The following is a 53,502-nucleotide window of genomic DNA, read 5'->3' on the forward strand; positions in this document are numbered from 1 at the left end:
CGCAGGCGCAGCCACCGCGCGCCTGGATCCCGAACCGGTCGCTTAGCATGCGCGTGATCAGCTGCTGGTGGACGTAGCCGTCCTTTCCGTTTTTGACCCGGAAGGAAAAGATCGGAAGCCGCTCAGGATCCGATAGACCGAGGAGCTCCAGCCGCGGCAGGGCTTTCCATGCGCGAAAAGCACGACGCGCCAGCTCGCGATTGCGCGCTGTCATCGCGTCGAGTCCGATCGCGTCTTTGACGATGAAGGCCAGCGCGGCTCGTATGTCGCCGATCACGTTCGGCGTGCCGGCTTCCTCGCGGGATTCCAGACTGTCGCTGTAATCGTGTGTCTTGGGGGAGACAAACTTCACCGTCCCGCCACCTGGCCACGACGGCGTTTTCGTCGAAGGTCCGTCGCGTCGAACGATCAAGATGCCGGAGGCGCCGGGACCCCCGAGGAACTTGTGGGGCGAAACAACTATCGCGTCGATCTGGGCATCAGGGGCGGGCGACATGGAAATCGGCAGGTAAGGACCCGCCCCGGCATAGTCCCAGATCATCTTTGCGCCAGCGGCCTTCGCGATCGCGGTGATGGCCGCGACATCGCTGGTGATGCCCGTGACGTTCGAGGCCGCGGACATCGAGCATATCGTCAGATCTGACGACCCCCCGCCAACAGCGTCCTTGAGCTGAGACAGGTCCGGCCCGCCAGACGGATGCTCAGCGATTTCCACGATTTCTGCCCCGCTCTCGCGCCAGGGCAGAATGTTGGAATGATGCTCATAGGGACCGATAATGATCCGAGGGCGCTTGCCCGCTGCCACGGCTTCAGCGACGCTGAATAGCTTGACGAGGCGGTTGATCCCCGACGTAGCGCCGGAGCCGGTGAAGATCACAGCATGCCGTTCGGTGGCCCCGCAGAATTGACCGATCAGGGCGCGCGCTTCCCGACGCATGCGGGTCATGAAGCCTCCGCAATACGAGGCTTCCGTGTGGCTGTTGGCGTAGTACGGCAGGACCTCCTCAAGGACAAAGCGCTCGATCTGACGGAGTGCGCGGCCTGACGCGACATAGTCGGCGTACACCAGGTCCTTTGGCCCGTAGGGACCCACGATTTTCGCCGTCGATCCCACAAGCGCATCCCGGAGGTCGGCGGTCACGTCAGCCTTTTTCTTCAGCCCCTGGCGGAACTTTGACAGAGGGGTCTCGGTCTGCCTCGTCGTTGGGCGAGCTGCTTGCATGGTCAGTCTCCCCGGCTCGGATATTGACTTAGATTGTAACCTGCTCCACGGTCGGAAAATTCACCTATTTCCTGCAATTTTTTGCTAGTGACGTGTCAAATGATCGAAGATCGGGCGAAAATTGATGCATTTGATATGAAGATTTTGACAGCCATGCAGATCGATGCAAGCCTTTCGCAGCGAGATTTGGCGGAGAGGGTCGGCTTGTCCCAGAATGCGTGCTGGCGGCGGATCCAGCGCCTGCAGTCGCTAGGTCTTATCCGCGGGTCGCACAGTAATATCGATCTGCGAGCGCTGGGGCTCGACCTGACGGTTTTCGTAATGGTTCGCACCCGCCACCATTCCAAGGAGTGGAGTGAGGCGTTCCGTGCCCATGTCGAACGGTTGCCGGAGGTGATCGATTTCTATCGGATCGGAGGGGATTGGGACTACCTGATCAAGGTCGTGACACAAGGCATGTCCGGCTACGATGCATTCTACCAGAAACTGATCACGAACTTCGACCTGGCTACGGTGACAGGCTTCTTTTCCATGGAAGCGATCATCAACAATCGTCCAGTGGATCTGACCAATCTGCGATGAGGCGGCGCCCGCTGTAGGGCGCTTCGCCTTCATCGTCGCCAAGCCTTCGGCCGTGGCTCACCAGGGTGAGGTGTCGGTTTTTTACAAGAGCCCGCAGGTCTGGCAGAGCGTTCGCCCATCAGGTGTTTGCAGGCCTCAACTGAGCCTTGAGCTCCTCCGGATTTGATGCGCGGGTCCTGACGACGCTTCGCTCAGGTCCGCACCCTAAGGGCTTGCTCCAGCCTGTCGGCAATCTGGGTGACGATATAGGCAATCACCATGTAGATCACGACGGCAATCACGAAGGCTTCGAGGTAGTAGTAGTTCAGCGCGGCGGTCAGCTGGGACTGGGCGAAGATATCGACAACCTCGATGGCGAATCCGAGAGAAAGCGCCTTCATGATGACCATCATCGAGGTTGTCAGGTCGGGAATTGCCGTGAGAGCCACCTGGGGAAACAGAATCCGTCGGAACAATTGGCCGTTCGTATAGCCAAGGGAATGGGCGGCGTCTGACTGACCGGTGTCAAAGGCGTTCAGGGCTCCTTTGATAATCTCCGATTGGAACGCAGCGATACAGCCTGTCACCGCAATAATAAGGATAACCGAGTTGGGTGTTTCGTGGGCGTTGAAGTTGATTCCGAGCAACGAGAGCAGGAACTGGAATGCCGGGGGCAGACCGAAATAGGCGAGGAAAATCACGATGACCATCGGAACGCCCTTGAAGACGATCTTGTAAGCCATGATGAGCTCTCGCAGCACCGGGACTCGTCTGTATTCGACGAGTGCAAAAATGCTGCCGACTAGCGTCGACAAGACGAAAATCGTCAGCGCCATTCCAAGCGTTACAGGTACGGCGCCCAGAATTTCCTGGGTGTCCTGGAGCAAAATTTCGGTATCGAACATGGTTTAATACCCTTTAGGTCAGACGCTGGCGATGGCCGCGTTCTTGATCTGAGCTGTTGTCGTGGCCTCAGGCGCCTGCATCGGCGAGCGAAGCTCGAACAAGTGCACGATAAACCAGGCAATCAGGCACATCAGCGCATAGATGACGGCCAGGACGAGGTATGTTTCGAACTGGTACTGGTTATAGTCGCGCTCCATGATCAAGTGCGCGGTCGCCATCACGTCGGCCGCCCCGATGTACATGACCAGCGCAACGTTATGGATCAGGTAGATGATGGAATTTCCATAGCCGGGCAATGCGAAGTGCACCGCTTGCGGGCCCACGATGCGGGTGATCTTCTGGCGAAAGGTATATCCTAGACTGTCGGCCGCATCATGCTGGCCGCGATCGACGGCCAGGTATGCGGGCCGAAGGACTTCCGACAGATAGCCGCCATGGTAAAAGCTCAGTCCGACCATCGCAGCGATCGTCGGCGAGAAGAAATCTGCGGAGCCGAACAGGGCCACCAATAGGGGGAGCCCGTAGAACGCGACGAACAACTGGAGGACGACGGGAACGCTGCGGGCATAGGACACGTAGAGGTCGGTGAGGTGGCTGACCACTGGTATCCTGCGAATCCGCAATGTTGTCGCAACGAGCGCCAAGCAAAAGCCGACCAACATGGCGGTAAACGTGATAGCGAGCGTCAGCGGCAATGCCGAGAGCAACTCGGGAATCATAGCAGAAACATCCACTTTGAAACGCTCCTTCTTACAATTCAGCCTTGCCGCTGACGATATCTACTCAGATCACATCATTTCATATACTTGACGATGCCTTCGCCAAACCACTTCTGCGATAGCTTTTCGATTGTGCCGTCGTCTTTCAACTCCTTGAGAACTTTGTTCACGTCATCGACCAGAACCTTGTTTTCATCTGACCTGTGAATAAGCATATAGGTGTTGTTGCTGAAGACTGGTTCGGACGCCACGATGTCGAGCTTCTTTTCCTCAATGACGGTCTGCTCACCCAGGTTCGAAGGCAGGACCAGCGCGTCGAACTTGCCGTTCTGAACTTCGTCCAGTCGGTTCGGGTACGGAATACCGGCGCTCGACGCCGTGACGTCAAGCTTGTATTGCGGATTTTCTTTTTGCCAGTTCATAATGAACTTGTAGGTTCCGCCGCCGGCCGTGGTCGGAACGATCCTCTTGCCGACCAGGTCCTTCATTTCTTTGATGCCGCTGCCTTTCTTGCTGTAGATCTTCATCAGGCTGGCGCCCATGGGGTTTTCCGGAATGAAGAACTGCTTGGCGCGCTCGGGTGACTTGTAGTAACCGCCGACCGCGATGTCGTATTTGCCTGTGGCCAGGCCGGTTTCCTGCGCGATGTCGGAGACACCTTCCATTTCGAACTTGTATTGCGGCAGCTTTGCGTTGATCGCCCTCAGCAGATCGGGTTCATACCCTTGCGGCTCGACGCCGAGCGCGCCCCAAGCCAATGGCTTGGATTCGGCAGAGGTCGCGATCTTGATTGTCCGAACGGTCTGACCATAACTGATCCCTGCTGTCGCAAGGGCAATTGCGATGCCGCCGGCGACGGCCAGGGCATGACGACGCGAAAAACTGGATTTGATTGCAGACATTTCTTGGGTTCCCTTCTTGTTGGATTATTGAAAAGCGAGTTCAGACTGCAGGAATTGAGCAAGTCGCGGGCTGGAAGGCGCATCGAAGATCTCAGCCGGACTGCCGTCGGCGGCAACCACGCCACGATCCATGAAGACGATCCGGTTCGAGATGTTCTTTGCGAATTGCATCTCGTGCGTCACAAGCAGCGAGGTGATGCCGGACGACGTGACGTCCTTGATCACCTTCAGGACTTCACCGACGAGTTCAGGATCCAGCGATGATGTCGGTTCGTCGAAGAGCATCACATCCGGCCGAACCGCCAGCGCACGTGCGATGCCTGTACGCTGGAGCTGGCCACCTGAGAGCTGGGACGGATAGCTGTCCCGCTTCGCTGAGAGGCCGACCCTTTCGAGCTCTCGCAGCGCGATTTCACGCGCCTCGTCCGTGGACTTGCGCTGCACTACGACCAGCGGATCCATCACGTTCTGGAGGACGGTCATGTTCTTGAAGACGTTGAATTGCTGAAAGACCATCGCTGTCCGGAGCCGGATCGCCTGGATGGCTGCCTTGTCGGCGCGCTGATAGTCCATCCGAATCTGGTCGAACGCGATGGTTCCAGATGCAGGCTTAACCAGGTAGTTGATGCATTTCAGCAGGGTGGTCTTGCCGGTGCCGCTTGGGCCGATGATTGACACAACGTCACCTCGCTTTACCGAGAGATTGACGCCGTTCAGGACCTGCGTGCTTCCGTAGGACAGCTTTATATCTTTGAGTTCAAGCATTCTGATTGGTGCCCTTCAGAGTGTGGGACGGAGTGCCTTGACCGCATGCGACATCATCACACGCTCTCCGCATGGCCGAGAACGTGCATCAGCCGGTTTGCCCAGCCGAAGATCGATATGGCGTGGATCAAGTCGATGATCTCGCGGTCATCCATGCCAACTGATCGCAGCGCGGCGATATCGTCTGCCGTCGCTTCCGACGGCGCCGCCGACAGGCGGCGGGCAAAGCTGTAGATTGCCGCATCGCGCGGCCCAAGCTTTTCGGGTTTGTCGAGGTACAGCGCGGTGACCACATCGTCGCTCTTGGTCAACTCCGCATGTCGGCGGGCGTGAACAACGGCACAGAATTTGCAGCCATTGACCATTGATGCGCCCAACGCGCCAAGTTCGCGATCGGGACGGGCGAGCCCGCCCTCGACGTACATGATCGCGTTGAACAAGATGGTGCGGGCAAGATAGCTTTCCGGATCATGGACAAGGGTCCGTACATATTCCGAAACTTTCTTGGCGGAGGGCGTAACCTTCATCGCATCGAGTTGTTCCGGCGTGGCTTCGGATAGCTCGACTGGCGCGATGTATGGCTGCCAGTTCAGCGGCTTCAGGCGCACCGAGGAAATCATGACGACCTCATCAATCGCAAGCCGGTCGCTACCCGTGTCTGGAAGTTGACGAAGGCAATCAGTTCGGACAGCGCGACGATCTGAGGATTGCTCAATCCGGCCTGGGCGAGCAGGGCGATGTGGCTCGCCTGCGCCTTTTTCGGCGTCAGCGTGATCAGGTCGACATGACGGGCGATGCTCGCCAATGGCTCCTCGAGATCCGTTTCGCCCCGAGCCAATGCCCCGAGCTGCTCTGTCGGACCAAGTTGGGCCAGTTGCACATCATATTCGGCCATCAGGACCGGATCGGCATTCAGAGCGGCCATGCGACTGGCCAGAGCAACCCTCAAATTCGGCGCCAGCCCCTGATCGTTTGCTGGCTGTAGGACGGAGAGGCGACATTCCTCCGCCCCTTGCACGAATTCAGGCCGAAACCGCCGTGCGGCGAAAAGAGCATCGGCTGGCGAAATACCGGCGGCCTTGTCCATTGCGTCGATCACTGCGCGGCCTCCTTTTGCAGCAAGGGTGTTGAATCGACCCATTCGTCGCCCAGAAGTTCCGGGGTGTCGTAAGCGATCAGATTGGCGAAGTGGGTTTCGACATCTTCGGCAAACAGCGACGCGGCAATGCCGCGGACCAGACGATCAGCCCCGGCACTGACGGCCGGGATATCGCCGGAGACCTTGCCGTGGGTCAGCATGGCGGCATCGTTGAAGCAGTGGATATGCGCCAGCATCGGGCACGAACCCGCGACGCGTTCGCGAAACTCGAAGGCGGGGCCGAGATCCGGCCCCTCCGACATGCCTGCACGCGGCGGCCCCATGTCTGGCGTATATCGGCCATCGGACCAGGTGCGGATATGAAGGGCGAGCGCTGCAAATTCCGGGCGGTCGCTGAAGTCGTTTGAAAAGCCGGTTGCCGCGATCAGGAAATCGTAGCGCATTGGTCCTTGCGTGGTTTCGACCAGCAGGCTTCCCCCATCTTCCTTTACCGAGACTATGCCGCAGTCGAGAAAGAACCGGGCATTGGGGTGGCGAGACACGCGGAGCGTCGAGGAACGCGGCGGCGGCGTCTGGGTCGAGGCGGTGTAGTCGAAGAACTTCCATTTCCAGGCATCGGGCAGGTGATAGATGCCGTGTACAACGCCCTGGCTGCCGATGCCGGTCAGCTTGTTGATGCGCGGCATTTCCTTGCGGCGGATCAACATGTCGACTGAGCCGGCGCCCGCCTCGAGCGCCGTCGCGGCATTGTCCATGGAGGAGGCACCGGCACCGATGACCGCCACACGCTTGCCTTTCAGTGCATCGAAATCGATGTCATCGGCAGAATGGGACCAATAGGCGCGATCGATGCCCTTGAGGAAATCGGGCACGGCAAAACCGCCTAGGCCGGACCGGCCAGTGGCCAGAACGAGACGACGGGTGAGAACCCGGCCGGTTTCCGCGCCATCGATATTGATCGCAATCAGATCTCCAACAGGGGCTAGTCCGGTCATGCGCACGCTGTTGCGCACCGGCAGGCCAAGAACCTTGCGGTACCAGACCAGGTAATCCATCCACTGGCCCTTGGGGATTTTGTCCAGCGACCGCCAGGCCTCAACGCCCCATTGCGCCGTGAACCAGGCGCGGAACGTCAATTGCGGCAGGCCGAGCGACGGACCGTGCAGGGTTTTCGGGGACCGGAGCGTTTGCATGCGGGCAAACGTTACCCACGGTCCCTCGAGCCCGGCCGGAGCCGCATCATAGGCCACGACATTGGTTATCCCGGTCAGCACCAGCTTTGCCGTGGCAGCAAGTCCGCACATGCCGGCGCCAATGACGATGACGTCACGGACCGGGACGCCATTCTCCGTGCGCGTCGGAACCCAAGGTTTGGCCGGCAGCTCGAGAAACTCGAGATCCTGTGCAAGCTGTGCTTCCAGCGCAGCGAGCCCCGCCGGCGGTGTGGGGGTATGCTTCATATTCCAGTCCCGTGATTTGTGCCGGATTCAGAACCGTTCACCAACCGGCCGGCCAAGGCCGGATCGAGCTTCGTGAAACCCGCGATTGACCGTTCAGCCACTGCTTCGACCGCATCCATCAAAGCCCGGGCGACTGGACGAAGCGGGCGCTTTTCGGCAGCCAAAACGCCCCAATAAAACAGGACGGTCACGTCGATCGGACGGATGACGACATCGGGCAGGGCAACGCCATAAGCGGTGAGGGGATCGATGACTGCCGCAGCGCCAGTCTGGCGCACGATCTGCAACGCGCCGTACGCGGTATTGGTCCGGATCATTGGACCGGTGTCGATGCCCCTGGCCGCCAGTGCCTTGGAGACATGCAACTGAAAACGCAGCGGATTGAGCAGCGTGGCGACGCGTCGACCGGCAAAAGCCGAAAGCGGGATCACATCAAGTTCAGCCAGCGGATCGTCCTTCCGCACGGCAGCCACATCAGGCGCCGAATAGAGCCTCAGGACATCCAGGCCCGGCGTGTCGAGTGGCAGGCTCGAAAAACCGATCTCGGCACGACCGCTGCGCACTTCCTGGGCAACGATCGAGGGAAGAAACTGCCCCAGATGCGTCTCGTGCGGAAGCTCCACACCTTGGAGCTCAGCCAGGGCCGTTGGGATCAAGCCGGTGCCGATCGCTGACGTAGTGACAATCTGCAGGATCCGCCCTCGGCCGGCGGCAATCATTTTGGCCCGAGCCGCGAGTTCAGTGAAGGACATCAGCAAGCGCCGCGCTTCCTCCTCGAAAGCCACACCCTCTTCGGACAACTGCACGCGTCGACCGACCCGATCCAGCAATTCGAAGCCGAGCTCTGCCTCGAGATCCTGGATGGTGCGCGTGACTGAAGGCTGGGAACGTCCGAGCACGTCAGCCGCCTTGGTGATGCTGCCGCTGGCAGCAACAGCAAGGAAGGCCTGGAGATCTCGAGTTTCCATTTACGCCTACATGCGCGTTGTGTATGAGTAAGATCGTCTCATGCAGATTTGATATATGTCAAGGCGGAAATGAAAATATGGCCTGAGACGTGTCGGTGATTCGCCATGTGGTCGGAACGGTTCGCCAGCCCCAGAGCGTCGGCAATCGTCCTGCTATGTGGCTCGGGTGTGTGTGCACCCTGCCAGCAACGGCCTGGGAGCTGCGATCCATCACGAATGAAACAGGAGAAATCCCATGCGCGTGAGTATTCTGGGGGCCGGCGCAATTGCTTACGGCCTTGCTGCCTACCTGGCAGAGGCGGGATATGATCCAATGCTTTGGTCGCCGTCGGGAGGGCGCACCAAGGCACTGGCCGCCGGCGAATTGCTAAAGGCCACGGGCGCTGTCGAGGCAACGGTGTCGGTGCGTATCGCCAAGGATTGTAAAGAGGCTATTGCCGCTGCAGACGTTGTGATGATCGCGCTGCCGGCTAACGGGCACAAGAAAGTGATGGATGCTGCCGTTCCTTATCTGAGGGAGGGAACGCCGGTAATCATCAGCTCTCACAGTTCCTTCGGAGCGCTGTATCTCTCCAGGCAATTGGCGCAACGCAAGGTTCGCCTGCCGATCGTCGTCTGGGGCACAACGCTGGTGACCGGCCGCCAGTCCGGATCAACAGAAGTCCATGTCACCAGCGTTCGCCAGAAGCTCGATGTTGCGACGCTCCCGTTCGACGCGATGGACCAAGGGTTCCGACTTTGCACGACCCTGTTCGGCGATCGTTTCGTCAAGCGCGACGGCATGCTTGCTATCGCGCTCAGCAACCTCAATCCGCAGAACCATCTCGGGATCGCTCTTCTCAATCTCACACGCATGGAAAAGGGAGAGCAGTGGAGCCAGGCCGGAAACGTCACGCCGGCTGTCGGCCGCTTTATCGAGGCTCTGGACGCGGAACGATTGGCGATCGCCGCTCGTTTTGGAATTGCTGTGCGCACAGTTGAAGAGCATTTTTCATTGTCGTTTCACGTTCCTATGGGCACCGTTCCGGAAATGAACCAGCAGATGGATCGCCAAGGCCGCGGCGGCTTGGGCCCGTCAACTATCGAAAGCCGCTATGTTCTGGAGGACGTTCCTTTCGGGCTGCTGCCGACGGTACTCTTGGGGAAGATCAGCGGAAACCCAGCGATCCTCCATGAGGCTGGAATTTCGATATTCTCTGCAGCCTATGGTCGCGATCTTAAGGCAGACAATGATATCCTTCCTGCGCTCGGCATCGAAGGAATAGGAAAAGTGGATCTGGAGAACCTTTGCCGTAAGGGTTTTTAGCGACCCTTCACAGATGCTGAGCAGGCAATCGGCTGCCAGCGACACTTCCCGTGACGCGTCAATCAACCCGCTCTCATCTCTGATCAATCCGCTGCATCTTGTTGCGGAAGCCGACCGATCGGCTTCCGTTCTTATATCGGGAGCGAGCAGCGGCTAGATCACGCGCTTGATGTCGGTATAGTTCCCTTCTGTCGTGATGGTCAGCGTTACTTCTCTGTCACCGCGATTCCGCCAGAACCAACCATGATTTCCATCGAAGGCGGCTTCAATGGCACCTTCGTCAGCTGGAACGCTGCGACCCTTTTCGTAGCTTACGGACTGACCGCCGCCATCGCCGTGCGTCTCGAAGTTCACCACGCCACCGTCAGCTGTCCAGGAAAAGTTTGCCTTGGCGCCCTGCCGCATCACGAGCTTGACTTCGGCACCCTGGCCTGGCGCCAACGTGAAGGATAGCTCGTCTTGCCTTCCATCTGGCCGGATCGGGGCTTCCGAGGTTGCTTCGGTGACAGGCGCTGCAGCAATGGCCGGAGCCTCGGCGGGAGCAATCTCTCCAACTGTCACATTGTCTTGGGCAACGGCCTCCCCAGTTGGGGATGGCTGCGACGCGGGCTGTTCGGCGGTCAGGGCAACGAGGAGGTTTTCAATTCGGTCCATGCGCGCCATCAACTCGGCTGGAGGGACCATTTGCGTCATCCGCTCGGATGTCGCCTTCGCGCTGGCCATTTCGTCCGTTGCCGCCTCTGCCGCCAGCTGCGTCTTGATTTCACCCATATTGGTGAGGCCGAGCAATCTGCCTGCTCCGGTCGGGTCGATCGCATACTCGGACGGCATGACGACCGTGATGAGCAATGCGAACGCCGTCAGCGCGGCAATTAAGGTGGAGCGCTTGAGCTGCGCTGAAGTCGGCAAATCGGCGCGGCCGGGAAGATCGGTGTTGTACATGATTTCGGTTCCTTATGCTGCGACGAACAGGCCGGTGAGCTGATATCCGATCAGCAGGAAACCAGCCGTCATCATGATGACATTGGCGGTATAGGCGTGGCGCCAGAAGCTTCGTGTCCGGCGCCAGTAGCCCATGACGATCAGGATGGCGCCAAGAGCCAAGAGCTGCCCGATCTCGACACCGACATTGAAGGCCAAAAGGTTGGGCACCAGGCCGTCAGGAGAGATGTTGTATTCGATGATCTTCGTCGACAGGCCGAAACCATGGAAGAAGCCGAAGACCAGCGTCGCGACCTTGGTGTTCGGCTGGAAGCCGAGCCATCTCTGGAAAGCGCCCATATTGTCGAGCGCCTTGTAGACCACTGACAGGCCGATGATGGCGTCGATGATGTAGCTGTTGATGCCGAAGTTGAAATAAACGCCGAGCAGCATGGTCGTGGAGTGGCCGAGCGCAAACAGGCTGACATAGATGCCGATATGCTTCATACGGTAGAGGAAGAAGATCACGCCGAACAGGAACAGGATGTGGTCGTATCCGGTCACCATGTGCTTGGCGCCGAGATACATGAAGGGCAGCACGTTGATGCCCGAGATTTCCTGGATATAGCCCTTGTCGCCCTCGGCCACGGCGTGGGCGAAGGCAGCCCCGCCCAGGAGCGGCAGGGTCATGAGAGCGATAAGCAGGGGCAGGGCGGGTCGCCAACACGTGCGACGCGAGCCTGTCCGGCTCCGGTCGAAGGGTCCTTGCATAAGATTTCCAATCTTCGTCGTTGAGGGTGGCCGCGCGAGCGGCCGCGATCATGCGGCGAGGATTGGTCTCGGCGGTCGCTCAAGCCGGAATGTCGTATCCGGATCGACGAAAGTCAGCGGATAATTCAGCCAGCCCCGTTCGAGCTGCGGAACGGTCGGTGCGAAGTCGGAGGGCGTACTCGCCGTCTCGTGCGAGTGGTCTGCCGCATTGTGCCCGTGAAAATGTCCAAGGCTCTGCTCGTCCGAAACGCCATCATCGTGTGCGTGGCCATGATCTTCGATCTGTGCGGCGGCTCCGCCGTGACGTTCAACCGCGGTGGCAATCGCGATCGGATCGTGTGAGGTCGAATAGCCGAAAGGACGCAGCACGCCGAACATCATCGCTAAAGCGATGACCAGACAAAAAACCGTGCTGTGGATCCGATTCGGCATGAACGGCGATTATTCTCTAAAATCCTAACGAATGGTTTTTGCTACATCAGAATCGAGGCCTCTTTGAGACTTGCATATCCCCTCCAGGAGGATAGTATCAGGATATGAGCGACCAACCCCACACCCACGAAACCCACCCCGATATCGTCAAGCGCCTGAAACGGGCCGATGGACATCTCAAGGGCGTCATCGAAATGATCGAAGCGGGCCGGCCTTGCCTCGACCTCGCCCAGCAGCTCCATGCTGTCGAGAAGGCCATCTCGCAGGCCAAGAAGACCCTGATCCAGGATCATCTCAACCATTGCCTTGAAGACGTTGTCGGGCCGTTGGCGCGCGAGCAGCGCCGCTCGATCGACGAGTTCAAGGACATCACCAAGTACCTGTGAGAAGCGCCATGATGGACAAAGTTCGCGATTGGTTCGGGTTTGGCCCGATGACGCATGGCATGGGGGGGCACGGACATGATCACGGTGATGGTGGCCATGGCCACACACACGGTGTCATAGATCCGACGATCGCCACGACGACGCGCGGCATATGGGCCATCAAATGGTCCTTCGTCGTGCTGGCGATCACCGCAGGACTTCAGCTCGTGGTCGTGTTCCTCTCCGGCAGCGTGGCGCTGCTGGCCGACACGATCCACAATGTCGGCGACGCGGCCACTGCCATTCCGCTGTGGATCGCCTTCGTGCTGGCCCGCCGCAAACCGAGCAAGACGTTCACCTACGGGCTGGGCCGGGTCGAGGATCTGGCCGGGATCGTCATCGTTCTCATCATCCTCTTCAGTGCCATCGTCGCCGGCTACGAGGCGATCGACAGGCTGATCAACCCGCGCCCCATCGTATTTCTCGGCTGGGTCGCCATCGCCGGCCTGATAGGTTTCCTAGGCAACGAAGCCGTCGCTGTGTTCCGTATCCGAGTCGGCCGCGAGATCAACAGCGCGGCGCTGATCGCGGACGGCTACCATGCCCGCACCGACGGTTTCACCAGCCTGGCGGTCGTGCTGGGCGCCATCGGAGTTTGGCTGGGTTTTCCACTTGCCGATCCGATCGTCGGACTATTGATCACCGTGGCGATCTTCGCCATCGTCTGGCAATCTTCGAAAGCCGTGTTGACGCGCATGCTCGACGGCGTCGAGCCCGGCATCATCGACGAAATCCATCATGCTGCCGAGCACGTATCCGGCCTTGAACGTATGCAAAGCGTGCAGGCGCGCTGGATCGGGCATCGCCTGCATGCCGACGTCGCCATCAGCGTTCCGGACGCGGCGACGGCCAAAGACGTGCTGGGCATCAGCGAAGCCCTCAAGGAGGAACTGTTCGCCCACTTGCCGGCGTTGGCGGAGGCGAATGTCCGTCTGGAAAGCTCAGCCGGTTCGACCGCCAAGCGGGCGGGAGCCTCTCATGCTCACCATCATGCGCCGGAGCCCTTCAAAGTCGCCTGCGATCTGGCTGCGGGGACGTTGGAAATCGTCGACACGCCCGCTGGCGAGCGGATGCGGCTAACCATCGATCGCCACGCCGACGATCTGACAGCGACGGTGATCATCGACCGGCCCAACGGGCCGGAGACGCTTCGCCTCGAACCCGTCGGCGACAACCATCACCGCCTTGAGAGCACCGTCGCCCCTGCCGAGCCGCATGAGTTCCAGGCAAGGCTGGTGCTGACCGCGAAAGATCGCGAACAGGTGCTGTCGTTCAAGATGGTCGAGCCCAAGGGCCATCACCACTGAGGCCTGGGGGAGAATCTTTGCGTGGCTTGAAACATTTGCTCAGACCGGTGCCGCGTGATGCGGTTCAATGACCGATCTCGCCGCTTATGCTGGTCTGTTCCTGGCGGCCTTGCTCGCCGCGACCATTCTGCCGATGCAATCGGAAGCAGTGCTGGTCGGGCTGCTGCTTGCGGATTACTCGCCCTGGCTGCTCATCGCAGTCGCGAGCGTCGGCAACGTGCTTGGATCGGTGATCAACTGGCTGCTCGGGCGAGGCATCGAGCGCTTTCGGAGCCAACGGTGGTTTCCGATGAACCAAGCGCAACTGGACCGCGCGCAAGTGTGGTATCGCCGCTATGGAAAATGGTCGCTCCTGCTGAGTTGGCTGCCGGTTGTCGGTGATCCGCTGACCGTCGTGGCGGGCGTCCTGCGCGAGCCTTTTCGGGTTTTCCTTTTGCTGGTCACTGCCGCCAAGGTCGGCCGTTATCTTGTTCTTGCCGCCGTGACGCTGAGCGTCATCTGACCTGGCGAAGCTTCTCGAAACTGATCGGGTTAGGGCCGGCTGGTTCGAAGGAACCAGCCCAAGAGCCACGTCTGATGCACGCGGACGGGAAGCCTAGCTCTGTTTGACGGCGACCTTGTCGAGGGCCGTGCGCAGGCCTTCTGCCAGCTTCTGCGCGTCGCGGGACCGGCCAACCAAGCTACGGCGCAGCGCGCGAAGGGCTCCAGCCAACATGGACATTGTTAAGACATTCCTGTGGCCGCGCACCAGGCCTGCACAACGAAGCTGTGCTGGTTCCAGATCATCAGCGCTCCACTGACAGCCATGAGCGCGACCACAAGGCCGCGGAACTGTCGTCCACTCAGGCGTTCGAGCCAGGGCTTGGCCAGCAGATTGGCAAGCGCGGCGCCCAGACCCGCGGCTACGCCGTACATGGCCGCCTGACCACCGAGCGCGCCGAGTCCGGTGAATACCGCGACCTTGACGACATCGGTCACAAACGAGTTCACGGATTTCGTGGCGACCAACGTCTCCTTCTCCGAACCGTAGTTCAGATAGAGCGAATTCAGGACGGGTCCCACCGTGCCCATCAGCGCCGACAACAGGGCGACGATCAGGCCGGCCGGGAGGAACCACCAGCGGCGGGCTCGGTAGCTCCGCTGGCGCGCCCCGCCGCGAAATTCCCAGACTGCACTGATCAGATAGATTCCTATGAGTATCTGGAGCCATTCCGCCCGACTGTTGGCGAAGAGCCAGGAGCCCGCCGCGGCACCGGCGATGGCGCCGGGCAGGTACCAACGGACCAGGCTCCAATCGATGTCGCGCCGAAAGGCCAGGGCGCGGATGGGATTCCCGATGAGCTCGGTCAAGGTGATGACCGGCGCAACCGCCGCGCTCCCTGTGATGAAAGTCACGGCGGGGATCAGCAATAGACCTCCGCCTCCGGCCGAGAGGGTATTCAGCGTCCAGGTGAGGAACCCCGCCAACGCCAGGAGGCCTAGTCTAATCCAGTCCATCTGATCAGAATGAAGCGGGCTTTCGATCGTTCCGAACGCATCGGTTCGCAAAAACCCGGCCCGCCTCTTGAGTCTTTTGTCAGGCATCCGGCTTCGCATCAACATCGGCTGATTCCCTCCCGGCGTGCGATTGGGCATTGCCCGGCCGAACTCCGCCGTTGGTCGCGGGCGCGGCACGCCCAATCTAGCTCTTCTTGACGGCGACCTTGTCGAGGGCTGCGCGCAGTCCTTTCGCCAGCTTCTGCACATCGTCGTTCGCCCAGAAATGCATGAAGAAGAGCCGCGGCTGCTCATCGAGCATGTGGCTGTGCAACGCCGTGATCTCGATGCCGTTGTCCTGCATGGCTTTGATAACCGGATTGACCTCGTTTGCGGTCAGCACAAAATCACCCGTGATCGCTGCCTTGCCGCCACCTGTCGATTGGAAGTTGATCGCTATTGCCGAGCCCATGGCCGCCGGCACTTCCATTCCATTTTCCTCGACCGGCTTAGCGCGCGAGATCGTGAACTGGTAGACCGCACCATTGGCCTTACCCTTATAACCGATGGTTTGGTCGACACTTGCCGTGTCGAAGTCGATCTGCTGCGCGGAGGCTTGTGGCTGGGCGTCGCCTCCCATCGGTGTTTTGCTCAGCGCCAATCCGGCATGAAGCGCCGTGGCGAGCGTGACGGGATCGCCCTGGCCGAGGACATGCATGTAGAGCGTCATCGGCTCCGCGCGCAGCAAGTGGTTGTGCACCGCAGTGATCTCGATCCCACCTTCTTCAAGCTTCTTCATGACCGGGTTCACCTCGTCCTGCGTCAGAACGATGTCGCCCATGACCATGGCCTGATCTCGCATGGGTTCGAAGGCGATCCAGCCTCCAAGCGCAAATCCGGGTTTCAGGGATATGCCATCGAGCGATACCATCAGGTCCGTTCGAGGCAAGCCCACCCGGTAGACACCGCCAGGCGTCTCGGTTCCGGATTTGCCGAGCGCTTTTGCGATTGCTTCCCAATCGGGTGCCGCCGATGCCGGTTGGAGCAGCGCCGACATCGCGATCAGCATTGCTCCGGTTACGAGTTTTGCATGCATGGGGTTTCTCCTTGTGATCTGCCCCCACTGCCCAATTCGTCATGCGGCCGCCGGCTTGATGGCGGGTGGCCAGCTATGCGTTTCCGCCTTGCGGCCCGAAGCCCACGCGTAGAGCGCGTCATAGATGACGAAGCCGTGCTTCAGCACCTCGTGGTCGTCGGGCGTCAGGTCCCGCAGACCCATGGAGATCGCCAGCAACCCTGCCGACTGTGGCGTGAGATCGTGCCGGTCCGTGTCGGCGCCGCGTACGATCGCGGCAATGGTTACGATCGCCGGGTCGCGCTCGAGCCCATTTTTCGAAACAAAGGTGTCGAAACTGCAGCCGTCACCCACATGCGTGAACTCGACACCGGGCACGTCATAGGGTGTAGCGCCCGTCTCCTGGGCAACCGGGATCACCCGATCCGGCGGCACGAACAGGAATTCTGGCTCCTTGTCGATGAAGCGGGCGATCAGCCAGGGACAAGCAATACGGTCGATGACCGGACGTTCGCGGGTAACCCATTTCATGGCCTTGTCTCCCTTTTGGTTGGCGCCACTCAGCGCGGCCTACTGCTGCGAGACCGCCAACGCTACGCCTGGATAAAGAATGATACAAGTGTTACATTTATCTTACCCGTGATACGGTTCGCTTATCAGTGAATGGAACAGCCCTGGCTGCTCCTTATCCATCATCTGCCGAGCAAGCCGGCCTTTCCTGGCGAAGATCTGATGGCGCGCGCCGAAATCTTGCGGGCCAAGACGGGACATGTTCTGGACATCGGCGCCGCGCTGGCGGTTATCCTGCTCGGCGTTTGGCCGCTGATCCGGAGATAGGTTTTCGATCTTGGCCGACCCGCCGCACATCCGTGTTTGGGGTCCGCCGTGACATCGACTGGATCGATGCCAACAGCAGTTCCGAAGAGATGTGCCGTTCGGCCCTGCCAGCATCGACGAGTATGGCAACTTCGACGGAACTGCCACCCAGGCCGACCTTCCCACCGCCGTCGCGCCGCCAACCCGAGCGCGCTGCGCCGAAGTTCTTGGCTTTCGCTACATTTCCGCTGCCATTATATCGCGAGCGCGCGGCGGTCGCATGACTCCTGTGGCGACAGCGACAGACTATTGCTGCGTGTTGAGCGCCCGCCTCAAGCTCTGCGCCAACGCCTGAGCATTGCCGATGCCCCAGTAGTGCAAGAAGATGATCCGCGGGTCTTCAAAGAACATGTGATTGTGCACCGCGATTACTCCAATCGCTCCAGCTTGCAGTTCACGGATGACCGAAGAGACTTCATTTTCGAGCATCGCAAAGTCGCCGCAGACCGCGGCGCGCTCGTCCGTGCCCTGAAAGGCTGCCCACGTGTTGTAGCCCATTGCGGCATCAATATTGAGATCACCACAGCGTGTGCAGACGACGGGCACGGATGGCCGCGCCAGGACAAACTTGAGCACGCCGTCCTTGCTCTCGCCCTTGTGCTCGACAATCGCCTCAAGCGGCGGCGCGTCCAAGCGACTATTCACTTTCTTGATGGCGGGTTCGACAGGATGCTTCTGGCGCACGATCTTTATCGCTTCAAAAATCCTATGCGCTCCTGTCGCCAACGCAGTTTCATCAGCCGTACCCTCGACATGCATAAACATCACGCGCGGCTGCTCGCGGACGAAATGATTGTGTAGGGCTGTTACGTACAGGTTCGCCTGGATCGCTGCGGCCATCGCGTCCTCGATTTCATCTTCGAGCATGACGATGTCGCCCATCAACGTGGCATGATGTGCCCCCTGTTTAAAACTGACCCAGGAGGTGAGGCCCATAAACGGAATGATCTCAAAGCCGTCCAGGGTCACTCTCACTTCACTGCGCGGGACCGATAACTTGAGCACGTCACCCGTGGTCTGTCCCTTCAGTCCGGTAAGGGATTCAATAGCTTGGGTATTGAGCATGTTAGACCTCCTCGTTTCATCGAGCACTAACCGAACCGGATTTCGGTTGGCGCCGCACAATGAATCGAGTGCCGAACGCCAACGCGAGCGTCACCATTCCAATTATAAGGTGAAGGGGTGGTATGAAAAAGAGCAGTACGAAGCAGCCAGCCAGGCCGAACCAAGCGAAGAAGGGCGAGAACAGGCGCTGCTCCTTACTTAAGTGCAGAGCCGCGTAGTGGGTAATGGCAAACCAAACCAGCAGGTAAAAGCTGGCGAGCGGCAAAACCTGACGCAGGTCGAACACCAGCACCACTGCAAAGACGAGCATCCCGACGGCAAGTACTGCGTGGCGCGGCACCTTAAAGCGCGGATGGACCTCGCCGAGCCACTTCGGCAATTCGTGCGCCTCGCCCATCGCGAGCGCCACACGCGAGACGCTGAGCAGATCGCTCACGAGCTCGTTAATCGATGCTGTCCATGCGGCCCCTAGGATCAGCCAACCGCCCCACGACCCGATAGCCTGCATAGCTGCTTTGAAGAGAGGTACGTCATCTTTGGCCATTTCCTCTGCGCCAAGCACCCCCAGAGTAGTAGCGGCCACGGCGTAATAGACGACGGCGGCGATCGCAATGCCGCCTAGAATGGAGAAGGGAATGGCCTTTCGGGGATCCCGAATTTCGCCCGCCATAATGGCGGTGCGCATGAAGCCATCCCAAGCCCAGAAGAAGATCGCGGCGCCAGCCATAAATGCGAATGGCCCCTTATCCAGTGTCGGGACCAAACGAGCGACTTCTACATGCGGAGCCGCGAAAAAGACGAATACGCCCAGCAGCGCAACGATGACCAGCATCAGGCCAATAATGACTTTGCTCGTGAAGGAGATACCGAAGGAATTCAGTACCATAACAACGAGTACAACCGAGCCAGCCGTCAAATGTACGGGCAGGCCAGGAACAAGTTGTGCTGAGTAATGAGCGAAGGCGAGCGATACCACGCTCGTGCCCACAATCCCCTGTCCAACATAGCAGCAGCCAGCAAGGAAGGCGACCGTGTTGAGATGGAACGCCCGGGCCCAGATGAACGCACCGCCTTGTCTGGGGAAATTGACGCCGAGTTGCGCACCGCTGATGCCTGTCGCCAAGCATACCAGCCCGCCTGGGATCATTGCCAGCAGAAGGGCGGAACCGGCCCGCTCGGCGGTCGCACCAAGGGCACCGAAAATACCCGTTCCGATAATCATGCCGGCAGTCATGAGCGTAGCGGCGGTGCGTCCAAGGGTCCGAGTCGCGGATGATCCTGACTGGGTAGCCCCACCCGAGGCTGTCATTTCGGCACCTCCTGTCGGGCGTCAGCGGGACAGTCTGCGAGACCGCCAACGCTACGCCTGAATAAAATATGATACAAGTGTTGCATTTGTTTTTCTCAGTGATACGGTCTGCTGATGAGCGAAGGGGAACTTGGGACCGAGCAGCGCTGGCTGCTCTTGATCCATCAACTGCCGACCAAACCAGCCTATTTCCGGGTAAAGATCTGGCGGCGGCTGCAAGGTATCGGCGCAGTTGCGGTCAAAAGCACAGTCTATGCGCTGCCCGCCGATGCAGAGACGCAGGAGGATTTCGAATGGCTCCTGAAGGAAATTATCGACGGTGGCGGTGAGGCGATGGTTTGTGAAGCGCGTCTGATCGACGGCCTGACGGACGCACAGGTTCGGGCGCTGTTCGATGCCGCGCGGGACACCGACTATGCGGACATCGCCAAGGCAGCGCGCGATCTAACGGCGGCTATCGACTCCGACAAGACCGAGGATCGGCGCGCGGACGCCCGCGCGCAACTCGGTCGAATGCGCAAGCGGCTTGCCGACCTTGTGACAATCGACTTCTTCGGCGCCAGCGGTCGCCTCACTGTCGAGGGACTGATCGCCGAGCTCGAGGCACAGCTTATAGAGGACAAGGCCATGACCAAGGAACCGATGAAGGCGGACGAGCCGAGCGAGCTCAAGGGCCGGACCTGGGTCACGCGCCGGGACGTGCATGTCGACCGCATTGCCTGCAGCTGGCTGATCCGTCGCTTCATCGACGCCGACGCAACGATCCGCTTCGTGGCGGGCAAGGGATACGTGCCAAAGGAGGGCGAATTGCGCTTCGACATGTTCGAGGGCGAAATCACCCATGAAGGCGACCGCTGCAGCTTCGAGGTGCTGCTTGCCCGTACTGCCATATCAGATCCGGCACTGCAGGCCGTCGCCGAGGTCGTACACGATATCGATCTCAAGGACGGCAAGTTCGGTCGCGAGGAAACCACCGGCATCGCCAGCCTGATCGCCGGCATCACTATGGCAAACGCGGGTGACGAGCAACGGATCGCCGAGGGCGCTTCGGTGTTCGACAACCTCTACCGATATTTCCGCTCGAAGCGCGGGTGATCCGAGGAACTAACCATGGCCAATGCAGAGAGCACCGTGACAGCACCGAACCGACCAGACGACACGCCCGGTCATGGCATTTCGTTTGCTGAGGCCACACGGGTCTGGGCACACGTCGCCGCGCTCAGCTTCGGCGGTCCGGCCGGTCAGATCGCCATGATGCACCGGATCATCGTCGAGGAAAGACGCTGGATCGGCGAGACCAGGTTCCTGCATGCGCTGAACTATTGCACGCTGCTGCCCGGACCGGAGGCGCAGCAGCTGGCCATCTACATTGGCTGGCTCATGCACAAGACCAGAGGCGGCCTCGTCGCCGGAATCCTGTTCGTACTGCCAGGCGCGGTCGCCATCATGGCGCTCAGCTGGATCTATGCAATCTTGGGCAATGTCGGAGCAGTTCAGGCCCTCTTCTTCGGCTTGAAGGCGGCGGTCCTTGCCATCGTGCTCGAAGCGGTGTTGCGGATCGGCAGACGGGCGCTCAAGAACAATGCCAAGATCGGGCTTGCGGCGGCGGCCTTCATCGCTCTGTTCTTCTTCCACGCGCCATTCCCGCTGGTCATCCTGGCTGCGGGTGTGATCGGTTATGTCGGGGGACGGGCAGGGTCGGCTGCATTCCAGTCGGGCAACGGACATGGCAAGGTCGGCGGCAAGCAGGTTGCCGACGCCGATACGGCGCTTGGCGAAGGGGTGCCTGCGCATGCCCGGCCGTCAGTCAGTTGGTCGCTGAAGATCGCGGCAGTTTTTCTGGCGTTGTGGTTGGTACCCGTCCTTGGACTTCTGATGCTGCTTGGGCAAGGCAACGTCTTCACCGACATCGCCATCTTCTTCTCCAAGATGGCGATGGTCACCTTCGGCGGCGCCTACGCAGTGCTCGCGTATGTTGCACAGCAGGGCGTCGAGCACTACGGCTGGCTGAAGCCAGGAGAAATGCTGGACGGCCTCGGCATGGCCGAGACCACGCCTGGCCCGCTGATCATGGTCACTCAGTTCGTCGGCTTCATGGGAGCGTACCGGGCACCGGGAGTGCTTAGCCCCCTTGTCGCTGGAACGCTCGGCGGCCTGCTGACGACGTGGGTCACCTTCGTTCCCTGCTTCCTATGGATATTCCTCGGCGCGCCCTTCATGGAAACGATGCGCAGCAACAAGGCCTTGTCAGCAGCGTTGTCTGCCATCACGGCGGCGGTGGTCGGGGTAATCTTGAACCTGGCAGTGTGGTTTGCGCTTCATGTGCTGTTCCACGAACTGCGTGAGGTCAACTGGCTGGGCATGACGCTGGACGTGCCAGTATTCAGCTCCGTCAACCTGCCGTCGCTGGTGCTGACAGTCGGTGCGCTGCTGGCCGTGTTTCGTTTCAAGATCGGCATGATCCCCGTGCTCGCGACATGCTCTGTCCTGGGCGTGCTTTATGGCGTTGCCACGGGATCGATTTGAGCAGTGCCATAGGCGCAACCACTCTTCGGCAGGAGGCATCCCTGACAGCTCAGACGCCGACGAATGTTTCGCGCGAACCAGCGGTCAAACAGAGGTTTTCGCTGCTGCCTGCCGGTGCCAGGCCGGCAGCTGTCCTTCTATTGACGTCCAGGGGATTGAGGGCATTCGGCGACGGACTCGTCAGTCTTCTGCTTCCCGCCTATTTGGCAGCACTTGGCTTCAGCGCTTTTGAGATCGGAAGCGTCGCCACAGCGACGCTCGCGGGTTCAGCGGCGCTCACCTTGACCGTCGGGTTTGTCGCACACCATTTCTCCCGCCGCTCTCTGCTGATCGCAGCTGCCGTCCTGATGGTCGTCACCGGGACCGCCTTCGCGTTGGTTCAGGATTTCTGGCCGCTGCTCCTTGTCGCATTCGTGGGAACGTTGAACCCATCCTCGGGCGACGTCAGTGTGTTTCTGCCGCTGGAGCATGCGCAACTCGCCCACAGTGTCACTGACCGCGACCGCACCGCGCTCTTTGCACGCTACAGCCTTGTCGGTTCACTGTAGGGGCGGTCGGCGCTCTGGCGGCTGGCGTCCCCGACCTACTCCGCCAGATTGTCGACCTGGACATCAAGCAAGCTCTCCAGATCGCTTTCCTGCTTTATGCCTTTCTGGGCGTAGGAGCGCTGCTCCTTTATCGGAAACTGCCGGACGAGCCGCTCGATGCAAGTGCCGTATCAGCGGAACCACTACGCAAATCTCGAACCATCGTCCTCACGCTCGCTGCGCTTTTCAGCCTTGACGCTTTTGCGGGCGGTTTCGTGGTTCAGTCGTTGTTGGCTCTTTGGCTTTTCCAACGGTTCGGCCTATCGCTCGCCGCGACGGGCGCAATCTTCTTCTTGACGGGTATCCTTTCGGCTGGGTCGTATCTGGTCGCCGTGCAAATCTCTAAACGGATCGGGCTGGTGAACACGATGGTGTTCACGCACCTGCCATCCAGCCTTTGCCTTTTGCTCATCCCCTTCATGCCGAGCCTCGGTCCCGTTATCGTACTTCTGCTGATCAGGAGCGCTTTGTCGCAGATGGATGTGCCGACCCGCACCTCCTACGTCATGGCCGTGGTATCGCCTGGTGAGCGGGCCGCAGCCGCGAGTGTCACCGCTGTCCCGCGCAGCCTCGCGGCAGCCGCCAGCCCGATGCTTGCCGGCTCGCTGCTCGCAATGTCCGGTTTCGGTTGGCCGTTGCTCATCGCCGGCGCCTTGAAGATTGTCTACGACATCCTTCTGCTTGCGATGTTTCGCAAGGTTCGCCCGCCAGAGGAACGACTGGAGGGTCTATAGCAGCCCGCAGCATGCCCGAGCCAATATGAGCGGCGCGCGCCCTACGTCATTCTGCAGGTGCTACGTCCTTGGCAACCGCTTGACCAGCGCGCCAACGCCTCCATCTTAATCGTACCGGTGCTCGCTCCCAGCGCGAGGTGTAACTGATATGTCGAAAGCCGTCTTCGCTTTTGCGCTCGCAGGCGTCTGCCTGGTATCGACACCGGTGTATGCCGACAAGGTCGATCTGGGGCTAGAAGCTTTTCACCAAAACTGTCTTGCCCATGGCCCCGACTTCGAGCGAACCGTCGCTGTGGCGAAGACGCGTGGATGGACACCGCTATCCGGTGACGCAGCGCTTGCTCCAGTCGATGACGTGAATGCCTTTCAGGGGTGGGCGGTGACTGGCAACGATCTACCTGCCGGAACCATAATCGCGGTGACCAAAGCCAACTTGAACGGCAAGGCCGTGCAGACCTGTTCCATCAGACTGTTCGACGTCGACCGCGCAACATTCGAGCAACGCTTCTTCGCCCGGACGGACGCCGAAAAAATCAGCGAGGACCGGAATGGAGATCAGGTCACCAAACTTTACATATTGGTTGCAGGCAATCGAAAACAGCTCGTCCATTTGACATCGCCGGTCGACACGGAGCGAACGAATTCGATCATTGCAAGCTCGATAGCCGACGACTAATCAGGCGCCGATGCCTTTTCCCGCCATCCTCTGGAACAGGTCGTCTGCTTGTGCCGGTGAAAGGTTCATGTCGGTGGCGACCCACCAGGCGAGCACCGCAAGAAATGCGCCGGCGATGAATTGAATGGCGAATTCGGCAGGCATGCCGCGATCGCCGATCCGTTTCTCGACGAGTTCTTCCCGGACGGCTCGCCGGATACGCTCACGCAATTCGTCGTGGATCGTATCGCCGCTGCTGGAAAGCAATGCGTGGTGAAGCGGTCGGAATGCATGGGCGTGCTCGAACATGGGCAGGCTGAACTCGAACAGGCGGCTACCTGTTTCTTGATTTGCCGCCTCGCGCCTGCGGCCGATCGACCGCAGATGCGCCTCGATGGTCGCGCTGCGCAGAGCATCCTTGTCGGCATAGTGGGTATAGAAGGTCGACCTGCCGACATTGGCCCTCTGGCAGATGTCGTCGACGGTGATGGCAGCATATCCCTGCTCCGGGATCAGGGCGATGAACGCGTCCTGCAGCAGGCCGCGCGTCCGCGCGACGCGGCGGTCGATCGTGTTCCGCTCGCCTGCACGTTCGATTTTCATGGCCATGGCCCTCTGCAGTGCCCGGTTTCGGACATTCGGCGGTCCGGTGTCCGACAACAGCATTTCCAGACATTGTGTCCATTATGATACGCCAAGTCCAGGAGCTCAAATCGGGTTTGGGCACGCCGCAACGAAGCAGAAGGTCGCCAGACATGCACTCATCTGATCATCACGCCGGTAACGGACCGCATTCGCGCAAGAGGGTGATAGCGTTGGCCCTGCTTGCCAAACTGTCGCTGGTCGCCGGCTTCCTCGTCCTCGCCAAATTGGGCATGGGCTATGTTCAGGCTGGCGCCTGGACGGCGGCATTCCACGGCCTCGTCCTTGCGGTGATCGCGGGATTGGCGCTATGGGGCAGCCTGCGTCACAGGGGGCTGGTCGGCAACGGTGCGCACGGCGCGAGCGACAGGGGCGTTGGCATCGTCCTGCACCGGGCGGCCGCCTATGACTTGCTTGCGCGCGTTCTGACCTTTGGACGCGAGGGCCGGTTTCGCGAGTTCATGCTTCGCCCGGCAAAGCTCCAGCCCGGCGAAGCGATGCTCGATGTGGCCTGTGGAACGGGAACCCTTGCCATTGCCGCGAAGCGGCTGGTCGGTTCGGACGGCAGCGTCACAGGCATCGACGCGTCGGTCGAAATGATCGAGAGGGCGCGCGCCAAGGCCGAGCGGTCCGGTCTCGATCTGACTTTCGTCAACGGGACGGCGCAGGAGCTTCCCTTCAAGGACGCGCAATTCGACATCGTCGTCGGCACGCTGATGCTTCATCACCTGTCGAAGCCCGTTCGATCGGCCTTCATCCGCGAGGCGGCACGCGTCTTGAAGCCAGCAGGCCGGCTGTTACTCATCGACTTCGGCAGGCCCGTGCGCAAGTCCAGATTGCCCAGGCTCCACAAGCATGGTCATGTCGATATGCATTCGGTCGCCTCGCTGTTGACCGAGAGCGGATTTCAGGTCAGCGATATCGGCGCCGTCGGGACCAAGAACCTGAACTATATTCGCGCGACGGTGAAAAAGGACCAGCCAGGCCAGGCGTCGTGATCATGCTCAGACGCTAGTTGCATGACGACCTGTTCTGGTATGTCCCATTTCGGCCTGCTTGCAATGGCAGGTGTACCTGATCCGGAATCGACGAGCGAAATGTGAGCGAAAAATGCAGCTGACGGGCATAGGATCAGGCGCGGCGCTGTTGCTCGCTTCCGCCGCGGCGGCGAACGCCCATCCGCATGTGTTTGCCGAAGCGAAGCTGGATCTGACCGTTGGTCCAGACCACACGGTCAAATCGCTTCGGCATCTCTGGCGTTTCGACGACCTCTTTTCCAGCACCGTGCTGATGGAATTCGACAAGAATTCCGACCTTGTCCTTGATGCCAAGGAACTCGATGAAGTCGCTCTCACCGTCCATGCGTCGCTGGCCGAGTACAACTATTTTCAGATGGTGACCTTGAACGGCAAGGACGTGACGATGGCGCCACCGCCGAAGTTCAGCGTCAGCTATGAAAACGATCGACTCGTCGTCCAGTTCGAAACGCAGCCGAAGGACCCGTTGGCCCTTGCTGGAAAAGTCAGCATCGGCGTGTACGACCCGACCTTCTACACGGCGATCGATTTTACCGACGACGACAAGATTGCTGTGGCTGGCCTGCCTGAAGGCTGCTCACGCGCGGTCGTGCGTCCAGATCCGGACACGGCCATCGCGCAGAACCAGAAGAGCCTGACAGACGCGTTCTTTAGTGACCCGACGGGGACCGATCTCGGCAAGATTTTCGCGACACGCCTCGAACTGACCTGCGGCTGAAGCGGAGCCGGTTCGATGGCCATGTTCCAAATGCTGGTCGAGTTCCAGCGCACGATCTACCTGGCGCTTGCCGAGCAGATCAAACTGCTTTCGGCCGGCGGCGATTGGCTGGCCTTCACGGCCTTTCTGCCCATGGGCATTCTGTTCGGTGCGGCGCACGCGCTGACGCCTGGCCATAGCAAAGCCGTGCTGGCGACTTATCTTGCCGGATCGGATGCAAAAGTTTCTCGAGGCCTCCTCGTATCGACAACCCTATCGATCACCCATGTGACAACAGCGGTTCTGATTGCGGTCCTTTCCTTGCCGCTTGTCTCAATCGCCCTGGGGAGTGTTGGCCGCGCTCCTCTGCTGGAAGACATCAGCCGCGGACTGCTTGGGTTGATCGGCCTATGGATGCTGTGGCGGGCACTCAGCCATGGGCATCATCACAAGCACGAAGGCGAAGCCGTCGGAGTCATGGCTGGACTGATTCCTTGTCCACTCACGCTGTTCGTCATGACGTTTGCGATCGCGCGCGGCGTGCCGGCGGCCGGTATCCTGTTCGCCGGCACGATGATGATTGGCGTGGCGATCACGCTGTCAGCCGTCGCAATTCTCTCGATCCTACTGCGCGAACGCCTGGTCTGGTTTGTCGAAGGCAGGTCGCGTCTGTTCGAAGCGATCACGCGCTCTATCGAGGGCTTGGCTGGCGCTGCCCTGATCGCCCTCGCGATCCATGAAATCTTGCTTCGCTGATTTGACGAGGACACGACTGTCGGTGCAGGACCGCTGCACCCTGTCGGACTCCGCTGTAGCGATTTCTGTCCTCCGTGGGTGGCGCAGAGTGTCAACGCTGTGCTGGGGATGCGCGGCGCCGCGGGGAGGAGGTCGTCACCCGCCGGCAACTGGATGCTCAGGCGTCGAGGTCGTCGACCGCGAAGCGGACATATTTGCCGAACTTATGGAAGGACGGGCCACCGCTCAGCGATCGTAAGCATTCCAGAGTGTGGGCCTCCAAACGAGATAGCGAGCCGCCGCTTCGGTATCGACGAACCGGATCGACTCCGCGTCATCCACGAATTGCGCGCGACAGAGGTGTCCGGCGCCGGCCAGCGTTGCTGCGTTGGCTTATTCGAAACCGGAGGAATCCTGCTCACCGTCTGCGCGCCTAGTTCCCGGAGGCACTGCCCGGTTCTGGCCGCTACGGTGGCGGAACGGCCTGTAATTTCCGAGCTTTGTACGTGAGGAGTATTTGCCGTCGACAAGACCAAGTGGCTTTTGATCTGCCGCCTGGGTCAGCGATTCAGCGGGCTCGGGGGCGATGGTGGGAGGCGCGACGATTGGCTCGGGGATGAGCGTTGGGGCTGGGACTGCCGGCGCGCCGCCGATCAGGGTCAGACGCCTCTGCGCCACGGCCTCGGCGGCCGCCCTTATTGGGTCATCCTCGGTGTGGACGTAGCGCATGAACATGGTGACGGTCTTATGCGCGGTGAGCGCCATGCCGACCTTCACCGGCACGCCGGAGTTGGCGATGTCGGTTGCCGAGCGGTGTCGGATGCCGTGCGTGCCGATGTGCGGCAGGCCGGCCCGCTCAAGGATGCGCTTCCAGCCGTGATAGTAAGTGTGCTTCGACATCGGGAGGTTTGGATCAAAGATTGATGGGCAGACGAAGGGCGAGGCCTCGAAGCGCGGGGCCGTCCCGAACAGCCGGGCCGCCTCCGCGCTCATCGGCTTGGACATAACGCCGGTCTTGCTATCGGGCCATTCGATGCGCCGGTTGTCGAGATCGACCCAAGCCCATTCGAGCTGCCGGATCTCCGACATGCGCGCGGCGAACTCGAATTGGAGCCGGACTGCGAGGAGGATGAAGGGATGCTCCAGGCCCTCGGCTTCGGCCTTGTCGAGGTAGGCGTAGAGGAGCTTCAGTTCCGTATCGGTGATCAGCCTTGTCTTTCCCCGTTCCGGGAATTTAGGAACATGTCGGCATGGGTTCGACCCGTCGGGCCGCATTCCCCAGACCTCGGCCATGTTGAACATCTTTCGGACGACTGCGAGGACGCGGTTCGCATTTGTCGGGGTCCTCGACATTTTCTTCATGAGGGTCGCGATGTCGGCCCGCGTAACGTCGGGCACCTTTATCTGGCCGAGGTGTGGGACGATGTAGAGCTTCCCGTACCCCCGGTTGGATTTGACAGTCGAGGGCTTGTTTCGGTTTTCCGAGTAGTCGTCGATAAAGCGACCGAAGAGTTCCTTGACCGTCGGTGCCTTTCGCGCGGCGGAGCGTTCGGCGCTCGGGTCCTTGCCCTTGCGGACGTCGGCGAGCCAGTTCTGGGCAATCGTTCGAGCCTGCTCTACAGTGATTTCGCCGAAGCGGCCGATGGCGGGCTTTCGCCGCTGGCCGTTGGCGGCGACGTAGGCCACCATGAATATCTTGCGCCCGGTCGGGGTGACCTTCAGCAAGAACCCCGGTATGACGGTGTCGCGAAGTTCGTAGGGCTCCTGATCGGCCGTTGCAGCATCGACGATCGTCTTGGTGAGCTTGATTTTGGGCATTCCTAACCTCCATTAAAGTCGATCTCAGGTGCAGAATGGGTGCAGCCCGAAATCAAACCGTGGCGTATGTCCGGTTAGGTATCGATGATTGGATGAGCCGAAAAAGCTAGTGTCTACAATCGGTTATCGTACAATTGGATACCGCCGGATAAAGTTAGGATAGGGCATATCCGGCCTCTCAAAATCGAGTTCCGCAAGGAGTGCTGGTTCGATCCCGGCTAGGGGCACCACTTTTTAAATTCCCACCCACTTCTTATTGAACCTAATGGCGTGGATGGGATCGTCCAGCGACGCGCCCGACCGTGGCCGAATGATTGCACCTTGCCTGCTGCCGCGAGCTGCTCGAGCTTCCGCTGAACGGTGCGCGGACCAGCCCCAAGCGCAAATCTGGCGTTCCTCACCGCACGCGATCAGGCGTGCCGCGGTCCCGCAAAAAGACGTTGCCGCAAAGTCGATCGCTGCCCGACGGACATGTTTCCTCCCGCGAACTACCCACCAGACCCGGCCCACAGATGCAACCTCGGGAGGTGAGATATGCGGTAACATTATGGCACAATGCGAAACAGCTTCGTCTTGGATCGTGCTGCGGGCCGGACCCGCCGCCGTGCCTAGCGCAGGGCCGCCACGACGTCGGCGAAGTCGGCCCGCTTGCCATTGCCGGCGCGACGCAATTGCACCTCGACGGGCTTGCCGTCGGATTGGTCGCAGTAGACGATGGGTCCGGGCCGCACCCATTTGTCGCCCCACTCGGTCAGCGCGATAATGACCGTTTTGAATTCCAGCCCCTTCCGGGTCAGGACGTAGTCGGCCTGCTCGCCGGCGGCACCCGGGCGACGGTCCATCAGGCCGGCCTCGACGAAATCCTCGAGGCGCTTGGCCAGGATGTTGGTGGCGATCCCCAGGCTCTTCTGGAATTGCGAAAAGCGCGTGCAGCCGCCGAATATCGCGTCGCGCAGGATCAACAGGCTCCAGCGCTCGCCGACCAGTTCCAGGGCCCGTGAGGCCGAGCAGTTTTGTTTTTCATAGAGACGACCAAGCATGGTGTGAACATACCCTATTGACTTGCATCATGCAAGTATGCATTGTGCTTGCATGATGCAAGCGACAGAGATCGAGAGAGCGTCGCTCCACTTCATCGCCCGAGATTTCGGGTGTCCATCAACCAATCAGATCCAGACAGGAGATATGTCATGAAAAAGGAAGAAGATTACACGACGTCATTCGTCGTTAAGCAAAGCCCCGAAGAGGTTTTTGCCGCGGTTGTCAATCCGCGAGCCTGGTGGTCGGAAGATATAGATGGCGATACCAATAAGCTCGGTGCGATATTCTACTATCATTTCAAGGATATCCACCGCGGCACATTCAAGGTCACGGAGCTTGTGCCTGGCAAGAAGGTCGTCTGGCACGTCGTCCAGAACTACTTCAACTTCGTCAAGGATGCGACCGAGTGGACCGGCACGGACGTGGTCTTCGAGATCGCGCCGACCGAAAAGGGGACCGAGCTGCGTTTCACCCATGTCGGGCTGAAGCCGAGTGAAGAATGCTACGATGTCTGCCATGACTCCTGGCGCTTCTATGTCGCGAGTCTCCGCGACCTGATTTCGACGGGCAAGGGGCAACCCAACAAGGGCGAAGAGAACGCCAACCCAACGGTCGTGCCGCAAAGCGAGGATACCCGCACCGCCGAGCGCAAGGCGGCAGGCGATGGCGCCGGGATGATCGTCATGACGACGGCAGCGGCGAAGCCCGGCATCGAAAGCAAGGTGCGGAATGCCCTGCGGGACGTGGCGGGGGCGGCCCGCAAGCAAAGCGGGTGCATCGACTATAGCGTCTTTCGCTCGGAGGCAGAGCCCAACGTTACCATCTGCGTCGAGCGCTGGGCATCGAAGCAGGAGCGCGACGCTTTTCTACGCTCGGCGGACGCGAAGAATTTCGTTTCGGCCATAAGCGGCGCCTTCCTGGAGCGGCCTTCGCCGATCTCCTACACGACGTTGGAAGTCGGGTCCTAATTGCAAGGTTCGCCTGGTCACCGCGCCGGCTGCCCTGGAGCAATGCAACGGGGGAGACGGCGTCCAAGCGTGGGAACAGAAAACCATAACCTACTTGCATGATGCAAGAACGAATGGCTTGCATTCATGCAAGAGGAGGAGAGATCGCCGTGCCGAAATCGATGGAAGTCACAAACAAAGCCGTTCTCGTGACCGGGGCCAATCGCGGCCTCGGCAAGGCGCTGGTCGAGGAAATATTGAGGCGGGGTGCCAAGCGCGTCTATGCCGGCGCGCGCAAACCGCTCGCCCACGCGGATCGGCGCGTCACGCCGCTGATCCTGGACGTGACCGATGCGGTGCAGATTGGGGCGGCTGTCGAGCGGATCGGGTCTCTCGATATCCTCATCAACAACGCCGGCATCGGGCTCTACGACGATCTTGGCGATCGTGCTGCGCTCGAGCGACACCTCGCCGTCAACCTGCTCGGCGTGCATGGCGTAACCCACGCATTCCTGCCGCTGCTCACGCATTCGCGCGGCGCCGTGGTCAACATCCTGTCGGAAGCGGCTCTCGTTCCCTTCCCGATTATTCCGTCTTACTCACTGTCGAAGGCCGCCGCGTTTTCCATGACGCAATCGCTGCGTGCTCTCGCCGGCGCTCGTGGCGTGAGCGTTCATGCAGTCCTGTCCGGTCCCATAGACACCGACATGAGCAGAGACGCCGATATACCGAAGAGCTCCGCGGAGAGCGTCGCGAAAGGCATCCTGGACGGCATGGCGCGAGGGGAAGAGGAAATCTTCCCTGATCCAAAATCGGCATCCATGGCCGAGAGCTGGCGCGGAAGCGCGTTCAAAGCGCTCGAACGCCAGATGGCGGCTTTCGTCCAAGCCATGCCCGGCGAGCCATAGGCGACTGGCCATCGATGCGCTGCCAGCATTTGCAATTCAGCGCCCCACAGTGGAGCGGAACATCATGCTGTTGAACGCAACTTCCCCGGTTTTCACCAGCGGATCACGATGACTTTGTCGGTCCCGTTGGCGAGTTCGACAGCTTCGGTGCCATCCGGTTTGCGGCTTTGGATTCTGGCGCTCTCGACAGCTTCAACGCCAACAACGTTGACTGCAAAGGCTTCATCGATTTCGGCGGCACAGACCAAGGTGTCCGGCGGCAGGTCCTTTATTTGATCCAACAACTCGCGAAGCTTCATGGTCGAATCTCCTTGGCGATAGCAGGAATGAGCAGCACGCTTTCGCCGCACATTCGGAACCATGTCCCTTGAGAAAGGTTCCCGATGAGGTGGAGATGCCGCAGAATGGGACGAACACGGCGATCCGCCCGTCGCGATGATGTGAACGCGCCGTGCGAAGCATCTGTCTCAAATCCCTGTCCCTAATGCTGCCGGCGCAATTCCTTGTTGATCATGCCGCCCATCGCTAGACCGACCGCCATCACCGCAAAAGTCGCCGCGATAGATCGCTTCGGCAGCACCGTCTCCCAACCTGGCGTCAACCGCTTCGGCACGAAGCCATAATCTGTTGCCGCGGCAATGGCCGCTGCCGCCAACGCATCGCGAAATATCAGAAGCGACGGACGCGGCGGCCTCGAGGCGAGCCATAGTTCGAAAAGGAATGCCCAGAAGATGGAGGAAGCGTGATGCGTGCCATAGCCGACGAGCGTGTGCGCCACGTCACCGCGCCGCACCGACGCGGCCTGTTCGCCGTAGAGCCAGTGGCTGGTCGCATTCGTGGGCTGCAGGGCGCCTTTGCCTTCCCGCCTGGCAAGCAGGGCCAGCGCAGCTGTCGTGGCGAAGCTGACGATCGTACCCGAAACGGCTGCGGACAATCCTGTCTGGATCAGACTTTTCACTTGGTCCTCCGTCGTTTCGCGGTCGGCTCCTTGGAACGCCTTTGTGAATTCGCGGCAGTGTCGTGTGATTGCCAAAACGGCAAAACGAGTCCGAAGTTCCGGGCACGGACTTTTGGTTGGACGTTATCCCAGGAGCGTCCTCCGGGATAACGCCTTTGAAGTCCGGCTGCCTTTCCTCGCAAGCTACGGATCGTACCCTGAGCCGCTATTACATTGGCCCCGGCACCATCTTGGTCGGCTGCTCAGGCATCGGAAACGGATAGTTGTCGCATTTCACGTCCGGGTTCGTCGGGCTGAACATTCCGAGCGGGTTGTCCTTGAACAGCCAGGCGTGAAGGTCGTAGTGGTGGAACTCCTTCGGGATGAGCGGATAATGCCCCTCCATCGGCCCCTGGAATGTCTGGCCGAAGAGCTTCGGCGGCTCCTTTGTGTCCGGCGTCAAGGGCACGAGCCATTCCGCGCCGACCAGGCGCAATTCGCCGCCGACCGGCTCATAGATCAGCACATTGGGGCGCGTCGGATCCGCGGTCGGGCCGACAGTCGTGACGTTGACGAAATGGATGCCCATCGCGCCCTTCGGGTAGTCCATCGCCCCCTCTACCTTTTCGCCGCTGTAGAAGACGCATCCTACCGTCGATAGATAAAGCTCGCGAATGGCAACCTTGTAGTCTTCATACCTGGACAGCGATTTACGCAGGGCATCGATCTCGGCTTTGTCGGGTTCGGCCGCCCGAGGAGTGGCGGCGTTCAGACACGCGCCAACGAGACCTGCCAAGGTGAGGATACCGACACGCCTGAGGTGAGTTGTTTTCATCATGCATTCCTCCCAGATTTTTTTCTTCTGGCCGTGCAGGACCGAGGCGGCAGTGATGCTGGACGCGCGGCCGTAATCGATCGCCTCATCCCGGTTGGGACTGCGTCGATGCTAATCCTTTCCGCTGATCGGGAGAATTAACCCTGACGACCTAGGCCCGAGCGGGCCGACGGTGCGGAGACGGACGGTCGGGCCCACTTTGGACCCCAAGCACTAGCGCCGGCGCAGCAGGCTCCTCATCCGGTTGCGCAGCAGACGCGCCATGTTGCGGGTTTCGCGGTAGAGGTGAAGCTGCGACGCCGCCTGGCGGGCGGGGCGGTCGGCGTCCGGCGTCAGCCCGATCACCAGCGTGCCCATCGGCTTGCGTTCGCTCCACAGCCGGCTCATCACCGGATGGTCGGGCACCGCGCAGGAATCGGTCATCATGATGTTGGGGTCGTCGAGATGCTGCCTGGTCACCTCGATCATCAGCAGCGTGCCCGGCGAATAGGCGGCGAGCGTCTCGTCATAGGCGGTCTTCCAGGTGTAGGCGACGCCGGCCTCGACGAAGACGATCAGGCAGGCGACGGTGCGGCCGTCGAGCGTCAGCGAATGGATGCGGCAGAGATCCTGCTCGGCCAGCCGGTGCACCGCTTCGCGGGCGAAGGCGGCGCGGTAGCGGTCGATGGCCATGGCGGTGCGCTCGCGGCCTTTCCAGCCGGCAGCCTCCAGCGTCAGGAAATTTTCGATGGCGTGGCGGATCTCGTCAGGCCCGCGCGCCACGACATGCTGCAGCCGGCCGAGGTCGGCGAGGCGGCGCTTTAGGCGGCGGAACTCGCGATAATGGTGGGCGCGCAGCGAAGCCTTCAGATATTCCTCGCCGTCGAGCGCGCTTTCGAGCACCGGGCGCTCGGCCTTGCCGGTGGTGACCAGCGTCAGGCCGCGCGTTTCGGCGACGCTGGCGAGCAGGCTCGCCACCGGGCCATCCAGCCTTATGTCGGGCAGCACGAAGACCTTCGGCAGCTTGAGATGCGGCCTGGACAGCATCGCGAAGAAATCCTCGATGACGCCGATCGGATCGTCGCGATCGACCAGCGGCGTGCCGATCGGGCCGAACGGGCTCGACCAGGTGCGCATGACGGGAACGCCGAGCGGCACCATCGGCCGCTCGACCGAGAACGGCACCAGCAGGCGCAGCCGGTTGCGATACTGGTCACCGTCCCGGATGACGGCCAGCCGCACCTCGCGGTCCTCGAGCCTGGGCATGGCCGGCGCCAGGAAGCGCGGATTGAAGAAGACGTTGGACTCGATCGTGCGGGTACAGAGATAGTCGAGCTCCTCGACCAGGTCGAAGCCGGCGGAGGCCGGATAGATGGCAAGCTTGCGCTCGGGCCGGTTGTTGGCGAGGATCTCGACATGGGCGGGATCGGCTTCGCGGGCAAGCCCGGCAAGGCCGGACACCATGGCGCCGGCCGGGCCGCCGCTGGTTTCCTCGAGCAAGGGGACGGCAGCCATCAGGCGGCTCCTTTGGCGGGCACGAAAATGACCATGGCGATGCCGAGCTTGCGCCAGACCGTAAAGGACAGCGCGCCGGCCTCGAAGATCATGGCGAAGACGGTGGCCATCGCCGCGCCCCACAGACCGAAGAGCGGGATCAGCACGACGCTAAGCGCGATGTTGAAGGCCAGCGTCATGGCATAGACGGCGGCACAGATGTTCTGGTTGCCGCTCATGGTGAGCAGGCTTTCGCAAGGGCCGACGGCGGCCCGCGCGACGACGCCGAACACCAGCAGGAACAGCAGCGGATAGCCGGCGGAAAATTCCGGGCCGAACAGGGTCAGCATCGGCTCGCCCAGGGCCAGCACCAGCAGCACCATCGCCAGCGACGGCCAGAAGGTCCACGACACGGTTTCGCGGGCGAAGGCGGCGAGCTTTTGCGGCTCGCCATGGGTGAACTGCGCATAGCGCTGGGCGACGCCGGCCTTGACCGCGAAATAGACGAAATGCACCAGCGCCAGCGTCTTGACGGTGGCGAAATAGACGGCGACGTCGTTGGGATCGAGATAGGCGCCGACCATCAGCACGTCGGCATTGGTGAGCAGGAAGAAGAAGCTCTCGACCAGGAAGATCGGCAGCGAGACGATGAACCATTGGCCGAAATGCAATTTCATCGGCCCGGCCGGAATCCTTTTGTCGATGCGCGACGTCACGCCGATAAGCTGGCCGAGCGTGGTGGCGTAGGTGGCGGCGATCGCGGCGAAGATCGCGGTCTTGGCGTCCGGCGCATAGCCCGCCAGCAGCATCAGCGCCATGAACGCCAGGATCAGCAGCGGCCGCACCAGGAATGTCGGCGACAGCGCAAACAGCGCCCAGGAATTGGCCCGCGCCAGCCCTTGCAGCAGGTCGGACATGGCGATCATCGGCAGGCAGATGATGCCGAGGATGAACGGCACGACATAATAGTTCTCGATAAAGGGCGACAGTAGCCAGACGCCGAGCGCGCCGAGGCCGGCGATCACCGTCGAGGCAATCAGCACGAACAGCCGGCTGGCCCGCACGATGCCGCGCAATTCGGCTAGCATGCCGCGCTCGCGATATTCGGGAATGAAGCGGATGATCGAGGTGTGGAAGCCGAGGCAGGCGAGATTGCCGACGATGACCATCGTCACCCACACGAGCACGAAAATGCCGTATTCGAACGACCCCATCCAGCGCGCCATCAAAACCTGGCTGACGAAGGCGATGACGGCGCTGACGATGCGGACCGAAAAGGCGATCAGCGACATGCGGCCGGCCTCGCCGCGCGCGCCGGCGCTGAACAGGACGGCATCGATCAGGCCAAGCAGCGGCCTTATGCGCAGCGCAACGCGCTGCGGCAGGAACCGCCCGGCTGTCGTCGCCGCGGAAAAGCGCACCCAATACTCTCCGTTTTCCGCCAATTTACAGGGGTTGGGTGTAGCGGAGACACATTAAGAAACGGTTGGGTGAGCTTTCCTTCGCCCCGTCTCTATACGGGGAGAAGGTGCCGGCAGGCGGATGAGGGGCGGCGCGCTGCTCATATTCATCATTCGCGCAACCCTTTACCCCGCTCGGTAGTGTCTCAGTTTGAAATACGCGGAAGCGCCTATCCCGTTTGCCCCATATGCGAAAACGCCTATATGCTTAGCGGAAAGCATGGCAGCAACAATGGTCTACACTGTCATCTGGTATGGAAGACAGGGCATCGTCGACAAGGTGATCTTCGACGACGAGAAGACCGCGAAAGATCATGCAACCTCCATGTTCCAAACCCGAAAGGGTGACGATGGAATCGTGTCCGTTGAAGTTCGTAAGGACAACGGCGCTGTCGTTTTTAGCCATGCGGAGAACTAGGAGTGCCCACCGGACCTAAGGCCAGAAGCGCCCCGCCGACGTGATCGGCAACGCCGTCCGCGTCCTGCGCATTGCGACAGGCGAGGAAGCTGACGATGTGATTGACGACGGCAAGGACCCCACTGCCAAGGCCCTTGGCGCAGAGCGGAAAGAAGCGGGCCGAGAATATGACGCCAGAGCGTCGCGCTGAGATCGCGCGCAAGGCGGCGGAAGGCTGCCTTGGATCAGGACAGCACCCGGCTCTACTGCAAGATCGTGCCACAGATGGTGCCTTGGCTGCCGGAGGAAGAAGCTGCGCAGCTGAAGTTCGCGTTCGAAGCCGAAATGGAGCGGCTGAAGGCGGCTTAAGCACTGACGCCGGCGGGACAGCGCCCCCCTCTGGCCTGCCGGCCATCTCCCCCTCGGGTGGGGAGATTGGCTAATCGCGAACGCTAGCGCTGCCCCTCATCCGCCCTTCGGGCACCTTCTCCCCGTATAGTGACGAGGAGAAGGAAGAGGCTACATACCCTTCATCGCATCGCACGACACGTTCGGGTTCATATCCGCGAACGCGCCGGTCGGGTTGCCCTTCCAGGCCCAGACATGCAGCTCGTAGAACGGACCGAGGCCATAGCGATTGGGCGCGCTGTTGAAGTTGAACAGATGCCCATCGAGCGAGGCCGGGCCTTTCGAGGTGATGTATTCGACCGCGATCAGTTTTAGCGTCCCGTCGGCCGCCGGCTCATACATCACCGCTTCAGGCTTGGCGACATCGACAGCGTCATCCTTGAGGTAGCCCGGATTGACGTAGTGGATGCCCATGGCGCCGCCGGTGATGCCGCTGGCGCAGGGAATCGGCGCATAGCCCTCGGCGGTTGCCGCCGCCACATTCTCGAAGCGGCTGTTGGCCGCGCGTACCATGTCGGCCAGCGGATTGCCGTCCTTTGCCTGGGCCGCGGTGGCGGCGATCGACAGGATGGCCAGGGCGGCAAGGCGCCCGGTGCAAAGATTGATGTTCATGTTCTCTCCGGTTGTTTGAGGACGCGCACCGAGCGGGTCTGCTCAACGCTGCGGCGTCCGTTGGAATTTTGCGAAACAGGTCGCTCGTCCTGTTTTCATGTCGGCCGCAGTGATGCGGCCGGTTGCACGGCTTGTTTCAGCCCGTCCAAACGGCGCGGCGGCCTAATGGTCCCACCAATAATATTCCCAGTATTCGCGCCGCTGCTCGCGGTCGGGCAGTCCGATGTCCTGCCTCAGATAATCGTCTTGCGGGGGCAGCCGGCGCCGCCTGCCCAGCAGACGCGAAGGCAGCGCCGCCGCGATCCGCCATAGACGGCCAAGCAGGGAACCGCCGGGGTTTCCCACGACAGGCGCCGGTTCGCCGACCGGCATGCCATCAGGCATGTCGCAATTGCCGCGAATGGCAGTTTGATACTCATCCTTTTGTCCGCCACTTGGGGTTTGCCTGCCATCAACGGTAAAAGTAGGGGTCAAGAACCCGCACCTCCGTGATCTTGTCGACAGGCAGCGAATTCTTCTGGGCGGTGCTGCGGATCGCCTCGGGCGAGGGCGCGTCGTAGATGCAGAAGCTGCGCTTCTTGTCCGGCGACACGTAGGACTGCAGCCAGGTAACGCCCTTTTCGGCATTGCGCATGACGACACCGCCCAGCGCGTCGGCGCCGGCTTCGTTCATCGGCACGTTGAGGCCGTCCGGGAATGTGCGTTCGATCAGATAGCGAGGCATGGAAGCCTTCCTTTCTCCAGTGGGGCACGCCCGGTTTGAGCGCGGCTCGACATTGATCACGCCCGGCAAGAGCGCACATCGGAGCCTTTCCCCATTTTTGGCGGGACGATTCCCTATGTTGGCAGCGTTATGGACGGGGGATATGTTGGCGGGTCCATCGCGAGTCCGCCTGTTCGGCGAACTCGATCTGCGTGAGCGAATGATGCTTCTGGAACGGCAGGCACAGCTGGAGCGACTCGACGGGCTGCTGGCCGATGCCGGGCGCGGCCGTGGCTGCGTCGCGGTGCTTGCTGGCGAGGCCGGGGCCGGCAAGACCGCGCTTGTCGAGGCCTTCATCGACCGGACTGCGCAAGCCACGCGCATATTCCGCAGCGCCTGCGAGGATCTGTCGATACCCGATCCGCTCGGGCCGCTTTACGATCTGGCGCGGGACGCGCAATGGGCGCTGCCGCAGGCGATCGATCATCGGCAAGGACAGAGGCTGCCGCTGTTTTCGGATGCACTCGAAATCTTCGAGACGAAGGCGCAGCCGACCCTGTTGGTGATCGAGGACTTGCACTGGGCCGATGATGCGACGCTCGATTTCGTCCGCTTTCTCGGCCGGCGCATCGCCAGCAGGCATCTCTTGCTGCTGCTGACGGCGCGCACCGATCGCAGCGAGGGACAGATGCGGGTGCGCCGCGCGCTCGGCGAGATACCGGCAGGCAGCGTCGCGCGCATCGACGTGCCGCTGCTCAGCAAGTCGGCGGTGCTGTCGCTGGCCGAGGCGGCGGGGCGTGATGGCGATGCCATCTACCGGGCGACGGCGGGCAACGCCTTTTTCGTCACCGAACTGTTGTGCAGCGGATGCGAGGAAAAAACGGCGCTGCCGGCAAGCGTGCGCGACGCGGTTCTGGCGCGCGCCGAGCGCCTGTCGGCCGGCGCCCGCTCGATGCTCGACGCGGTGTCGGTGTTCCCACGCCGGGCCGACGCCTGGGCGTTGCAAGGCCTGTGCGGCGTCGCCAGTGCCGGCCAGCTTGCCGAATGCGTCGCCAACGGCTTGCTGGAGGATCTGGGCGATGGCTATGCGTTCCGCCACGAGATCGCCCGCCGCGCCATCGAGGCGATGTTGACGACGAGCCACAGGCGGCAGTTCAACCAGCGCGCGCTGGCTGCCCTGCTCGAAAACAGTGAGGTCTCCACCGGCCGCCTCGTGCATCACGCGGTGGAGGCGCACAATCTGCAGGCAGTGCGCGAACTGGCCCCGGTTGCGGCGCGCGAGGCCTCCCGCGTCGGCGCCCATCGCGATGCGGCCGGCTTCTATGAAGCCGTGTTGCGGCAGGCCGACAGCCTGCCGGTGGAGGAGCGCACGGCGCTCTATGAGAAATATGCCTTCGAGTGCCACCTCATCGGCAAGATCGACGAGGCCATCGCCGCGCAGGACCAGGCGCGCCGGCTGCATCAGGCCCAGGGGAATACGGCGAAGGAAGGGGATTGCCTCAGATGGCTGTCGCGCTTTGCCTACCTGCTTGGCGACCGCATGGCTGCCGATGCCCTTGGCGAGCAGGCGGTTCAGCTGCTGGAGACCGCGCCGGCCGGGCCGGAACTCGCCATGGCCTATTCCAACCTCTCGCAACTGGCGATGCTGGCCGAAAGGCTCGACGACACGCTGCGGCTCGGCAACAAGGCGATTGCGCTCGCCGAACAACTGAACCGGCCCGACATCGTCTGCCACGCCCTCAACAATGTCGGCAGCGCCGAGCAGTGGCTGGATCTGGCAAACGGACGGCTGCACCTTGCCCGCAGCCTGGAGATCGCGCTGGAGCAGAATTTTCAGGAACATGCGGCGCGCGCCTTCACCAACAGCGCCTGCAGCGAGATGAACCAGCTCGGCTTCGCTGACGCGCGGTCGTTCCTCGATCGCGGCATCAACTATTGCGTCGAAAACGACCTCGTCACCTGGCGCGACTATATGCGCGGCGTGCTGGCGCAGCTGCTGCTGCGCCAGGGGCAATGGGAAGAGGCTGCCGCCGAGGCACTCGAGGTGATCGCCAACGAGCAGGCGACGATGCTGGTCCGCCATCCCGCCGTGGTGGCGATGGCAAAGCTGCGCGTGCGGCGCGGCGATCCTTCCGCCGAGCCGCTGCTTGCCGAAATGGCGCGGTTCCTCGAAAAGGGATCGGAATTGCAGCGGCTGGCGCCCTATGCGGCACTGATGGCCGAGCGGGCATGGCTTGGCCAGGGCGACCGGGAGGAGGCGTTCGGCCTGATCGCGCTGGCCGAGAGCCTGTCGACGACACGGGCGGTCTTCGGCGAGTTGGCGATGTGGCGGCAGAAGCTGGCGCCGGACTTCGATCCCGGCGACACCATCGGCATGGCTGCGCCCTACCGGCTGTTGCTCGCCGGCGACTGGCAGGCGGCGGCAGAACTATGGGCCGAGATGAACGCGCCCTACGAACGCGGGCTGGCGTTGGCAGAGGGCGACGAGACCGCACAGCGCTCGGCACTGGAGATTTTTGAGAGCCTCGGCGCCAGGCCCGTCGCCGTTCACCTGCGCGACACCATGCGGCGCAACGGGGTCAACCGTATTGCAAGGGGGCCGCGCCAAACGACGCGTGCCAATCGTGCCGGCCTGACCCAGCGCCAGATGGAGGTGCTGCAACTGATCGAGCGCGGGTTCTCCAACAAGCGGATTGCCGAGCAGCTGACAATTTCGCCGAAGACGGTCGATCACCACGTCTCGGCGGTTCTGGGCAAGCTGGAAGCGGTTTCGCGGGGTGAGGCGACGGCCGCGGCACGCGATTCAGGGCTGATTTGAGAAGCGAATAAATCAAAGGCCGGCGACCCTTCGCGCCCCCCTCTGGCCTGCCGGCCATCTCCCCCTCAGGTGGGGAGATTGGCTAATCGCGAACGCTAGCGCTGCCCCTCACCCGCCCTTCGGGCACCTTCTCCCCGTGAACGGGGAGAAGGAAGGTGGCGCTTACGCAAACGCCCCATGGCAATGCTTGTATTTCTTGCCCGAACCACAGGGGCAAGCCTCGTTGCGGCCGACCTTGCCCCAGGTCGCCGGGTTCTTCGGGTCACGGTCTTCGGGGGCGACGATGGCGTTGGTCTCCTGGCGGACCAGGACGGCCGTCTCGCCGCCTTCGAAATCGTCCTCGCCGGTGAAGCCGTCGATATGGCTGCCGAACATGTCGGGGGCTTCGGGCGGCGGCGCATCGGCCGCCTGGCGGACCAGCTCGACGCGCATCAATTGCGCGGTGACGGCCTGGCGCAGATTGCCCAGCATCGCCTGGAACAGCTCGAACGCCTCGCCCTTGTACTCCTGCAGCGGATCGCGCTGGGCATAGCCGCGGAAGCCGACGACCGAGCGCAGATGGTCGAGATTGACGATGTGCTCGCGCCACAGATGGTCGAGCGTCTGCAGCACCACGGAACGTTCGACATAGGTCATCACGTCGGGGCCGAAACGCTCGGCGCGCTCCTTGGCGGCGGCGTCGGCGGCCTGGCTGACGCGCTCGCGGATGTCGTCCTCGGCGATGCCTTCTTCCTTGACCCAGTCCTCGACCGGCAGATCGAGATTGAGGAATTCGGCGATCTCGGCCTTGAGGCCGGCGACGTTCCACTGCTCGGCATAGGCGTTTTCGGGAATGTTCTTGGCGACGATCTCCTCGATGACGCCTTCGCGCATCTCTGTGATGGTCTCGGACAGGCCCTCGCCGTCCATCAGCTCGATGCGCTGCTCGAACACCACCTTGCGCTGGTCGTTGGAGACGTCGTCATATTTCAACAGGTTCTTGCGGATGTCGAAGTTGCGCGCCTCGACCTTCTTCTGCGCCTTTTCCAGCGCCTTGTTGATCCACGGATGGATGATCGCCTCGTCTTCCTTGAGGCCGAGCTTCTGCAGCATGCCGTCCATGCGCTCGGAACCGAAGATGCGCATCAGGTCGTCCTGCAGCGACAGGAAGAATTTCGACCGGCCGGGATCGCCCTGGCGGCCCGAGCGGCCGCGCAACTGGTTGTCGATGCGGCGCGATTCATGGCGTTCGGTGGCCAGCACGTAGAGGCCGCCGGCGGCGAGCGCCTTTTCCTTCAGCCGGGCGATGTCGTCGCGGATTTCCTTTTCCCTGGCCTCGCGCTCGGGGCCGGCCGGCATGTCGCCAAGCTCCTCGGCAATGCGCATGTCGGCATTGCCGCCGAGCTGGATGTCGGTGCCGCGGCCGGCCATGTTGGTGGCGATGGTGATGGCGCCGGGCTTGCCGGCCTGGGCGACGATCGCCGCCTCGCGCTCGTGGTGGCGGGCGTTCAGCACCTCGAAATCCTTGAAACCTTCCTTGCGCAGGCGCTCGGCCAGCTGCTCGGACTTCTCGATGGAAGTCGTGCCGACCAGCGTCGGCTGGTCCTTGGCGCGGGCTTCCTTGATCTCCTTGACGATCGCCTTGTATTTCTCCTCGACCGTCCGGTAGACCTCGTCGTCTTCGTCAATGCGGATGACCGGCAGGTTGGTCGGGATCTCGGTGACGTCGAGATTGTAGATGTTGGCGAATTCCTCGGCCTCGGTCAGCGCCGTGCCGGTCATGCCGGCGAGCTTCTTGTAGAGGCGGAAATAGTTCTGGAAGGTGACTGAGGCGAGCGTCTGGTTCTCCGGCTGGATCGCCACATGCTCCTTGGCTTCGAGCGCCTGGTGCAGGCCCTCCGAATAGCGGCGGCCGGGCATCATGCGGCCGGTGAACTCGTCGATGATGACGATCTCGCCGTTGCGCACGATATAGTCCTTGTCCCGCTGGAACAGCCGGTGCGCCTTCAGCGCGTTGTTGACGTGGTGGACGATGGCGACGTTCTCGACGTCGTAGAGCGACTCGCCCTTGAGCAGGCCGGCATCGCGCAGCATGTTCTCCAGCTTCTCGGTGCCTTCCTCGGTGAAGATCGAGGTCTTCTGCTTCTCGTCGATCTCGTAGTCCTGCGGCTGCAGCTGGATGATGAAGGTGTCGATGGTGTTGTACATTTCCGAACGGTCCTCGAGCGGACCGGAAATGATCAGCGGCGTGCGCGCTTCGTCGACCAGGATGGAATCGACCTCGTCGACGATGGCGTAGCTGTGACCGCGCTGCACCATCTGGGCGCGCTCGTATTTCATGTTGTCGCGCAGATAGTCGAAGCCGAGCTCGTTGTTGGTGGCGTAGGTGACATCGGCGGCGTAGGCGACGCGGCGCTCCTCGTCGGACAGGCCGTGGACGATGACGCCGACCTTAAGGCCGAGGAATTTGTAGACGCGGCCCATCCATTCGGAGTCGCGCGTGGCCAGATAGTCATTGACGGTGACGACATGGACGCCATTGCCGGCGAGCGCGTTGAGGTAGACCGGCAGCGTCGCCACCAGCGTCTTGCCTTCGCCGGTGCGCATCTCGGCGATGCCGCCATTGTGCAGCACCATGCCGCCGATCAGCTGCACGTCGAACGGCCGCATGCCGAGCACGCGGCGGGCGGCCTCACGCACGGTGGCGAAGGCCGGCACCAGGAGGTCGTCGAGGCTGGCGCCGTTGGCGATGTCCTGGCGGAATTTGTCGGTGCGGGCCTGAAGCTCGGCGTCGGAAAGCGCCCGCATCTCGTTTTCCATGGCATTGATCGCCTCGACGCGCGGCCGGGTCGATTTGACCCGACGATCGTTGGAGGAGCCGAAAACCTTACGGGCGAGACCGCCGAGACTGACCATCCAATGGCCCTTTCGATAGCATTCCAAGTCACTGCGACAGGCGCCGGCTGGCCCCATCAACTCCACGTGAACGCGGACAAACGCAAAAAGCGCCCGGAAAACGGTTCTGGACGCAAAGTCGTTGGACAGATAAGAGGGGGCTCATTCGATGTCAACGCCGCGCTCGCCCTGTCGACCGCGCCAAATTCCGCCACAATCTTGCTGGTCTGGAAGCCATTCCGCTCTAGCTACCCCGCTTTGGAGATAATCGTAATGTCAGTATTGTTCCGCCGCGCGTCGCTCGCCAGCCTTGGTCTGGCATTCGGGCTATCGGCCCTCTCGCTGTCGCCGCTGATGGCACAGGAGGCCGCCCCTGCCCAGCCGGCAGCACCCGCTCCGGCGGCCAAGCCGGTCGATCCGAACGCCGTGGTCGCCACCATCAACGGCCAGACGCTGACCGAGGCAGACCTTGGGCTTGCCGAGGGCGAGCTGTCACAGCAGTTCGCGCAGCTTCCGCCCGAGCAGCGCCGCGCCGCGGCGCTGTCGGCGGCGATCGAAATCCGCGTGATGGCGGCTCAGGCGGTGACCACCGGCCTCGACAAGGATCCCGACTTCCAGCGCCGCATGGCCTTCCTGCAGCAGCGCGCGCTGCATGGCGAAATGGTCGAGAAGGGCGTCGTCGACAAGGTTACCGATGCCGAGGTCCGCGCCCGCTACGACCAGGAAATCGCCAACACGCCGCCCACCAATGAGGTGCACGCCCGTCACATCCTCGTGAAGACGAAGGAAGAGGCAGACGCCATCATCAAGCAGCTCGACGGCGGCGCCGACTTCCAGAAGCTTGCCAACGAGCACACCAGCGATCCGAGCGGCAAGACCAGCGGCGGCGATCTCGGCTGGTTCGGACCTGGCCAGATGGTGCCGGAATTCGACAAGGCGGTGTTTGCGCTGGCGGTCGGCAAATATACCGACCAGCCGGTGCAGTCACAGTTCGGCTGGCATGTCATCAAGGTCGAGGACAAGCGCACCAAGCAGCCGCCGGCGTTCGACCAGGTCAAGGACCAGGCGCGCCAGGCGGTCATCCGCGACAAGTATTTCGCGCTGGTCAAGTCGCTGCGCGCCAACGCCAAGGTCGACATCCCCGATGCGAACCTGAAGAAGACGGTCGACGCGCTGGAAAGCGCCAAATAGGCCAGATTGGGCTATGACAGGGCGCGCTGCCGCCCTGTCGCTTCTATTTGGGGGCGCGAGCGATGATGCGTCGACGCCGCCGCCGGACCGGCGTGGCGTCGCCGGCATCGTCAGCGACTATGCCTTTCAAGACATAGCCGACCGCCCTGCGCAGCGTCGCTTCGTCCTCGTCCAGGCGGTTCGTCAGAAGATGCGTCCAGGCGAACGAGGCGATCAGGTCGGCGACGACAGTGGCATCGACGTCGGCAGCTATCTCTCTCCTTGCCTTGGCGCGTTCGACCATCTGGCCGGTGTGGATGCGACGCCCTCTTGCGTATTCGGCGAGGGCGGCGGCGGCTTTTTCGTCCGACTGCGCCTCGGCAATCAGCGATCTGAACACGCTGCCCGACGACGTGTCGCGCCAGTGCGCGAACAAGCTCTTCAGGAAGCCGACGAGATCCTCCTCCAACTTCCCGGTGTCGGGATTATCGACGCGCTTTTGCCGTTGATAAACGTCGAGCAGCAAGGCGGCCTTGCTTGGCCACCAGCGATAGATCGTCGGTTTTCCGGCGCGTGCGCGGCGCGCCACCGCCTCGATCGAGAAGCCGGAATAGCCAGCTTCGACAAGTACCGCCTCGGCGGCATCGAGAATGGCATCGGCGCTTTCCGGGCTGCGCCGTGCGCCAGCCGACTTGCGCCCGGGATCGGTGATTTCGCCCATCTCTTCTTCCTTACCCGCGATTTCGCCAGCCATCATATACAACTCTTGACGAAACGGAACGATCCGTTTTATATGTAACGGAACGTTCCGTAACGATAAGGAGAGTTTGATGAACTCGATCGCCGTGACCCGCTTTTCGCGCCTGCGCTTCGCCCTGCTGGTGCTGCTCGGCGTCTATCCGCTGATCACAGCCATTTTGTACGTGGTTTTTCCGCTGACGCAGGAATGGCAAATCTGGCAGCGTACGCTGGTCATCGCGCCGCTGATGGTCTCGATCATGATCTGGGGGCTGATTCCGGGCGTGCAGCGGGCGTTTCGCGGGTTCATCAACCCAGCGGTCCGCTGATGTTCATTCCAGCGCTTGCGACGTTTCCGACGCAACGCGCCACTCGCCGTCGGCCAGCACGAGTTCCAGCGTCACCCGCGCCTTGCCGGTCAGGCGCTGCGCCGATTTGTCCTTCGGCACATAGTCGTAGCGCATGGCGAAAACCACGTCGGCACGGTCCTTGCCGTGCGGCGTCACCTCAAGGCTGCCGGGCTCGAGACCGAACGACCACGATGCCCATTGCGCGAACCAGTCGGTCTTGACCTTGACGATCGCCTCGCTGTCGTAGCGCGTGCCGTAGATGGTGGCCGACGAACCGTAAAGCCGCTTGACGGTTTCGCGCATTCTCCTGACATCAGGCGCCAGATAGTTTTCGCGCAAGAATTTTTCGATGGCACCCTCGTCGCCGACGGAGCGTTCGAGCGCAGCCACCTGCGACGCGGGAGCCGGGCTGACAGCCGGTTTCGGTTGCTGGGCAATGTCTGCGCCCGGAACGAATTCGAAACGCTCGAGCAGCGACCCCTGCTCCCAGGGACGCTGCGCCTCGCGCGTTGCGGAAACGACGTCGCGGCGCACTGCGATCATCATGTCGTTGATGCTTTGTCCGGGCTCGGCCATATGCCGCAAAAGTGCCGCCGCAAAGGGCGAGTTGCGTCCCGTCCCGTCCATTGCCACGGCGCCGGGTGCCGTCGAGAAGGCGATGAACGAGCCGCGCGTCGACTCGAACTGGGCAAGGCCGGCGAGAGCCGTCGCCGAGCGCGTCGTGGCGCTGCGGCTGAGACTTCGGGCAAACGGGTTGTTGCGGCAGGCATCGAGGAAGACCAGGCTGACCTTGGTCTGCTGCTCCATGATGTCGAGAACCTCGTCGATCGGCACCGCCTCGAGCTGCAGCTTGACCGGCATGTCCAGCCTGGCGTCGACCGGCACGATGAAGTTGCGCCCGTCGACCTGCAGGCCGTGGCCGGCATAGTAGAACAGCCCGGCACCGGCACCTTGCAGCGCATCGGAGAATTCGCCGATCTTGCGTTCGAGCTCGCGCTTGCCGAGATCGTTGCCTTCGATCACCTCGAAACCGATGGCGCGCAGCTTGTCGGCGATGTCGAGCGCATCGTTGACGGGATTGGCCAGCGTGCCGGCTTCGGCGTAGCTGCCGTTGCCGACCACAAGCGCCACGCGCCGCGCCGTCTGCGCATCGGCGCGCAGCAGCAGAAAGCCCAGAAACGCCAGTGCCAAGACCACAAGCCTGCCCATGGGGCAGGATCATAGCGCTATCGGTCGCAGCGACACCAACAAATTTGCAACAGCCTGCTTGCTGCCGCGGCAGGTGTCAGGCGTCCGGCACCCGTAACGGCTGTGAATACGCCTTGCGCCGGCGCGTGCTATCGGGCAAACCGGCGTTCCTTTCGCGATTTTTCCCGCCCGGGGTCTTCCATGTCCACACAGGTTTCGCCACTCGCGCCGAAGAAATATGCCAAGATGCCGGCCATCGAGGGCGTGCGCATCGCCACCGCCGAGGCCGGCATAAAATACAAGAACCGTACCGACCTGCTGGCCATGGTGTTCGACGCCGGCACCACGGTCGCCGGCGTGTTCACCAGGTCGAAATGCCCGTCGGCGCCGGTCGACTTCTGCCGGCAGAACCTCACGGCGGGCAAGGCCCGCGTGCTGGTCGTCAATTCCGGCAACGCCAATGCCTTTACCGGCCAGAAGGGCCGCGCCTCGACCGCACTCACGGGCGAGGTGGCGGCGAAGGCGGCCGACTGCACAGCGGGCGAGGTGTTCCTGGCCTCGACCGGCGTGATCGGCGAACCGCTCGACGCCGGCAAGTTCAGCCATCTGCTGGCCGGTCTGGTCAAGGACGGCAAGCCGGAATTGTGGACCGAAGCCGCCAAGGCGATCATGACCACCGACACCTATCCCAAACTGGCGACCGCGACGGTCAAGCTCGGCGATGCCGACGTCACCATCAACGGTATCGCCAAGGGCGCCGGGATGATCGCGCCCGACATGGCGACGATGCTTTCCTTCATCGCCACCGATGCGCCGATCGCAGCACCCGTGCTGCAGGACCTCCTGTCGCGCGGTACGGCCAAGACCTTCAACGCGGTTACCGTCGATAGTGACACCTCGACCAGCGACACGCTGCTGATGTTCGCCACGGGTGCTGCCGCCAGGCGCGGCGCGCCGGCAATTTCCGACCCCAAGGATGCGCGCCTCGGCGCCTTCCGCCGTGCCCTCGGCAAGGTGCTGAAATCGCTGGCACTGCAGGTGGTGCGCGACGGCGAGGGCGCCCGCAAGCAGGTCGAGGTCACCGTCACCGGGGCCAAATCGGCCCGCTCGGCCAAGCGCATCGCGCTGTCGATCGCCAATTCGCCGCTGGTCAAGACGGCAGTCGCCGGCGAGGACGCCAATTGGGGCCGCGTCGTCATGGCCGTCGGCAAGGCCGGCGAACCGGCCGACCGCGACCTTCTGTCGATCTGGTTCGGCGACAACCGCCTGGCCTATCAGGGCGAGCGCGACGCCGCCTATTCCGAGGAGGCGACTTCGGCGTATATGAAGCGCGACGAGATCCGCATCCGCGCCGATATCGGCATCGGCCGCGGCAAGGCGACGGTGTGGACCTGCGATCTCACCAAGGAATATGTCGCCATAAACGGCGATTATCGGAGCTGATGGCGTTGGCTTCCAGACATCCGGCAAGCGTGTTGGCGATCGTGCGCCGCTATGAGGCGGCCGGATTTCGCGCCTGGCCGGCGGCCGCCGTCCATTATGACGGCACCTGGGTGGTGCGGCTGACGGCCGGCCATCCGGCCAAGCGGCTGAATTCGGTCAATCCGCTCGATCCGGGCGACATCCAGCACATTGCCGAGCGCATCGGTCGCGCCAGCCGTCGGTTCGACGCCTATGGCAGGCCGCTGACCTTTCGCATCTCGCCGCTGTCGGGGCCGGATCTTTCGAAGTACCTCGACGGCGAGGGCTGGAGCATATTCGCGGAGTCGCTGGTCATGCGGCTGCCGCTGGCGGACGCCACGCTCGACGACGCCATGGACCAGATTCCGTTGAAGGACATCAGCCGTTTCATCGGCGCGGCGCTCAAGGTGAGCGGCTCGGATGTGTCGCTGCGGCCGGGCCTGTCGGAGATCATCGGCGCCATCCAGCCGGAGGCCGGGCTGTTTGCGCTGGAGGCCGGCAGCGAACCGCTGGCAACGTTGATCTGCGTGCATGACGGCGACCTTGCCGGCCTGTTCGAGATTGCCACCGACAGGTCGGTGCGCAACCAGGGCCATGGCCGCCATCTCATCCGGTCGGCGCTGAAATGGGCGCGGCTGCGCGGGGCGCGGGAAGCCTGGCTGCAGGTCGAGGCTGACAACGCGCCGGCGCTGGCGCTCTACCGTTCGCTCGGATTCGACGAAGTCTATCGCTATCGCTATCGCCGGCCACCCGGCGCATGAGCGGCTTGGATACGATCGGCAAACGCCTGCTCCTGGTCGCGGCCTGCGCGCTGGTCGATGCCGACGGGCGCGTGCTTTTGGCGCAGCGGCCCGAAGGCAAGCAACTCGCCGGCCTGTGGGAGTTTCCGGGCGGCAAGGTCGAGCCCGGTGAGACGCCGGAACAATGCCTGATCCGCGAATTGTACGAGGAGATCGGCATCGAAACCGACATCCCTTGCCTGGCGCCACTCACCTTCGCCAGCCATTCCTACGATGATTTTCACCTGCTGATGCCGCTGTTCGTCTGCCGTCGATTCCGCGGCATTGCCCAGCCGAAGGAAGGCCAGGTGCTGAAATGGGTGCGGCCGCGCCAGATGCGCGATTTTCCAATGCCGCCGGCCGATGCCCCGCTGATCCAGTTCCTCATCGATCTGCTGTAACGGCCGACCTGCCGTAAATCGGGCAGCGCCGCAACGCGCTGGCAGCAGCGTTAATGAAAGATTTATCTGACCGTGAAAAATTGACGCTAGGCGGTTACGCCGATTCCACCGCTGGGGAGCGATTTGCATGAGCCTTGAAAAGGACTGGGACTCGCCTTGGCCCGACCGCCTTCCTGGCGCCGCCAATGCCGGCATGGGAATATTGCGCATCGCCCTCTTGTTCGGCTCGGCCGCGGTGGCTCTGGCCTTGATCGCGACGCCCTACCTCGACAGCCGGACCCGCTCGCAGTTTGCCCGCGACGGGCTTGATACGATGAGCACCGGCTCGATCGGCCAGCGCGATAGCTATACGCTACGCAAGAGCGTGCTGCAGCCGCTGCCCAGTTCGGTCTGCGTTATACGGGCCGATGGCAGAAGCAGCGGCGACTGCTGACTCCTCAACAGATCTCTAGGATTCGGCTGTTTCCTAGAATGCAGCAGGTTCACCGCGCGTTAAGCCTGTCGCATTAACCTTTCTTAACGGGTCGGCGCTAGGTTCGGGCAAGAGGGATGGGCGCCCATGAAAATCTTGCTGCAACGATTTTTAGACGACGAGAGGGGTGCGACGGCTATCGAATATGGTTTGATCGTCGCCGTGCTGTCGCTTGCCATTGTCGCTGGTATTGGCCAGGCTGCCGGCGCCATCCAGTGGTTGTTCAGCGACAACAGCAGCAAGCTTGCCAACGCTTTTGCACAGTGACCCGCTTAGCTTTTGCGTGGGATACGCTTAGCTTTTGCGCAAGGATACGCTCAGGGGCCGCCGGGGTTTTCCAGGATTGTCTTCAGCGATATTTTTGCGGAGCCCGGCTTCAGCGGCTTTTGCTGAGAGGCATCGGGCGCCCAGCCTGACATCCAGACCACCGAGAAACTCGCCCTGACGCGGCCATCGGCATCCGAAAACCGCTCCGCATAGATTTCGGCGGCGCGCGCGAACAGCGCTCGCGTGCCCGGCCGCCTGCTGCGGTCGACAAGCGCGCTGGTCTCGCCCATGGCGCGCAGGTCGGCGACCAGGCCAAATAGCGAATCGTAGCGCACCGTGATCGTCTCGACGTCGGCAACCGGCAGTGCCAGGCCGGCGCGCTGCAGCAGCGCGCCGGCGTCGCGGACGTCGGTGAACGGGATCACACGCGGGCTGGCGCCGCCATAGAGCTCGGTCTCGGCGGCAAGCAGGCTTTCGCGCAGTTCGGAGAGCGTGCCTGTGCCGGCGAAGGCGCCGAGGAAAAGCCCGTCCGGCTTCAGCGCCCGGCGGACCTGCACCAGCATGCCGGGAATGTCGTTCATCGCCTGCAGCGACAGCAGCGAGACTGCGAGGTCGAGGCTTTCCGGCTCGAATGGCACGGTTTCCAACGGCGCCAACAGTCCTGGCTGGCCACCCAGGAAAGCGGCGTCGGCCTCGACGCGCACGTTTTCCGTCACCTTGCCGCTTTCGGCGAGCACCTCTGCTGCTGCCGGCGTCTGGCAAAACAATGAGGCCGCCTTGCCGAACCTGCGTTCGACGGCGCCGAGCCGGTCGGCAAGATCCTCGGCCGCCCGCCGCATGAGGAAATCCGCGCCGGCGATGGGACGGGTCAGTGCCCGGCGCTTGCGCGCCAGCCAGAGCGAGGTGTCAATTACAGGCTGCAATGGGCAGGTCCTTGTGCTTCGCTCTCTGATATAGTGATGCGGAGGACCAACCACGTGGCCGATCCCATGCCAGAGATCAAGCGTAGTGCGATCAAGAGCATTGCCCGCAAGGCATTGGGCTGGCCAGCGCGCCTCTTGTTCCCGCCGGTCTGTGCCGGCTGCCGCCGCCATGTCTCGCAGCCCGGCGTGTTGTGCGGCGCCTGCTGGCCGAAACTCAGGCTGCTGGAACGGCCGTGGTGCCCGGTGATGGGCACGCCGTTCACCCACAATATGGGTGAGGGTTTCCTGTCGGCGGAGGCGATAGCCGACCCGCCGCCGTTCGAGCGCGCGCGGGCGGCGGTCGCCTATTCCGGCGTTGCCCGCCAGATGGTGCAAGGGCTGAAATACCAGGACCGCACCGATCTGGCGCCGTGGATGGCGCGCTGGATGCTTCGCGCCGGTGCCGAGCTCATCGCCGAGGCCGACGTGGTCGTGCCGGTGCCGCTGCACTGGCGGCGTTTCTTCCGACGGCAGTTCAACCAGTCGGCGGAACTGGCGCGGGCGGTGGCGCAGCTCGGGGAGCGGCCTTTCGCGCCATCAGCCATCAGGCGCGTCAAACTCACGCGCCAGCAGGTCGGGCTTGAGCGGCGGGAACGCGAGGAAAATGTTCGCGCCGCATTCAAAGTGCCTGATGAGGCGGAGATCGAAATCGCCGGCCGCCGGGTGCTGCTGATCGACGATGTCTACACCACCGGCGCCACCGTCCGCGCGGTCGCCAAGGCGTTGAAGAAGGGCGGTGCCGGCGCGGTCGACGTACTGACCTTTGCGCGTGTGCTGCCGGGGGACTTTCGGGCCGACGAATCGGCGCCTATATAGCCTAGGAACGAGGCAGGATTGCTGACCGATGGTCGATGTGACGATCTACACGCGGATGATGTGCGGCTATTGCACCGCGGCCAAGCGGCTGCTCGACAGGAAGGGTGTGACCTACACCGAGCACGACGCCTCGTTCTCGCCGGAGCTGCGCCAGGAGATGATCTCCCGCGCTCACGGCCGTTCCACCTTTCCGCAGATATTCATCGGCGACACGCATGTCGGCGGCTCTGACGATCTCCACGAATTGGAGGCGGAAGGACGGCTGGACAAATTGCTCGCCAACGGCTCGGCCAGATAAGGACATGACGATGGGTGGTTTCAAGGCGGCGGCGATCCAGATGCGTTCGGGAACCAGCCCGGAGCGCAATGCGGTCGATCTGGAACGGCTGGTGCGCGAGGCGGCAGGCCTTGGCGCGACCTATATCCAGACGCCGGAAATGACCGGCGCGCTGATCCGCGACAGCCAGGCATGGGCCGCTTCCTTCACCT

Annotated in this window: 62 protein-coding genes (1 of these 62 only partly in view); 30 read left to right on the forward strand and 32 right to left on the reverse strand. The window is 62.0% G+C overall.

Going from position 1 to position 53,502, the window contains the following annotated elements; genetic code table 11:
- A partial coding sequence (locus tag NKI54_RS00005) for an aminotransferase class V-fold PLP-dependent enzyme (protein WP_352690262.1) occupies positions 1 to 1,222 on the reverse strand: 1,222 nt, incomplete at its 3' end.
- A 99-nt stretch (positions 1,223 to 1,321) separates the two neighbouring features.
- Between NKI54_RS00005 and NKI54_RS00010 the strand changes: the two genes are divergently transcribed.
- Positions 1,322 to 1,804 carry an Lrp/AsnC family transcriptional regulator gene (locus NKI54_RS00010; RefSeq protein WP_023721564.1) on the forward strand — a complete coding sequence of 161 codons (483 nt, stop codon included), beginning with the start codon at positions 1,322 to 1,324 and terminating at the stop codon, positions 1,802 to 1,804.
- 191 nt (positions 1,805 to 1,995) lie between these two features.
- Here NKI54_RS00010 and NKI54_RS00015 read toward each other — a convergent pair whose 3' ends face one another.
- The 8 genes from NKI54_RS00015 to NKI54_RS00050 are packed head-to-tail and all read right to left on the reverse strand — an operon-like array spanning position 1,996 to position 8,602.
- Positions 1,996 to 2,688: an amino acid ABC transporter permease gene (locus NKI54_RS00015; protein WP_352452053.1), complete on the reverse strand. Its 693-nt coding sequence runs from the start codon at positions 2,686 to 2,688 to the stop codon at positions 1,996 to 1,998.
- An 18-nt stretch (positions 2,689 to 2,706) separates the two neighbouring features.
- Positions 2,707 to 3,423 (reverse strand): amino acid ABC transporter permease, encoded by a 717-nt coding sequence (locus tag NKI54_RS00020; protein ID WP_031194726.1) that lies wholly within the window; start codon positions 3,421 to 3,423, stop codon positions 2,707 to 2,709.
- Between the two features lie 59 nt (positions 3,424 to 3,482).
- Positions 3,483 to 4,310, reverse strand: a complete 828-nt coding sequence (locus tag NKI54_RS00025) for a transporter substrate-binding domain-containing protein (protein ID WP_352633937.1) — start codon at positions 4,308 to 4,310, stop codon at positions 3,483 to 3,485.
- Between the two features lie 24 nt (positions 4,311 to 4,334).
- Positions 4,335 to 5,075, reverse strand: coding sequence for an amino acid ABC transporter ATP-binding protein (locus NKI54_RS00030; RefSeq protein ID WP_352454991.1), 741 nt, complete (start codon positions 5,073 to 5,075; stop codon positions 4,335 to 4,337).
- Between the two features lie 56 nt (positions 5,076 to 5,131).
- The gene (locus tag NKI54_RS00035) at positions 5,132 to 5,695 is read right to left on the reverse strand and encodes a peroxidase-related enzyme (RefSeq protein ID WP_352633935.1); all 564 of its coding nucleotides are present in this window, start codon (positions 5,693 to 5,695) and stop codon (positions 5,132 to 5,134) included.
- The gene (locus tag NKI54_RS00040; protein ID WP_352633933.1) at positions 5,692 to 6,162 is read right to left on the reverse strand and encodes a CMD domain-containing protein; all 471 of its coding nucleotides are present in this window, start codon (positions 6,160 to 6,162) and stop codon (positions 5,692 to 5,694) included. Before NKI54_RS00040 ends, NKI54_RS00035 begins: the two co-directional genes overlap by 4 nt.
- A gap of 8 nt (positions 6,163 to 6,170) precedes the next feature.
- Positions 6,171 to 7,634 (reverse strand): NAD(P)-binding domain-containing protein, encoded by a 1,464-nt coding sequence (locus NKI54_RS00045; RefSeq protein ID WP_352633931.1) that lies wholly within the window; start codon positions 7,632 to 7,634, stop codon positions 6,171 to 6,173.
- Positions 7,631 to 8,602: a LysR family transcriptional regulator gene (locus NKI54_RS00050; protein WP_352633929.1), complete on the reverse strand. Its 972-nt coding sequence runs from the start codon at positions 8,600 to 8,602 to the stop codon at positions 7,631 to 7,633. Before NKI54_RS00050 ends, NKI54_RS00045 begins: the two co-directional genes overlap by 4 nt.
- 235 nt (positions 8,603 to 8,837) lie before the next feature.
- Between NKI54_RS00050 and NKI54_RS00055 the strand changes: the two genes are divergently transcribed.
- Complete coding sequence (locus tag NKI54_RS00055) at positions 8,838 to 9,908, forward strand: NAD/NADP octopine/nopaline dehydrogenase family protein (protein WP_352633927.1); 1,071 nt, start codon at positions 8,838 to 8,840, stop codon at positions 9,906 to 9,908.
- 153 nt (positions 9,909 to 10,061) lie between these two features.
- On the opposite strand, the gene NKI54_RS00060 is transcribed toward NKI54_RS00055, so the two are convergent.
- The 3 genes from NKI54_RS00060 to NKI54_RS00070 form a co-directional block, all read right to left on the reverse strand.
- Positions 10,062 to 10,850: a hypothetical protein gene (locus NKI54_RS00060; RefSeq protein ID WP_352633925.1), complete on the reverse strand. Its 789-nt coding sequence runs from the start codon at positions 10,848 to 10,850 to the stop codon at positions 10,062 to 10,064.
- A gap of 12 nt (positions 10,851 to 10,862) precedes the next feature.
- A complete protein-coding gene (locus NKI54_RS00065; RefSeq protein WP_352690272.1) occupies positions 10,863 to 11,519 on the reverse strand; it encodes a HupE/UreJ family protein in 657 nt (218 codons plus the stop codon).
- Between the two features lie 129 nt (positions 11,520 to 11,648).
- On the reverse strand, positions 11,649 to 12,032 hold the full coding sequence (locus NKI54_RS00070) for a hypothetical protein (protein WP_352633921.1): 384 nt from the start codon (positions 12,030 to 12,032) through the stop codon (positions 11,649 to 11,651).
- Between the two features lie 104 nt (positions 12,033 to 12,136).
- Here NKI54_RS00070 and NKI54_RS00075 point away from each other — a divergent pair, with 104 nt between their 5' ends.
- The 3 genes from NKI54_RS00075 (at position 12,137) to NKI54_RS00085 (ending at position 14,266) form a co-directional block, all read left to right on the forward strand.
- Entirely contained in the window at positions 12,137 to 12,418 is a 282-nt protein-coding gene (locus tag NKI54_RS00075; protein WP_352503510.1) for a metal-sensing transcriptional repressor, read from the forward strand.
- An 8-nt stretch (positions 12,419 to 12,426) separates the two neighbouring features.
- On the forward strand, positions 12,427 to 13,764 hold the full coding sequence (locus NKI54_RS00080) for a cation diffusion facilitator family transporter (RefSeq protein WP_352690276.1): 1,338 nt from the start codon (positions 12,427 to 12,429) through the stop codon (positions 13,762 to 13,764).
- 67 nt (positions 13,765 to 13,831) lie between these two features.
- Complete coding sequence (locus NKI54_RS00085; protein ID WP_352633917.1) at positions 13,832 to 14,266, forward strand: YqaA family protein; 435 nt, start codon at positions 13,832 to 13,834, stop codon at positions 14,264 to 14,266.
- A gap of 221 nt (positions 14,267 to 14,487) precedes the next feature.
- On the opposite strand, the gene NKI54_RS00090 is transcribed toward NKI54_RS00085, so the two are convergent.
- The 3 genes from NKI54_RS00090 to NKI54_RS00100 are packed head-to-tail and all read right to left on the reverse strand — an operon-like array spanning position 14,488 to position 16,846.
- A complete protein-coding gene (locus NKI54_RS00090) occupies positions 14,488 to 15,438 on the reverse strand; it encodes a sulfite exporter TauE/SafE family protein (RefSeq protein ID WP_352634321.1) in 951 nt (316 codons plus the stop codon).
- Positions 15,439 to 15,445: 7 nt separating this feature from the next.
- Positions 15,446 to 16,336, reverse strand: coding sequence for a DUF1259 domain-containing protein (locus NKI54_RS00095; RefSeq protein WP_352633915.1), 891 nt, complete (start codon positions 16,334 to 16,336; stop codon positions 15,446 to 15,448).
- A gap of 39 nt (positions 16,337 to 16,375) precedes the next feature.
- Positions 16,376 to 16,846, reverse strand: coding sequence for a chromate resistance protein ChrB domain-containing protein (locus NKI54_RS00100; protein ID WP_352633913.1), 471 nt, complete (start codon positions 16,844 to 16,846; stop codon positions 16,376 to 16,378).
- Positions 16,847 to 16,978: 132 nt separating this feature from the next.
- Between NKI54_RS00100 and NKI54_RS00105 the strand changes: the two genes are divergently transcribed.
- Complete coding sequence (locus NKI54_RS00105; protein WP_352633911.1) at positions 16,979 to 17,152, forward strand: hypothetical protein; 174 nt, start codon at positions 16,979 to 16,981, stop codon at positions 17,150 to 17,152.
- A 285-nt stretch (positions 17,153 to 17,437) separates the two neighbouring features.
- Here the strand turns inward: NKI54_RS00105 and NKI54_RS00110 are convergent, their stop codons facing one another.
- Together NKI54_RS00110 and NKI54_RS00115 are read right to left on the reverse strand one after the other, a co-directional pair.
- A complete protein-coding gene (locus tag NKI54_RS00110) occupies positions 17,438 to 18,256 on the reverse strand; it encodes a DUF1259 domain-containing protein (protein ID WP_352633909.1) in 819 nt (272 codons plus the stop codon).
- Between the two features lie 16 nt (positions 18,257 to 18,272).
- Positions 18,273 to 19,565 carry an APC family permease gene (locus tag NKI54_RS00115; RefSeq protein ID WP_352633907.1) on the reverse strand — a complete coding sequence of 431 codons (1,293 nt, stop codon included), beginning with the start codon at positions 19,563 to 19,565 and terminating at the stop codon, positions 18,273 to 18,275.
- Between the two features lie 114 nt (positions 19,566 to 19,679).
- Between NKI54_RS00115 and NKI54_RS00120 the strand changes: the two genes are divergently transcribed.
- The 5 genes from NKI54_RS00120 (at position 19,680) to NKI54_RS00140 (ending at position 24,088) form a co-directional block, all read left to right on the forward strand.
- Positions 19,680 to 20,660 (forward strand): chromate resistance protein ChrB domain-containing protein, encoded by a 981-nt coding sequence (locus tag NKI54_RS00120; RefSeq protein WP_352633905.1) that lies wholly within the window; start codon positions 19,680 to 19,682, stop codon positions 20,658 to 20,660.
- Positions 20,661 to 20,675: 15 nt separating this feature from the next.
- Complete coding sequence (gene chrA, locus NKI54_RS00125; RefSeq protein WP_352633903.1) at positions 20,676 to 22,091, forward strand: chromate efflux transporter; 1,416 nt, start codon at positions 20,676 to 20,678, stop codon at positions 22,089 to 22,091.
- 155 nt (positions 22,092 to 22,246) lie between these two features.
- The gene (locus NKI54_RS00130) at positions 22,247 to 22,639 is read left to right on the forward strand and encodes an MFS transporter (protein ID WP_352633901.1); all 393 of its coding nucleotides are present in this window, start codon (positions 22,247 to 22,249) and stop codon (positions 22,637 to 22,639) included.
- A gap of 137 nt (positions 22,640 to 22,776) precedes the next feature.
- Positions 22,777 to 23,412 (forward strand): MFS transporter, encoded by a 636-nt coding sequence (locus NKI54_RS00135; RefSeq protein ID WP_352690684.1) that lies wholly within the window; start codon positions 22,777 to 22,779, stop codon positions 23,410 to 23,412.
- A 148-nt stretch (positions 23,413 to 23,560) separates the two neighbouring features.
- Positions 23,561 to 24,088: a hypothetical protein gene (locus NKI54_RS00140; RefSeq protein WP_352633899.1), complete on the forward strand. Its 528-nt coding sequence runs from the start codon at positions 23,561 to 23,563 to the stop codon at positions 24,086 to 24,088.
- On the opposite strand, the gene NKI54_RS00145 is transcribed toward NKI54_RS00140, so the two are convergent.
- Positions 24,089 to 24,676 carry a TetR/AcrR family transcriptional regulator gene (locus tag NKI54_RS00145; protein WP_352633897.1) on the reverse strand — a complete coding sequence of 196 codons (588 nt, stop codon included), beginning with the start codon at positions 24,674 to 24,676 and terminating at the stop codon, positions 24,089 to 24,091.
- Positions 24,677 to 24,822: 146 nt separating this feature from the next.
- Between NKI54_RS00145 and NKI54_RS00150 the strand changes: the two genes are divergently transcribed.
- The 3 genes from NKI54_RS00150 to NKI54_RS00160 all read left to right on the forward strand — a co-directional run bounded on the left by NKI54_RS00150 (position 24,823) and on the right by NKI54_RS00160 (position 27,199).
- Positions 24,823 to 25,707, forward strand: a complete 885-nt coding sequence (locus NKI54_RS00150) for a class I SAM-dependent methyltransferase (protein ID WP_352690287.1) — start codon at positions 24,823 to 24,825, stop codon at positions 25,705 to 25,707.
- A gap of 112 nt (positions 25,708 to 25,819) precedes the next feature.
- Positions 25,820 to 26,464, forward strand: a complete 645-nt coding sequence (locus tag NKI54_RS00155) for a DUF1007 family protein (RefSeq protein ID WP_352634316.1) — start codon at positions 25,820 to 25,822, stop codon at positions 26,462 to 26,464.
- Between the two features lie 21 nt (positions 26,465 to 26,485).
- The gene (locus NKI54_RS00160) at positions 26,486 to 27,199 is read left to right on the forward strand and encodes a HoxN/HupN/NixA family nickel/cobalt transporter (protein WP_352634314.1); all 714 of its coding nucleotides are present in this window, start codon (positions 26,486 to 26,488) and stop codon (positions 27,197 to 27,199) included.
- Between the two features lie 372 nt (positions 27,200 to 27,571).
- Here the strand turns inward: NKI54_RS00160 and NKI54_RS00165 are convergent, their stop codons facing one another.
- Together NKI54_RS00165 and NKI54_RS00170 are read right to left on the reverse strand one after the other, a co-directional pair.
- On the reverse strand, positions 27,572 to 28,996 hold the full coding sequence (locus NKI54_RS00165) for a tyrosine-type recombinase/integrase (protein WP_352633893.1): 1,425 nt from the start codon (positions 28,994 to 28,996) through the stop codon (positions 27,572 to 27,574).
- Positions 28,997 to 29,604: 608 nt separating this feature from the next.
- Positions 29,605 to 30,036, reverse strand: coding sequence for a winged helix-turn-helix transcriptional regulator (locus NKI54_RS00170; RefSeq protein ID WP_352456668.1), 432 nt, complete (start codon positions 30,034 to 30,036; stop codon positions 29,605 to 29,607).
- Between the two features lie 150 nt (positions 30,037 to 30,186).
- Here NKI54_RS00170 and NKI54_RS00175 point away from each other — a divergent pair, with 150 nt between their 5' ends.
- Positions 30,187 to 31,005, forward strand: a complete 819-nt coding sequence (locus NKI54_RS00175) for an antibiotic biosynthesis monooxygenase (RefSeq protein ID WP_352633891.1) — start codon at positions 30,187 to 30,189, stop codon at positions 31,003 to 31,005.
- A gap of 149 nt (positions 31,006 to 31,154) precedes the next feature.
- Positions 31,155 to 31,892 (forward strand): SDR family NAD(P)-dependent oxidoreductase, encoded by a 738-nt coding sequence (locus tag NKI54_RS00180; RefSeq protein WP_352577186.1) that lies wholly within the window; start codon positions 31,155 to 31,157, stop codon positions 31,890 to 31,892.
- A gap of 92 nt (positions 31,893 to 31,984) precedes the next feature.
- On the opposite strand, the gene NKI54_RS00185 is transcribed toward NKI54_RS00180, so the two are convergent.
- The 5 genes from NKI54_RS00185 to NKI54_RS00205 all read right to left on the reverse strand — a co-directional run bounded on the left by NKI54_RS00185 (position 31,985) and on the right by NKI54_RS00205 (position 36,558).
- Positions 31,985 to 32,191 (reverse strand): sugar phosphorylase, encoded by a 207-nt coding sequence (locus NKI54_RS00185; RefSeq protein WP_352577184.1) that lies wholly within the window; start codon positions 32,189 to 32,191, stop codon positions 31,985 to 31,987.
- Positions 32,192 to 32,373: 182 nt separating this feature from the next.
- Positions 32,374 to 32,850 carry a hypothetical protein gene (locus NKI54_RS00190; protein WP_352621674.1) on the reverse strand — a complete coding sequence of 159 codons (477 nt, stop codon included), beginning with the start codon at positions 32,848 to 32,850 and terminating at the stop codon, positions 32,374 to 32,376.
- A gap of 208 nt (positions 32,851 to 33,058) precedes the next feature.
- Entirely contained in the window at positions 33,059 to 33,664 is a 606-nt protein-coding gene (locus NKI54_RS00195; RefSeq protein ID WP_502896889.1) for a hypothetical protein, read from the reverse strand.
- A gap of 213 nt (positions 33,665 to 33,877) precedes the next feature.
- A complete protein-coding gene (locus NKI54_RS00200; protein ID WP_352633888.1) occupies positions 33,878 to 35,158 on the reverse strand; it encodes a GNAT family N-acetyltransferase in 1,281 nt (426 codons plus the stop codon).
- Positions 35,158 to 36,558, reverse strand: coding sequence for a lipopolysaccharide biosynthesis protein (locus tag NKI54_RS00205; RefSeq protein ID WP_352633886.1), 1,401 nt, complete (start codon positions 36,556 to 36,558; stop codon positions 35,158 to 35,160). The genes NKI54_RS00200 and NKI54_RS00205 overlap by 1 nt, the downstream gene beginning before the upstream one ends.
- A 259-nt stretch (positions 36,559 to 36,817) precedes the next feature.
- Between NKI54_RS00205 and NKI54_RS00210 the strand changes: the two genes are divergently transcribed.
- Genes NKI54_RS00210 through NKI54_RS00220 form a run of 3 tightly spaced genes read left to right on the forward strand, consistent with a single transcriptional unit; the run spans position 36,818 to position 37,363 of the window.
- Positions 36,818 to 37,015: a hypothetical protein gene (locus NKI54_RS00210; RefSeq protein ID WP_023721050.1), complete on the forward strand. Its 198-nt coding sequence runs from the start codon at positions 36,818 to 36,820 to the stop codon at positions 37,013 to 37,015.
- Positions 37,016 to 37,055: 40 nt separating this feature from the next.
- A complete protein-coding gene (locus NKI54_RS00215) occupies positions 37,056 to 37,205 on the forward strand; it encodes a hypothetical protein (RefSeq protein WP_352690295.1) in 150 nt (49 codons plus the stop codon).
- A gap of 29 nt (positions 37,206 to 37,234) precedes the next feature.
- The gene (locus NKI54_RS00220) at positions 37,235 to 37,363 is read left to right on the forward strand and encodes a hypothetical protein (protein ID WP_352633884.1); all 129 of its coding nucleotides are present in this window, start codon (positions 37,235 to 37,237) and stop codon (positions 37,361 to 37,363) included.
- 150 nt (positions 37,364 to 37,513) lie between these two features.
- On the opposite strand, the gene NKI54_RS00225 is transcribed toward NKI54_RS00220, so the two are convergent.
- The 3 genes from NKI54_RS00225 to NKI54_RS00235 form a co-directional block, all read right to left on the reverse strand.
- On the reverse strand, positions 37,514 to 38,014 hold the full coding sequence (locus NKI54_RS00225; protein ID WP_352633882.1) for a hypothetical protein: 501 nt from the start codon (positions 38,012 to 38,014) through the stop codon (positions 37,514 to 37,516).
- Positions 38,015 to 38,176: 162 nt separating this feature from the next.
- Positions 38,177 to 38,398: a hypothetical protein gene (locus NKI54_RS00230; protein ID WP_352471339.1), complete on the reverse strand. Its 222-nt coding sequence runs from the start codon at positions 38,396 to 38,398 to the stop codon at positions 38,177 to 38,179.
- 67 nt (positions 38,399 to 38,465) lie between these two features.
- A complete protein-coding gene (locus tag NKI54_RS00235; RefSeq protein ID WP_023677971.1) occupies positions 38,466 to 38,738 on the reverse strand; it encodes a DUF4242 domain-containing protein in 273 nt (90 codons plus the stop codon).
- 142 nt (positions 38,739 to 38,880) lie between these two features.
- Between NKI54_RS00235 and NKI54_RS00240 the strand changes: the two genes are divergently transcribed.
- On the forward strand, positions 38,881 to 41,535 hold the full coding sequence (locus tag NKI54_RS00240) for an ATP-binding protein (RefSeq protein WP_352633880.1): 2,655 nt from the start codon (positions 38,881 to 38,883) through the stop codon (positions 41,533 to 41,535).
- Positions 41,536 to 41,697: 162 nt separating this feature from the next.
- Here NKI54_RS00240 and secA read toward each other — a convergent pair whose 3' ends face one another.
- On the reverse strand, positions 41,698 to 44,430 hold the full coding sequence (gene secA, locus NKI54_RS00245) for a preprotein translocase subunit SecA (protein ID WP_352633878.1): 2,733 nt from the start codon (positions 44,428 to 44,430) through the stop codon (positions 41,698 to 41,700).
- Positions 44,431 to 44,682: 252 nt separating this feature from the next.
- Between secA and NKI54_RS00250 the strand changes: the two genes are divergently transcribed.
- Positions 44,683 to 45,600 (forward strand): peptidylprolyl isomerase, encoded by a 918-nt coding sequence (locus NKI54_RS00250; protein WP_352456658.1) that lies wholly within the window; start codon positions 44,683 to 44,685, stop codon positions 45,598 to 45,600.
- A 43-nt stretch (positions 45,601 to 45,643) separates the two neighbouring features.
- On the opposite strand, the gene NKI54_RS00255 is transcribed toward NKI54_RS00250, so the two are convergent.
- Complete coding sequence (locus tag NKI54_RS00255) at positions 45,644 to 46,300, reverse strand: TetR/AcrR family transcriptional regulator (RefSeq protein WP_352634312.1); 657 nt, start codon at positions 46,298 to 46,300, stop codon at positions 45,644 to 45,646.
- 109 nt (positions 46,301 to 46,409) lie between these two features.
- Here NKI54_RS00255 and NKI54_RS00260 point away from each other — a divergent pair, with 109 nt between their 5' ends.
- The gene (locus NKI54_RS00260; protein WP_352633876.1) at positions 46,410 to 46,646 is read left to right on the forward strand and encodes a putative antibiotic biosynthesis monooxygenase; all 237 of its coding nucleotides are present in this window, start codon (positions 46,410 to 46,412) and stop codon (positions 46,644 to 46,646) included.
- A gap of 3 nt (positions 46,647 to 46,649) precedes the next feature.
- On the opposite strand, the gene NKI54_RS00265 is transcribed toward NKI54_RS00260, so the two are convergent.
- Positions 46,650 to 47,876, reverse strand: a complete 1,227-nt coding sequence (locus tag NKI54_RS00265) for a caspase family protein (protein ID WP_352570527.1) — start codon at positions 47,874 to 47,876, stop codon at positions 46,650 to 46,652.
- A gap of 180 nt (positions 47,877 to 48,056) precedes the next feature.
- On the opposite strand from NKI54_RS00265, the gene argJ reads away from it, so the two are divergent.
- From argJ to NKI54_RS00290, 5 genes are all read left to right on the forward strand, one after another.
- Positions 48,057 to 49,298 carry a bifunctional glutamate N-acetyltransferase/amino-acid acetyltransferase ArgJ gene (argJ, locus tag NKI54_RS00270; RefSeq protein WP_352570526.1) on the forward strand — a complete coding sequence of 414 codons (1,242 nt, stop codon included), beginning with the start codon at positions 48,057 to 48,059 and terminating at the stop codon, positions 49,296 to 49,298.
- Positions 49,298 to 50,077, forward strand: coding sequence for a GNAT family N-acetyltransferase (locus NKI54_RS00275; RefSeq protein ID WP_352570524.1), 780 nt, complete (start codon positions 49,298 to 49,300; stop codon positions 50,075 to 50,077). The genes argJ and NKI54_RS00275 overlap by 1 nt, the downstream gene beginning before the upstream one ends.
- Positions 50,074 to 50,496 carry a (deoxy)nucleoside triphosphate pyrophosphohydrolase gene (locus NKI54_RS00280; protein ID WP_023677979.1) on the forward strand — a complete coding sequence of 141 codons (423 nt, stop codon included), beginning with the start codon at positions 50,074 to 50,076 and terminating at the stop codon, positions 50,494 to 50,496. Before NKI54_RS00275 ends, NKI54_RS00280 begins: the two co-directional genes overlap by 4 nt.
- A 127-nt stretch (positions 50,497 to 50,623) precedes the next feature.
- Positions 50,624 to 50,929, forward strand: coding sequence for a hypothetical protein (locus NKI54_RS00285; RefSeq protein WP_023677980.1), 306 nt, complete (start codon positions 50,624 to 50,626; stop codon positions 50,927 to 50,929).
- A gap of 126 nt (positions 50,930 to 51,055) precedes the next feature.
- On the forward strand, positions 51,056 to 51,235 hold the full coding sequence (locus NKI54_RS00290; RefSeq protein WP_352456654.1) for a Flp family type IVb pilin: 180 nt from the start codon (positions 51,056 to 51,058) through the stop codon (positions 51,233 to 51,235).
- 50 nt (positions 51,236 to 51,285) lie between these two features.
- Here NKI54_RS00290 and NKI54_RS00295 read toward each other — a convergent pair whose 3' ends face one another.
- Complete coding sequence (locus NKI54_RS00295) at positions 51,286 to 52,158, reverse strand: methyltransferase domain-containing protein (RefSeq protein ID WP_352453067.1); 873 nt, start codon at positions 52,156 to 52,158, stop codon at positions 51,286 to 51,288.
- A 54-nt stretch (positions 52,159 to 52,212) separates the two neighbouring features.
- Between NKI54_RS00295 and NKI54_RS00300 the strand changes: the two genes are divergently transcribed.
- The 3 genes in view from NKI54_RS00300 to NKI54_RS00310 are tightly spaced (at most 28 nt apart) and all read left to right on the forward strand, a layout consistent with a single transcriptional unit that may run on beyond the window.
- A complete protein-coding gene (locus NKI54_RS00300) occupies positions 52,213 to 53,013 on the forward strand; it encodes a ComF family protein (RefSeq protein WP_352570523.1) in 801 nt (266 codons plus the stop codon).
- Between the two features lie 28 nt (positions 53,014 to 53,041).
- Complete coding sequence (gene grxC / locus NKI54_RS00305) at positions 53,042 to 53,311, forward strand: glutaredoxin 3 (RefSeq protein WP_352491813.1); 270 nt, start codon at positions 53,042 to 53,044, stop codon at positions 53,309 to 53,311.
- Positions 53,312 to 53,321: 10 nt separating this feature from the next.
- Positions 53,322 to 53,502 carry the start of a carbon-nitrogen hydrolase family protein gene (locus tag NKI54_RS00310; RefSeq protein ID WP_352570521.1) on the forward strand. The gene runs 686 nt beyond the window's last position, so only the first 181 of its 867 coding nucleotides appear in the window; it begins with the start codon at positions 53,322 to 53,324; its stop codon lies off the right edge, out of view.

This window comes from Mesorhizobium sp. M0663 (assembly GCF_040320585.1).
Taxonomy (GTDB): Bacteria; Pseudomonadota; Alphaproteobacteria; order Rhizobiales; family Rhizobiaceae; genus Mesorhizobium.

What these genes read in the sequence shown, in the direction of transcription:
- NKI54_RS00010 (WP_023721564.1), top strand. Translation starts at nt 1,322, where the DNA reads ATGATCGAAGATCGGGCGAAAATTGATGCATTTGATATGAAGATTTTG.
- NKI54_RS00015 (WP_352452053.1), bottom strand. Translation starts at nt 2,688, where the DNA reads ATGTTCGATACCGAAATTTTGCTCCAGGACACCCAGGAAATTCTGGGC.
- NKI54_RS00025 (WP_352633937.1), bottom strand. Translation starts at nt 4,310, where the DNA reads ATGTCTGCAATCAAATCCAGTTTTTCGCGTCGTCATGCCCTGGCCGTC.
- NKI54_RS00030 (WP_352454991.1), bottom strand. Translation starts at nt 5,075, where the DNA reads ATGCTTGAACTCAAAGATATAAAGCTGTCCTACGGAAGCACGCAGGTC.
- NKI54_RS00035 (WP_352633935.1), bottom strand. Translation starts at nt 5,695, where the DNA reads ATGATTTCCTCGGTGCGCCTGAAGCCGCTGAACTGGCAGCCATACATC.
- NKI54_RS00040 (WP_352633933.1), bottom strand. Translation starts at nt 6,162, where the DNA reads ATGGACAAGGCCGCCGGTATTTCGCCAGCCGATGCTCTTTTCGCCGCA.
- NKI54_RS00045 (WP_352633931.1), bottom strand. Translation starts at nt 7,634, where the DNA reads ATGAAGCATACCCCCACACCGCCGGCGGGGCTCGCTGCGCTGGAAGCA.
- NKI54_RS00050 (WP_352633929.1), bottom strand. Translation starts at nt 8,602, where the DNA reads ATGGAAACTCGAGATCTCCAGGCCTTCCTTGCTGTTGCTGCCAGCGGC.
- NKI54_RS00055 (WP_352633927.1), top strand. Translation starts at nt 8,838, where the DNA reads ATGCGCGTGAGTATTCTGGGGGCCGGCGCAATTGCTTACGGCCTTGCT.
- NKI54_RS00060 (WP_352633925.1), bottom strand. Translation starts at nt 10,850, where the DNA reads ATGTACAACACCGATCTTCCCGGCCGCGCCGATTTGCCGACTTCAGCG.
- NKI54_RS00065 (WP_352690272.1), bottom strand. Translation starts at nt 11,519, where the DNA reads ATGACCCTGCCGCTCCTGGGCGGGGCTGCCTTCGCCCACGCCGTGGCC.
- NKI54_RS00070 (WP_352633921.1), bottom strand. Translation starts at nt 12,032, where the DNA reads ATGCCGAATCGGATCCACAGCACGGTTTTTTGTCTGGTCATCGCTTTA.
- NKI54_RS00075 (WP_352503510.1), top strand. Translation starts at nt 12,137, where the DNA reads ATGAGCGACCAACCCCACACCCACGAAACCCACCCCGATATCGTCAAG.
- NKI54_RS00080 (WP_352690276.1), top strand. Translation starts at nt 12,427, where the DNA reads ATGATGGACAAAGTTCGCGATTGGTTCGGGTTTGGCCCGATGACGCAT.
- NKI54_RS00085 (WP_352633917.1), top strand. Translation starts at nt 13,832, where the DNA reads ATGACCGATCTCGCCGCTTATGCTGGTCTGTTCCTGGCGGCCTTGCTC.
- NKI54_RS00095 (WP_352633915.1), bottom strand. Translation starts at nt 16,336, where the DNA reads ATGCATGCAAAACTCGTAACCGGAGCAATGCTGATCGCGATGTCGGCG.
- NKI54_RS00100 (WP_352633913.1), bottom strand. Translation starts at nt 16,846, where the DNA reads ATGAAATGGGTTACCCGCGAACGTCCGGTCATCGACCGTATTGCTTGT.
- NKI54_RS00105 (WP_352633911.1), top strand. Translation starts at nt 16,979, where the DNA reads ATGGAACAGCCCTGGCTGCTCCTTATCCATCATCTGCCGAGCAAGCCG.
- NKI54_RS00110 (WP_352633909.1), bottom strand. Translation starts at nt 18,256, where the DNA reads ATGCTCAATACCCAAGCTATTGAATCCCTTACCGGACTGAAGGGACAG.
- NKI54_RS00115 (WP_352633907.1), bottom strand. Translation starts at nt 19,565, where the DNA reads ATGACAGCCTCGGGTGGGGCTACCCAGTCAGGATCATCCGCGACTCGG.
- NKI54_RS00120 (WP_352633905.1), top strand. Translation starts at nt 19,680, where the DNA reads ATGAGCGAAGGGGAACTTGGGACCGAGCAGCGCTGGCTGCTCTTGATC.
- chrA (WP_352633903.1), top strand. Translation starts at nt 20,676, where the DNA reads ATGGCCAATGCAGAGAGCACCGTGACAGCACCGAACCGACCAGACGAC.
- NKI54_RS00140 (WP_352633899.1), top strand. Translation starts at nt 23,561, where the DNA reads ATGTCGAAAGCCGTCTTCGCTTTTGCGCTCGCAGGCGTCTGCCTGGTA.
- NKI54_RS00145 (WP_352633897.1), bottom strand. Translation starts at nt 24,676, where the DNA reads ATGGCCATGAAAATCGAACGTGCAGGCGAGCGGAACACGATCGACCGC.
- NKI54_RS00150 (WP_352690287.1), top strand. Translation starts at nt 24,823, where the DNA reads ATGCACTCATCTGATCATCACGCCGGTAACGGACCGCATTCGCGCAAG.
- NKI54_RS00155 (WP_352634316.1), top strand. Translation starts at nt 25,820, where the DNA reads ATGCAGCTGACGGGCATAGGATCAGGCGCGGCGCTGTTGCTCGCTTCC.
- NKI54_RS00160 (WP_352634314.1), top strand. Translation starts at nt 26,486, where the DNA reads ATGTTCCAAATGCTGGTCGAGTTCCAGCGCACGATCTACCTGGCGCTT.
- NKI54_RS00165 (WP_352633893.1), bottom strand. Translation starts at nt 28,996, where the DNA reads ATGCCCAAAATCAAGCTCACCAAGACGATCGTCGATGCTGCAACGGCC.
- NKI54_RS00170 (WP_352456668.1), bottom strand. Translation starts at nt 30,036, where the DNA reads ATGCTTGGTCGTCTCTATGAAAAACAAAACTGCTCGGCCTCACGGGCC.
- NKI54_RS00175 (WP_352633891.1), top strand. Translation starts at nt 30,187, where the DNA reads ATGAAAAAGGAAGAAGATTACACGACGTCATTCGTCGTTAAGCAAAGC.
- NKI54_RS00185 (WP_352577184.1), bottom strand. Translation starts at nt 32,191, where the DNA reads ATGAAGCTTCGCGAGTTGTTGGATCAAATAAAGGACCTGCCGCCGGAC.
- NKI54_RS00195 (WP_502896889.1), bottom strand. Translation starts at nt 33,664, where the DNA reads ATGAAAACAACTCACCTCAGGCGTGTCGGTATCCTCACCTTGGCAGGT.
- NKI54_RS00200 (WP_352633888.1), bottom strand. Translation starts at nt 35,158, where the DNA reads ATGGCTGCCGTCCCCTTGCTCGAGGAAACCAGCGGCGGCCCGGCCGGC.
- NKI54_RS00210 (WP_023721050.1), top strand. Translation starts at nt 36,818, where the DNA reads ATGGCAGCAACAATGGTCTACACTGTCATCTGGTATGGAAGACAGGGC.
- NKI54_RS00225 (WP_352633882.1), bottom strand. Translation starts at nt 38,014, where the DNA reads ATGAACATCAATCTTTGCACCGGGCGCCTTGCCGCCCTGGCCATCCTG.
- NKI54_RS00230 (WP_352471339.1), bottom strand. Translation starts at nt 38,398, where the DNA reads ATGCCTGATGGCATGCCGGTCGGCGAACCGGCGCCTGTCGTGGGAAAC.
- NKI54_RS00235 (WP_023677971.1), bottom strand. Translation starts at nt 38,738, where the DNA reads ATGCCTCGCTATCTGATCGAACGCACATTCCCGGACGGCCTCAACGTG.
- NKI54_RS00240 (WP_352633880.1), top strand. Translation starts at nt 38,881, where the DNA reads ATGTTGGCGGGTCCATCGCGAGTCCGCCTGTTCGGCGAACTCGATCTG.
- secA (WP_352633878.1), bottom strand. Translation starts at nt 44,430, where the DNA reads ATGGTCAGTCTCGGCGGTCTCGCCCGTAAGGTTTTCGGCTCCTCCAAC.
- NKI54_RS00250 (WP_352456658.1), top strand. Translation starts at nt 44,683, where the DNA reads ATGTCAGTATTGTTCCGCCGCGCGTCGCTCGCCAGCCTTGGTCTGGCA.
- NKI54_RS00255 (WP_352634312.1), bottom strand. Translation starts at nt 46,300, where the DNA reads ATGGGCGAAATCACCGATCCCGGGCGCAAGTCGGCTGGCGCACGGCGC.
- NKI54_RS00260 (WP_352633876.1), top strand. Translation starts at nt 46,410, where the DNA reads ATGAACTCGATCGCCGTGACCCGCTTTTCGCGCCTGCGCTTCGCCCTG.
- NKI54_RS00265 (WP_352570527.1), bottom strand. Translation starts at nt 47,876, where the DNA reads ATGGGCAGGCTTGTGGTCTTGGCACTGGCGTTTCTGGGCTTTCTGCTG.
- argJ (WP_352570526.1), top strand. Translation starts at nt 48,057, where the DNA reads ATGTCCACACAGGTTTCGCCACTCGCGCCGAAGAAATATGCCAAGATG.
- NKI54_RS00275 (WP_352570524.1), top strand. Translation starts at nt 49,298, where the DNA reads ATGGCGTTGGCTTCCAGACATCCGGCAAGCGTGTTGGCGATCGTGCGC.
- NKI54_RS00280 (WP_023677979.1), top strand. Translation starts at nt 50,074, where the DNA reads ATGAGCGGCTTGGATACGATCGGCAAACGCCTGCTCCTGGTCGCGGCC.
- NKI54_RS00285 (WP_023677980.1), top strand. Translation starts at nt 50,624, where the DNA reads ATGAGCCTTGAAAAGGACTGGGACTCGCCTTGGCCCGACCGCCTTCCT.
- NKI54_RS00290 (WP_352456654.1), top strand. Translation starts at nt 51,056, where the DNA reads ATGAAAATCTTGCTGCAACGATTTTTAGACGACGAGAGGGGTGCGACG.
- grxC (WP_352491813.1), top strand. Translation starts at nt 53,042, where the DNA reads ATGGTCGATGTGACGATCTACACGCGGATGATGTGCGGCTATTGCACC.